Source organism: Aeromonas ichthyocola (genome assembly GCF_046087985.1).
GTDB lineage: Bacteria > Pseudomonadota > Gammaproteobacteria > Enterobacterales > Aeromonadaceae > Aeromonas > Aeromonas rivipollensis.
This window is the reverse complement of the sequence record NZ_JBJSWH010000005.1, coordinates 262,501-320,171: the sequence shown is the minus strand read 5'-3', so window position 1 is coordinate 320,171 and position 57,671 is coordinate 262,501. Positions and strand designations below refer to the sequence as shown.

General features: G+C 61.9%; 40 protein-coding genes, 1 tRNA gene, 2 rRNA genes, 17 pseudogenes and 1 riboswitch (1 of these 61 running past the window's edge). Of the genes and pseudogenes, 17 read left to right on the top strand and 43 right to left on the bottom strand.

All coding sequences use genetic code 11. From position 1 onward, the window contains the following. The 3 genes and pseudogenes from ACF2JD_RS16595 to ACF2JD_RS16585 all read left to right on the top strand — a co-directional run. On the top strand, nucleotides 1-1,637 hold the 3' portion of the coding sequence (locus tag ACF2JD_RS16595; protein ID WP_440987811.1) for a proline--tRNA ligase. Its footprint begins 88 nt before the window's first position; only the last 1,637 of its 1,725 coding nucleotides appear in the window; its start codon lies off the left edge, out of view; its stop codon occupies nucleotides 1,635-1,637. Between the two features lie 195 nt (nucleotides 1,638-1,832). Then, nucleotides 1,833-2,462: a 3'-5' exonuclease gene (locus tag ACF2JD_RS16590; RefSeq protein WP_163147374.1), complete on the top strand. Its 630-nt coding sequence runs from the start codon at nucleotides 1,833-1,835 to the stop codon at nucleotides 2,460-2,462. Nucleotides 2,463-2,744: 282 nt separating this feature from the next. After that, nucleotides 2,745-2,864, top strand: a pseudogene (locus ACF2JD_RS16585) (His/Gly/Thr/Pro-type tRNA ligase C-terminal domain-containing protein); the annotation flags it as partial. 90 nt (nucleotides 2,865-2,954) lie between these two features. Here the strand turns inward: ACF2JD_RS16585 and ACF2JD_RS16580 are convergent. The 3 genes and pseudogenes from ACF2JD_RS16580 to ACF2JD_RS16570 all read right to left on the bottom strand — a co-directional run bounded on the left by ACF2JD_RS16580 (nucleotide 2,955) and on the right by ACF2JD_RS16570 (nucleotide 4,863). After that, on the bottom strand, nucleotides 2,955-3,635 hold the full coding sequence (locus tag ACF2JD_RS16580) for an SDR family NAD(P)-dependent oxidoreductase (RefSeq protein ID WP_440987810.1): 681 nt from the start codon (nucleotides 3,633-3,635) through the stop codon (nucleotides 2,955-2,957). 66 nt (nucleotides 3,636-3,701) lie between these two features. Beyond that, nucleotides 3,702-4,330: pseudogene (locus tag ACF2JD_RS16575) on the bottom strand (TIGR04219 family outer membrane beta-barrel protein). 92 nt (nucleotides 4,331-4,422) lie between these two features. Continuing rightward, a complete protein-coding gene (locus ACF2JD_RS16570) occupies nucleotides 4,423-4,863 on the bottom strand; it encodes a copper chaperone PCu(A)C (protein WP_139744022.1) in 441 nt (146 codons plus the stop codon). A gap of 89 nt (nucleotides 4,864-4,952) precedes the next feature. On the opposite strand from ACF2JD_RS16570, the pseudogene ACF2JD_RS16565 reads away from it, so the two are divergent. Next, nucleotides 4,953-5,699 (top strand): annotated as a pseudogene (locus tag ACF2JD_RS16565) (enoyl-CoA hydratase-related protein). Nucleotides 5,700-5,710: 11 nt separating this feature from the next. On the opposite strand, the pseudogene ACF2JD_RS16560 reads toward ACF2JD_RS16565, so the two are convergent. Next, a pseudogene (locus ACF2JD_RS16560) lies at nucleotides 5,711-6,140 on the bottom strand (DUF2753 family protein). 276 nt (nucleotides 6,141-6,416) lie between these two features. Here ACF2JD_RS16560 and ACF2JD_RS16555 point away from each other — a divergent pair. Next, nucleotides 6,417-7,090, top strand: a pseudogene (locus ACF2JD_RS16555) (CatB-related O-acetyltransferase). A gap of 82 nt (nucleotides 7,091-7,172) precedes the next feature. Here ACF2JD_RS16555 and ACF2JD_RS16550 read toward each other — a convergent pair. Beyond that, nucleotides 7,173-7,884, bottom strand: a pseudogene (locus ACF2JD_RS16550) (ParB-like protein). 181 nt (nucleotides 7,885-8,065) lie between these two features. Here ACF2JD_RS16550 and ACF2JD_RS16545 point away from each other — a divergent pair. The 4 genes from ACF2JD_RS16545 (at nucleotide 8,066) to ACF2JD_RS16530 (ending at nucleotide 12,285) form a co-directional block, all read left to right on the top strand. Beyond that, nucleotides 8,066-9,670, top strand: coding sequence for an ABC transporter substrate-binding protein (locus ACF2JD_RS16545; RefSeq protein ID WP_440987809.1), 1,605 nt, complete (start codon nucleotides 8,066-8,068; stop codon nucleotides 9,668-9,670). Nucleotides 9,671-9,774: 104 nt separating this feature from the next. Next, nucleotides 9,775-10,074 (top strand): hypothetical protein, encoded by a 300-nt coding sequence (locus ACF2JD_RS16540; protein ID WP_440987808.1) that lies wholly within the window; start codon nucleotides 9,775-9,777, stop codon nucleotides 10,072-10,074. A gap of 167 nt (nucleotides 10,075-10,241) precedes the next feature. Beyond that, nucleotides 10,242-11,801: a methyl-accepting chemotaxis protein gene (locus ACF2JD_RS16535; RefSeq protein ID WP_440987807.1), complete on the top strand. Its 1,560-nt coding sequence runs from the start codon at nucleotides 10,242-10,244 to the stop codon at nucleotides 11,799-11,801. Between the two features lie 151 nt (nucleotides 11,802-11,952). Further along, nucleotides 11,953-12,285 (top strand): hypothetical protein, encoded by a 333-nt coding sequence (locus ACF2JD_RS16530; RefSeq protein ID WP_290030362.1) that lies wholly within the window; start codon nucleotides 11,953-11,955, stop codon nucleotides 12,283-12,285. Nucleotides 12,286-12,336: 51 nt separating this feature from the next. Here the strand turns inward: ACF2JD_RS16530 and ACF2JD_RS16525 are convergent. Beyond that, nucleotides 12,337-13,516 (bottom strand): annotated as a pseudogene (locus ACF2JD_RS16525) (DEAD/DEAH box helicase). Between the two features lie 418 nt (nucleotides 13,517-13,934). Further along, a complete protein-coding gene (gene tpx, locus ACF2JD_RS16520; protein ID WP_440987806.1) occupies nucleotides 13,935-14,456 on the bottom strand; it encodes a thiol peroxidase in 522 nt (173 codons plus the stop codon). Between the two features lie 218 nt (nucleotides 14,457-14,674). On the opposite strand from tpx, the gene ACF2JD_RS16515 reads away from it, so the two are divergent. Continuing rightward, a complete protein-coding gene (locus ACF2JD_RS16515) occupies nucleotides 14,675-14,863 on the top strand; it encodes a hypothetical protein (protein WP_440987805.1) in 189 nt (62 codons plus the stop codon). A gap of 133 nt (nucleotides 14,864-14,996) precedes the next feature. Beyond that, nucleotides 14,997-17,123, top strand: a pseudogene (locus ACF2JD_RS16510) (zinc/cadmium/mercury/lead-transporting ATPase); the annotation flags it as partial. Between the two features lie 206 nt (nucleotides 17,124-17,329). Here ACF2JD_RS16510 and pulA read toward each other — a convergent pair. After that, a pseudogene (gene pulA, locus ACF2JD_RS16505) lies at nucleotides 17,330-21,384 on the bottom strand (pullulanase-type alpha-1,6-glucosidase). A gap of 261 nt (nucleotides 21,385-21,645) precedes the next feature. Here pulA and ACF2JD_RS16500 point away from each other — a divergent pair. Continuing rightward, nucleotides 21,646-22,053, top strand: a pseudogene (locus tag ACF2JD_RS16500) (hypothetical protein). A 48-nt stretch (nucleotides 22,054-22,101) separates the two neighbouring features. On the opposite strand, the pseudogene dmeF reads toward ACF2JD_RS16500, so the two are convergent. Beyond that, nucleotides 22,102-23,019, bottom strand: a pseudogene (gene dmeF, locus ACF2JD_RS16495) (CDF family Co(II)/Ni(II) efflux transporter DmeF); the annotation flags it as partial. A 108-nt stretch (nucleotides 23,020-23,127) separates the two neighbouring features. Between dmeF and ACF2JD_RS16490 the strand changes: the two are divergent. Beyond that, nucleotides 23,128-23,403 (top strand): metal/formaldehyde-sensitive transcriptional repressor, encoded by a 276-nt coding sequence (locus ACF2JD_RS16490; protein WP_440987804.1) that lies wholly within the window; start codon nucleotides 23,128-23,130, stop codon nucleotides 23,401-23,403. A 62-nt stretch (nucleotides 23,404-23,465) separates the two neighbouring features. On the opposite strand, the gene ACF2JD_RS16485 is transcribed toward ACF2JD_RS16490, so the two are convergent. The 18 genes and pseudogenes from ACF2JD_RS16485 to bcsG (ACF2JD_RS16400) form a co-directional block, all read right to left on the bottom strand. After that, the gene (locus ACF2JD_RS16485) at nucleotides 23,466-23,603 is read right to left on the bottom strand and encodes a hypothetical protein (RefSeq protein WP_440987847.1); all 138 of its coding nucleotides are present in this window, start codon (nucleotides 23,601-23,603) and stop codon (nucleotides 23,466-23,468) included. After that, nucleotides 23,600-23,987, bottom strand: a pseudogene (locus tag ACF2JD_RS16480) (cellulose synthase subunit BcsC-related outer membrane protein). Before ACF2JD_RS16480 ends, ACF2JD_RS16485 begins: the two are co-directional and overlap by 4 nt. Further along, nucleotides 23,980-24,261, bottom strand: a complete 282-nt coding sequence (locus ACF2JD_RS16475) for a cellulose synthase subunit BcsC-related outer membrane protein (RefSeq protein ID WP_440987803.1) — start codon at nucleotides 24,259-24,261, stop codon at nucleotides 23,980-23,982. Before ACF2JD_RS16475 ends, ACF2JD_RS16480 begins: the two are co-directional and overlap by 8 nt. Beyond that, nucleotides 24,143-24,466, bottom strand: coding sequence for a cellulose synthase subunit BcsC-related outer membrane protein (locus tag ACF2JD_RS16470; RefSeq protein WP_440987802.1), 324 nt, complete (start codon nucleotides 24,464-24,466; stop codon nucleotides 24,143-24,145). Before ACF2JD_RS16470 ends, ACF2JD_RS16475 begins: the two co-directional genes overlap by 119 nt. Nucleotides 24,467-24,471: 5 nt before the next feature. Next, a complete protein-coding gene (locus ACF2JD_RS16465; protein WP_440987801.1) occupies nucleotides 24,472-25,419 on the bottom strand; it encodes a tetratricopeptide repeat protein in 948 nt (315 codons plus the stop codon). Between the two features lie 326 nt (nucleotides 25,420-25,745). After that, nucleotides 25,746-25,973 (bottom strand): hypothetical protein, encoded by a 228-nt coding sequence (locus ACF2JD_RS16460; RefSeq protein ID WP_440987800.1) that lies wholly within the window; start codon nucleotides 25,971-25,973, stop codon nucleotides 25,746-25,748. A gap of 210 nt (nucleotides 25,974-26,183) precedes the next feature. After that, nucleotides 26,184-26,321 (bottom strand): hypothetical protein, encoded by a 138-nt coding sequence (locus tag ACF2JD_RS16455; RefSeq protein WP_440987799.1) that lies wholly within the window; start codon nucleotides 26,319-26,321, stop codon nucleotides 26,184-26,186. Between the two features lie 39 nt (nucleotides 26,322-26,360). Then, the gene (locus ACF2JD_RS16450; protein WP_440987798.1) at nucleotides 26,361-26,615 is read right to left on the bottom strand and encodes a hypothetical protein; all 255 of its coding nucleotides are present in this window, start codon (nucleotides 26,613-26,615) and stop codon (nucleotides 26,361-26,363) included. A 477-nt stretch (nucleotides 26,616-27,092) separates the two neighbouring features. After that, on the bottom strand, nucleotides 27,093-27,971 hold the full coding sequence (gene bcsZ, locus ACF2JD_RS16445; RefSeq protein ID WP_440987797.1) for a cellulose synthase complex periplasmic endoglucanase BcsZ: 879 nt from the start codon (nucleotides 27,969-27,971) through the stop codon (nucleotides 27,093-27,095). 14 nt (nucleotides 27,972-27,985) lie between these two features. Beyond that, nucleotides 27,986-28,642, bottom strand: coding sequence for a cellulose biosynthesis cyclic di-GMP-binding regulatory protein BcsB (locus ACF2JD_RS16440; protein ID WP_440987796.1), 657 nt, complete (start codon nucleotides 28,640-28,642; stop codon nucleotides 27,986-27,988). 22 nt (nucleotides 28,643-28,664) lie between these two features. Then, nucleotides 28,665-29,117: a cellulose biosynthesis cyclic di-GMP-binding regulatory protein BcsB gene (locus ACF2JD_RS16435; protein ID WP_440987795.1), complete on the bottom strand. Its 453-nt coding sequence runs from the start codon at nucleotides 29,115-29,117 to the stop codon at nucleotides 28,665-28,667. Next, nucleotides 29,107-29,613 (bottom strand): cellulose biosynthesis cyclic di-GMP-binding regulatory protein BcsB, encoded by a 507-nt coding sequence (locus ACF2JD_RS16430; RefSeq protein ID WP_440987794.1) that lies wholly within the window; start codon nucleotides 29,611-29,613, stop codon nucleotides 29,107-29,109. The genes ACF2JD_RS16435 and ACF2JD_RS16430 overlap by 11 nt, the downstream gene beginning before the upstream one ends. Next, nucleotides 29,498-30,088: a cellulose biosynthesis cyclic di-GMP-binding regulatory protein BcsB gene (locus ACF2JD_RS16425; RefSeq protein WP_440987793.1), complete on the bottom strand. Its 591-nt coding sequence runs from the start codon at nucleotides 30,086-30,088 to the stop codon at nucleotides 29,498-29,500. The genes ACF2JD_RS16430 and ACF2JD_RS16425 overlap by 116 nt, the downstream gene beginning before the upstream one ends. Before the next feature lie 107 nt (nucleotides 30,089-30,195). Continuing rightward, nucleotides 30,196-32,376 (bottom strand): UDP-forming cellulose synthase catalytic subunit, encoded by a 2,181-nt coding sequence (gene bcsA, locus ACF2JD_RS16420; RefSeq protein ID WP_440987792.1) that lies wholly within the window; start codon nucleotides 32,374-32,376, stop codon nucleotides 30,196-30,198. Between the two features lie 466 nt (nucleotides 32,377-32,842). Next, complete coding sequence (locus tag ACF2JD_RS16415) at nucleotides 32,843-33,427, bottom strand: cellulose synthase operon protein YhjQ/BcsQ (RefSeq protein ID WP_440987791.1); 585 nt, start codon at nucleotides 33,425-33,427, stop codon at nucleotides 32,843-32,845. A 173-nt stretch (nucleotides 33,428-33,600) separates the two neighbouring features. Further along, nucleotides 33,601-34,005, bottom strand: coding sequence for a cellulose biosynthesis protein BcsG (gene bcsG / locus ACF2JD_RS16410; protein ID WP_440987790.1), 405 nt, complete (start codon nucleotides 34,003-34,005; stop codon nucleotides 33,601-33,603). A gap of 299 nt (nucleotides 34,006-34,304) precedes the next feature. Continuing rightward, nucleotides 34,305-34,678: pseudogene (bcsG, locus tag ACF2JD_RS16405) on the bottom strand (cellulose biosynthesis protein BcsG). Nucleotides 34,679-34,776: 98 nt separating this feature from the next. Next, nucleotides 34,777-35,238, bottom strand: a complete 462-nt coding sequence (bcsG, locus tag ACF2JD_RS16400) for a cellulose biosynthesis protein BcsG (protein WP_440987789.1) — start codon at nucleotides 35,236-35,238, stop codon at nucleotides 34,777-34,779. 434 nt (nucleotides 35,239-35,672) lie between these two features. Between bcsG (ACF2JD_RS16400) and ACF2JD_RS16395 the strand changes: the two genes are divergently transcribed. Next, a complete protein-coding gene (locus tag ACF2JD_RS16395; RefSeq protein WP_440987788.1) occupies nucleotides 35,673-36,869 on the top strand; it encodes an aromatic amino acid transaminase in 1,197 nt (398 codons plus the stop codon). Between the two features lie 157 nt (nucleotides 36,870-37,026). Next, a pseudogene (locus tag ACF2JD_RS16390) lies at nucleotides 37,027-37,958 on the top strand (LysR family transcriptional regulator). A 62-nt stretch (nucleotides 37,959-38,020) separates the two neighbouring features. On the opposite strand, the pseudogene ACF2JD_RS16385 reads toward ACF2JD_RS16390, so the two are convergent. The 7 genes and pseudogenes from ACF2JD_RS16385 to ACF2JD_RS16355 form a co-directional block, all read right to left on the bottom strand. Then, nucleotides 38,021-38,338 (bottom strand): annotated as a pseudogene (locus ACF2JD_RS16385) (DUF1820 family protein); the annotation flags it as partial. Between the two features lie 119 nt (nucleotides 38,339-38,457). Continuing rightward, nucleotides 38,458-39,369, bottom strand: coding sequence for a YjjW family glycine radical enzyme activase (locus ACF2JD_RS16380; protein WP_440987787.1), 912 nt, complete (start codon nucleotides 39,367-39,369; stop codon nucleotides 38,458-38,460). 11 nt (nucleotides 39,370-39,380) lie between these two features. Continuing rightward, nucleotides 39,381-40,907 carry a YjjI family glycine radical enzyme gene (locus ACF2JD_RS16375; RefSeq protein ID WP_440987786.1) on the bottom strand — a complete coding sequence of 509 codons (1,527 nt, stop codon included), beginning with the start codon at nucleotides 40,905-40,907 and terminating at the stop codon, nucleotides 39,381-39,383. A 122-nt stretch (nucleotides 40,908-41,029) separates the two neighbouring features. After that, the gene (locus ACF2JD_RS16370) at nucleotides 41,030-41,365 is read right to left on the bottom strand and encodes an AzlD domain-containing protein (protein WP_440987785.1); all 336 of its coding nucleotides are present in this window, start codon (nucleotides 41,363-41,365) and stop codon (nucleotides 41,030-41,032) included. Nucleotides 41,366-41,367: 2 nt separating this feature from the next. Continuing rightward, nucleotides 41,368-42,081 carry an AzlC family ABC transporter permease gene (locus ACF2JD_RS16365; protein WP_111913664.1) on the bottom strand — a complete coding sequence of 238 codons (714 nt, stop codon included), beginning with the start codon at nucleotides 42,079-42,081 and terminating at the stop codon, nucleotides 41,368-41,370. Between the two features lie 120 nt (nucleotides 42,082-42,201). Next, the gene (locus tag ACF2JD_RS16360; RefSeq protein ID WP_106884950.1) at nucleotides 42,202-42,678 is read right to left on the bottom strand and encodes a L,D-transpeptidase family protein; all 477 of its coding nucleotides are present in this window, start codon (nucleotides 42,676-42,678) and stop codon (nucleotides 42,202-42,204) included. 336 nt (nucleotides 42,679-43,014) lie between these two features. Next, nucleotides 43,015-44,865 (bottom strand): M3 family metallopeptidase, encoded by a 1,851-nt coding sequence (locus ACF2JD_RS16355; protein ID WP_440987784.1) that lies wholly within the window; start codon nucleotides 44,863-44,865, stop codon nucleotides 43,015-43,017. Between the two features lie 293 nt (nucleotides 44,866-45,158). Here ACF2JD_RS16355 and ACF2JD_RS16350 point away from each other — a divergent pair. Beyond that, nucleotides 45,159-46,845, top strand: a pseudogene (locus ACF2JD_RS16350) (methyl-accepting chemotaxis protein). Between the two features lie 267 nt (nucleotides 46,846-47,112). After that, nucleotides 47,113-47,198: riboswitch (cyclic di-GMP riboswitch) on the top strand. A 65-nt stretch (nucleotides 47,199-47,263) separates the two neighbouring features. Then, nucleotides 47,264-48,682: an N-acetylglucosamine-binding protein GbpA gene (gbpA, locus tag ACF2JD_RS16345; RefSeq protein ID WP_163157969.1), complete on the top strand. Its 1,419-nt coding sequence runs from the start codon at nucleotides 47,264-47,266 to the stop codon at nucleotides 48,680-48,682. Nucleotides 48,683-48,748: 66 nt separating this feature from the next. On the opposite strand, the gene cbl is transcribed toward gbpA, so the two are convergent. The 9 genes and pseudogenes from cbl to ACF2JD_RS16300 form a co-directional block, all read right to left on the bottom strand. Next, nucleotides 48,749-49,696: an HTH-type transcriptional regulator Cbl gene (cbl, locus tag ACF2JD_RS16340; protein ID WP_025325756.1), complete on the bottom strand. Its 948-nt coding sequence runs from the start codon at nucleotides 49,694-49,696 to the stop codon at nucleotides 48,749-48,751. Nucleotides 49,697-49,813: 117 nt separating this feature from the next. Next, nucleotides 49,814-50,881 carry a TOBE-like domain-containing protein gene (locus tag ACF2JD_RS16335; RefSeq protein WP_440987783.1) on the bottom strand — a complete coding sequence of 356 codons (1,068 nt, stop codon included), beginning with the start codon at nucleotides 50,879-50,881 and terminating at the stop codon, nucleotides 49,814-49,816. Between the two features lie 74 nt (nucleotides 50,882-50,955). Further along, complete coding sequence (gene cysW, locus ACF2JD_RS16330) at nucleotides 50,956-51,849, bottom strand: sulfate ABC transporter permease subunit CysW (protein ID WP_106884955.1); 894 nt, start codon at nucleotides 51,847-51,849, stop codon at nucleotides 50,956-50,958. Then, nucleotides 51,846-52,685 carry a sulfate ABC transporter permease subunit CysT gene (gene cysT / locus ACF2JD_RS16325; RefSeq protein WP_025325753.1) on the bottom strand — a complete coding sequence of 280 codons (840 nt, stop codon included), beginning with the start codon at nucleotides 52,683-52,685 and terminating at the stop codon, nucleotides 51,846-51,848. The genes cysW and cysT overlap by 4 nt, the downstream gene beginning before the upstream one ends. 279 nt (nucleotides 52,686-52,964) lie before the next feature. Then, entirely contained in the window at nucleotides 52,965-53,540 is a 576-nt protein-coding gene (locus ACF2JD_RS16320; RefSeq protein ID WP_163147416.1) for an RBBP9/YdeN family alpha/beta hydrolase, read from the bottom strand. Nucleotides 53,541-53,579: 39 nt separating this feature from the next. Beyond that, a pseudogene (locus ACF2JD_RS16315) lies at nucleotides 53,580-54,086 on the bottom strand (sulfate ABC transporter substrate-binding protein); the annotation flags it as partial. A gap of 67 nt (nucleotides 54,087-54,153) precedes the next feature. Beyond that, nucleotides 54,154-54,240 (bottom strand) — tRNA-Asp (locus ACF2JD_RS16310). Nucleotides 54,241-54,337: 97 nt separating this feature from the next. Continuing rightward, a 5S ribosomal RNA gene (rrf, locus tag ACF2JD_RS16305) occupies nucleotides 54,338-54,452 on the bottom strand. A gap of 122 nt (nucleotides 54,453-54,574) precedes the next feature. Further along, nucleotides 54,575-57,464: ribosomal RNA gene (locus ACF2JD_RS16300) — 23S ribosomal RNA — on the bottom strand. Nucleotides 57,465-57,671 lie beyond the last annotated feature (207 nt).

Here is a 57,671-nt window from a genome sequence, read left to right as displayed (position 1 = left end):
GGATGATCCGTAAACTGGCCTCCGGCATGTACGCCTGGCTGCCAACCGGTCTGCGGGTACTGAAAAAGATCGAGAACATTGTTCGCGAAGAGATGAACAATGCTGGTGCCATCGAAGTCTCCATGCCGGTGGTGCAACCCGCCGAGCTGTGGCAGGAGTCCGGCCGCTGGGATGACTACGGTCCCGAGCTGTGCCGCCTGACCGACCGCCACAACCGCCCCTTCGTGCTGGGCCCGACCCACGAAGAGGTGATCACCGCCCTGGTCCGTTACGAAGTGAACAGCTACAAGCAGCTGCCGCTCAACCTCTACCAGATCCAGACCAAGTTCCGTGACGAGGTGCGTCCCCGTTTCGGCGTGATGCGCGGCCGCGAGTTCCTGATGAAGGATGCCTACTCCTTCCACATCGACAAGGCCTCGCTGATCGAGACCTACGAGAAGATGCACGCCGCCTACTGCGCCGCCTTCACCCGCATGGGGCTGAACTTCCGTCCGGTGCAGGCCGATACCGGCTCCATCGGCGGTACTGGCTCCCACGAATTCCAGGTGCTGGCCGAGAGCGGTGAAGACTTGATCGCCTTCTCCGATACATCAGACTACGCCGCCAACATAGAGATGGCCGAAGCCCTGGCACCGGCTGGCGAGCGCGCTGCTGCCACTGCCGCCCTGACCAAGGTCTCCACCCCGGCCGTCCACACCATAGATGAAGTGGCCGCCTTCCTGAACGTGGCGCCGACCGCCATCGCCAAGACCCTGCTGGTACTGGCGGAAGCGGACGAGCACGGCAAGCAGGCCGTCATCGCCCTGGTACTGCGTGGCGACCACGAGCTGAACGAGATCAAGGCCGAGAAGCTCCCTGGCGTGGCTAACCCGCTGACCTTCGCCAATGACGAGCAGATCAAGGCTGCCGCCGGTTGCGATGCAGGTTCCATAGGCCCGGTCGGCTTTGCCGGTCGCATCATAGTCGATCGCAGCGCCGCCCATCTCGCCGATTTTGTCTGCGGCGCCAACGAGACCGGCTTCCACCTGACCGGTGCCAACTGGGATCGCGACATCGCCACTTATGACGTTGCCGACCTGCGCAACGTGGTGGAAGGCGACCCCAGCCCCTGCGGTCAGGGCAAGCTGCTGCTCAAGCGCGGTATCGAAGTGGGCCACATCTTCCAGCTGGGTACCAAGTACTCCGAAGCCATGAAGGCCAGCGTGCTGAACGAGGGCGGCAAGTCCGTCACCATGGAGATGGGTTGCTACGGCATAGGTGTGTCCCGTCTGGTGGCCGCCGCCATCGAGCAGAACAACGACCAGTACGGCATCATCTGGCCGGAAGCCATAGCCCCGTTCGAAGTGGCCATAGTGCCGATGAACATGCACAAGTCCGAGCGCGTCGCAGAGCAGGCGCAGCAGTTCTACACCGAGCTGAAAGCCGCCGGTGTGGACGTCTTGTTCGACGACCGTAAAGAGCGCCCGGGCGTGATGTTCGCCGACATGGAGCTGATCGGTATCCCGCACGCCATCGTCATCGGCGACCGGGGTCTGGACAACGGCGTGGTGGAGTACAAGTGCCGCCGCACCGGCGAGAAGCAGGAAGTGGCCATCGGCGACATCATCGCCATGCTCAAGGCCAAGCTGGGTCGCTAATAGCGCCTGCTAATTCTGCTTTTCGTTTTCGATAAAAAGGCCCCGGGTGTGAATTGCACTCGGGGCTTTTTATATGTTGCCTGTCTCTGCTGTTCATCACAAAAGCAAGGGTCCAGCAGCATCTCGATATTGCGCTGTACATGAAGTAGCAGATTTTCTAGACTGACGTTCTTTATCCAGATTGCCCGAGAGATTATGTCCACTGCCTTAGCCAATACCGTCGTCGTGCTCGATTTTGAGACTACCGGACTCTCACCAGGACAAGGTGATAGAGCGATCGAAATTGGCGCCGTCCGGATTGAAAACGGCCACATCAGTGAACGTTTTTCGGCGTTGATGAATCCTGGCTTTAACGTAAGCAGCTTTATTGAGCAATATACCGGGATCAGCAATACCATGCTGAAACAGGCGCCACCTTGCGGCGAGGTGATGGCGGACTTCGTCGAGTTTATCGGTAATGATAATCTGGTTGCCCATAATGCCTCCTTCGACAAGCGCTTTCTGGATGCTGAAATAGAGCGACTGTCGGCGCACTATCCTGGGCAGTTCGCATGCTCCTTGCTGCTGTCGAGACGGTTATTCCCCGAGGCGCCGAACCATAAGTTGGCTACCTTGGTGCAATACCAGAATTTACCCAATGACGGGGTATTTCACCGCGCCTTGGCCGATGCCGAAGTGACGGCGCATCTGTGGCTCGCTCTGTTAAAGGAATTAGAGTGCCGGCATGGCATTTTCAACCCTGATTTTGAATTGCTGCTAACCCTTGGTAAAAAATCAAAGCATGCAGTTCAGTCTTTCCTGCAGGGATATGCGACTAAAAAATAAGTCGCCCAGGTACGATTAACCCCACCAGAATTTAAATATGATTCCGCATGGGGCTGGATATACATTCATTATATTATAAATATTAAACGCTGGAGTGGAAAGTTGCGATAACGCATTATAAAAACAGGTGCTTTTGTCATTTCACTCTAAACGTTTATTTTTACACTTTGATAATGCCAACCTTAATTAATACATTGCATTGTCGGCCTTAAAATATATCAATCATTCCCACATCCAATTGCACAACATATTACCCATATCCCGCTGGCGATGCCCCAGAGCATCGGCGACCGGGGTCTGGACAACGGCGTGGTGGAATACAAGTGCCGCCGCACCTGCGAGAAGCAGGAAGTCGCGATCAAAGAGATTATCGCCATGCTCAAGGCCAAGCTGGGCTGTTAATTCCGCCCCCTTGCCTGAATAGAAAAGCGCGCCATTTGGCGCGCTTTTTGTTTCTGTGTGCTGACGATGGCAACCGGATGGCGGGTTGCCTCAGGCGTTGCGACCGATAAAGAGATCGGTCACGTGGCAGCTGCTTCTCGCTTCCAGTGCATCCAGCATGTAGGCCGCCGCGTCTTCCGGGGTCATGAAGCTGCTCGGGTCCACATGATCCGAGTTGTCCCAGAATTCGCTGCGGATCCCGCTCGGGTAGAGGTTCACCAGCCGCAGGGGCGAGCCCTTGAGCTCGGCCCGCAGAGACTCCAGAAAGCCGCGCATCCCCCATTTGGAGGCGCAGTAGAGGCTCTCGTTGGCCTTGCCGGTCTGGGCCGCGGAGGAGAGCACATTGGCCAGCACCCCGCCGTGTTCGCCGATGAGGCGCACCGTCTGCTGGGCCACCAGTATGGTGGAGACGAGATTGCTCTCCACCACCCGGCGCACCTGCTCGGCGGTGTAGACACCGACAGGACCGAATTCCCCGACGCCGGCACAGTGGATCACAAGGGAAGGCAAGCCGCCCCAGGCCACGGCGGCACCGAAGGCCATCTCCACCTCTTCGTGGTGGGCCAGATCGGCGGCGATGCCGACCACGGCGCTGCCGAGGCGCTGCTCCTGCTCCTGCAACTTGTGATAACGGCGCCCCATCATGGAGACTCTATGACCGCGCTCAACCAGTCCGATTGTCAGAGCGCGCCCAAGGCCGGAGCCCGCGCCAGTCACTATGATATGGCTCATTATCTCTCCTCCCTCACCCTTGCCCGTCAAACACGCCCGGGTGGCTCATCGCCACCCTTCGTCAGATTAGAAGGTGAATTCGCCACCGATGAACCAGCCGTCAATGGTCTGGTCGACGCGGTCGAAGTCCATCTCGGCTTCACGCCAGCCGGCACGGATCTTGAGCGGCACTGTGGAGAACTTGTAGGAACCACCCAGGCGGTAGTCATAGTTGTCGGCATCCTGCACCCGCAGATCACCAAAGGCGGCAAAGCCGGTACCCGGGATGCGCACTTCACCACCGGTGTAGGCCATCAGCACATCCTTGTCGTAGGAGTAGTGCTGGGTGTTGAAGTCGCCATCGTAGCGACGACCGGTCAGACCCAGATCGAGCTGGAACAGGTCGTTGTTCATCAGGCGGTAGTAGAGGCTCAGATCATAGGCCAGCAGATCGTTGCTGAAGGAACCGCCGCTGGTGCTGAAATCGGACATCTCGAACTTGGCGTTCGGCAGCAGGAAGATGCCGTGTTCCAGTTGCAGGTAGCCGCTCCAGTTGTAGTTGTCGTCGTAGCTGCCATCGGCACCGACGCCGCTGACCTGGCCGCCCCCCTGGGAGTTCCACATATCGGCACCCGCCGCGAAACGCCAGTCATCGGCGGCCATGGCTGCATGGCTGAACAGGGAATCAGGGTGCCGGCAATCAGGGTCTTCTTCATTACATAGCTCCATTATGGACTGGAAAGACCATCATTTTACCCGGTGAGCAAGGAATACCTAGAGTAAAAAGCTGAACAAGCGTCCATTAATGTCAGTGCTGCATGCCCTTCATCGGCTCGACCGGCTTCACCGGCAGGCTCAGGCTCAGGGTTTGACCATCGTCCAGGGTCAAGGTCAGGGGGAAGGGCTTGTCCTCTGAGAGATCCCCCACCTCGAACAGCATGATGTGGAGGCTGCCGGGTTTGAGGACAGCTTCCCCCCTGGCCGGGATTTCGATGCTCTCCACCTGGCGCATCTTCATGACGCCGTTCTCGTGCAGATGGGTGTGCAGCTCGGCACGGCCCGCGTCAGGAGAGGCTGCCGCAGTCAGGGTCACAGGTTTGTCCGCGTCATTCTTGAGCACCATGAAGGCCGCCGTGTTGGGCGACCCCGGGGGGAGCAGGCGCACATAACCGTCGACGGCCTCGACCTTGGCCAGTGCGGGAGCAGCCAGGAGCAGGGCCAGGCTGGAATAAAACGCACGTTTAAACATGGTTGAAATCCTTTTATGATGTTGTTAAACGAAGCAAAGCTTACCCCTGTGGCAAGCTTTTGGCAGCCCCCGAACACAAGGATTCAGACATGGCCCTCACAATTCTGGCCGAGCAGCAGGATGGCTTGCTCCTCCTGACCCTCAACCGGCCGGACAAGCGCAATGCCCTCAACACCGAGATGTACCGTGCAACTGGTGGCGGCCTGCGAGAAGCGGCGGCCGATGAGGAGGTGCATGTCCTGTTCATGCAAGGGCAGCAGGAGTGCTTCACCGCGGGCAATGATCTCGCGGACTTCATGGGCAAGAGCAGTCTGGAAGCGGATGACCCCATCTTGCAGTTCCTCCACACCCTGGCCGACTTCCCCAAGCCGGTGATCGCCGCCGTGGGCGGCCCGGCGGTGGGCATAGGCACCACACTGCTGCTGCACTGCGATCTGGTCTATCTGGGGGAGAACGCCCGGCTGCAACTGCCCTTCGTCGAGCTGGGGCTGGTGCCGGAGTTTGCCTCAAGCCTCTTGCTGCCGCGCCTGGTGGGGCACCTCAAGGCGGCCGAGCTGTTGCTGCTGGCCGAGGCCATGGATGCCGAAGAGGCACTGCGGCTGGGGCTGGCCAACAAGGTGGTGGCGGCCGCATGGGTGCTCCCCTTTGCCCGCGAGCAGGGGCTGAAGCTGGCGGCCAAGGCCCAAGGCGCTGCAAAAGAGCAAGGCGCTGCTGAAACAGGAGCTCAAACAGGCGGTGCACTTTTGTCATCGATCTGGAGGCGCGCGCCTTCGCCCAGGCACTGCAAGGGGAAGAGGCGCAAAGCGCATCGCCCAAAACTCAAACGGCGGGGCTGAGCTGCCGCCTGTCAGTTGAGACGAAAACGGCCGATCAGTTCGCAGCCCTGCACCTTGTCCTGCAACTGGATCAGCCGGGCTATGTCGGGATTGGGGTGGCGCTTGAGGAAGGCGAGCAGGGCACCGCGACAGCAACCCAGCTCGCTGATCAGCGCCTCGCACTCCCTGTTCGGGCATTGGGGCACCAGCGCCGTCACCAGCTCGGAGGCGAGCTTGAGGTAGCGCAGCTCGTAGGCGGGCTCCTCCATGGCGCGCCAGAAATCGGCCAGCCGGTGACAGGTGGCGACCCGCATGCTGGCCAGCTCGGTCAACTCACCTGGGTCAGTTCATATACCTCGGCCCAGGGCCTGCTGATAGAGGCAGATGGCCGGTGCCCAGCGAACCGGCCTGCCAGGCACGCTCCGCCTCCAGCATGTAACGCTGCCAACTTTGCGGTGTCATCTCGCTCTCCCAGCCGATGGGGGAGTGTTATCATGGCTAATTGAGAATAAATATCAACCAGAGGGTTTGTGCAGGTTCTTCCCGCTTCCTTGGCAAACCCCTCCCCATCCTTACCATCGCGCCCTTCCCCTTCAGGACCCGAGCACCCCATGCAATGCGACCCCGTCTCCCCAGATGCTGGGCTGCTCCCTGCTCTGCGTGCCCCGCCTGCTGGTCTGGATCTATTAGCTGCGCTCACCGCGCACCAACCCTATCCATTCAACGAGGAACATAGCCATGAACATCTGCCAACATTGGTCGCAGGTCGAGTACCTGCACCTGACGGTGACCAATCCCAACATCTGCCTCAAGGGGCGACACAGCTACTACTCGGGTGCCTGGGACGGCCCCTTCGAAGAGGAAGCCGTGCGCTACCTGCACGGTGACAGCTGGAGCCGCTCAGCCGACACCGGCTGGGACCCCATCTGGCACATAGACAGGCTCCATCTCGGCGACTACGTGCAGATAGCCGCCGGGGTGAAGATCATCATGGGGGGCAACCACACCCACAACACCGACTTCATCAGCACCTATCCGTTCGCCGAGGTGGCGGCGCTCAAGCGCAGCTATAGACCCGCGGGCGATACCCGCATCGGCAATGACGTCTGGATCGGCATGGAAGCCATGATAATGCCGGGCGTCACCATAGGGGATGGCGCCATCATAGCCGCCCGGGCACTGGTCAATCAGGATGTGCCGCCCTATGCCATGGTGGCGGGTACCCCGGCCAGGGTGGTGCGGATGCGCTTTGGCGACGATGATATTGCCCGGCTGCTGGCCCTCGCCTGGTGGGATTGGCCGATGAACAGGTCAACGCCCTGTTGCCGCTGATCCAGCAGGGTGAAGTGACCCTGCTTGAACAGGCCGCCGCGCTGGCAGCAGGCGCCATGAGTGCCAACCATCATAACTAACAGAGCTGACAGCAGAAGGGCGACCCCGGGGTCGCCCTCTTTTATCTTCGGCATGTTTTGGATGCCGTCATCGCTCATCCGGTCACTGCGCCGTTTTCGACTGATTGAGGTTGCACTGCTTGCCGGGATAACCGGGCAGAGTCACTGGCCTTGCTGCCGCAGGCCAGCCGTTTGGCCTGTTGCAGGCGATCCGCCAGATTGGCGCTGTCCACCGGCATCCACTGCATCTGCTTGCCGAGCCAGCTGGCCCAGGCGAACTCGACGAAATAGACCTGCTCCTGTTCTTGCTGAAGTAGCCCGCATCCTGCAGCAGGCCGGCCAGGGTGCGGTAGGGATAATCAGGCAGCTTGTCGATGCGGGTCGGCAACTGCTCCGGGGTCAGCGGCTGCCCCTTCTCATCCTTGAGCCAGGCCCAGTGGTTGTTCTGCATCTGGCTCCAGAAATTGTCTTTATCCTGCAAGCGACCGATCACCTTGACCCGCACCTGCTTGACCCCTGTTGCCACAGCGCCTTGGTCAGATGGTGCCTGTCCACCAGCCAGTAGCCGCCATCCGGCGCAATCACTACAGGGATCTCTTTCTTTTTCATCAACTTGTCGAGCTGCTTTGCGCTCATGCCCGCCAGCTCGGCCTGGGTCTCATCGACCTGGATCTGGCCGACGCCCCCCTGGGTCGGATGCAAGGCATCGATGCCACCTCGCACCAGCTGCCAACCTGCCGTCTCGCTCTGGCACGGGGCCAAGGCCCAGGCCCCCTGGCTTATGGCCAGCGCCAGCAGGATAACCATGCTTTCATCGTTTGATACTCCTTGCCACGAATGGCGGGTCACCCGCATGCCCCCGTATCCCCGACCGGGGTTGAGAGCCAAATGCTGGCGGCCAGACCAGTAAAACGGGATATCATGATTCCCCATCTGTCGGCGACATTTTATCGCCGAGTTTTCTCCCCGCTTCACACTATTTGAAGGATCCGACCCATGAAAGGATGGAGCCCCTTGCTGGCCCTGCTGGGCTGCGCCGCTGTTCAGGCTGCCGATATTCCCGCCGGAACACAACTCGCCGCCGAACAACTTGTCGTTCGCCATCTCAAGGATGAACCCGCAAGCCTGAGCCCACTCAAGCTGGTCGGCCTGCCGGAGTTGCAGGTACTGCGGGATCTGTTCGAGGGGCTGTTGACCCAGGGGCCGGATGGCAAACCGGTTGCCGGGGTGGCCGCCAGCTGGGACAACAAGGGCAACAAGTTCTTTACCTTCCATCTGCGCCCGGATGCGCGCTGGTCCAACGGCGATCCGGTCAAGGCCGCTGACTTCGTCTACGGCTGGCGCAAGCTGGTCGATCCGAAAGAGGCCGCGACCTTCGCCTGGTTTGCCCAGTTGGCCCGCTTCGACAAGGTGGACGAGATAGTGGCTGGCAAATTGCCTGCCAGCGAGCTGGGGGTCAAGGCCCTCGATGACCACACCCTGCAGGTAACCCTCTCCCAGCCGGTGCCCTACTTTCTGAGCCTGCTGAGCCACCCCAGTCTGTCGCCGCTGCATCGGGCCAGCATGGAGCAATATGGCAACCAGTGGACCCAGCCGGGCAAGCTGGTCGGCAACGGTGCCTTCGTCCTGAGCCACAGGGTGGTGAACGAGAAGCTGGAGCTGACCCCGAATCCCTATTACTGGGATCGCGCCCATACGGTGCTGACCCGAGTCACCTTCGTCCCCATCAATCAGGAGAGTGCCGCCACCAACCGCTATCTGGCGGGGGATCTGCACATCACCGAATCCTTCCCCAAGGAGCAGTACCACAAGCTGATGAAGCAGATCCCGGGGGAGGTTTATACCCCGGAGCAGCTCGGCACCTATTACTACGCCTTCAACACCCAGCGGGCTCCCCTGAACGACGTGCGGGTGCGTCAGGCGCTCTCCTACACCATCGATCGGGCGCTCATCGCCGACAAGGTGCTGGGCACGGGTGAAAAACCCGCCTACCACTTCACCCCGGATGTGACCGCAGGCTTCGTCCCCAAGCCCAACCTGCTCTCCACCAGCAGCCAGCAGGCACTGGACGAGAAGGCCAGGACGCTGCTGACAGAGGCGGGCTATGGCCCAGGCAACCCCCTCAAGCTCACCCTGCTCTACAACACGGCTGAAATTCACAAGAAGATGGCGCTGGCCATCGCCAACCTGTGGAAGCAGAAGCTGGGGGCCCGGGTCGAGCTCACCAATCAGGAGTGGAAAACCTACCTCGACAGCCGCCAGAGCGGCCAGTTCGAGGTGATCCGCTCCTCCTGGGTCGCCGATTACAACGACCCTTCCGCCTTCCTCGGTCTGTGGGGAACCCACCACAGCGGCAACATGGCCCGCTTCGCCAACCCCGGCTACGACGCCCTGCTGACCCGGGCGGCCAGCAGCCAGGATCCCGCCGAGCGGGCACGCCTGTTCGACGAGGCCGAGACCATATTGCAGGAGGAGGCGCCCATCGCCCCCATCTACCAGTACACCAACGCCCGTCTGATCAAGCCCTGGCTCAAGGGCTATCCCATCAACAACCCGGAAGACGTGGCCTACAGCCGCCAGCTCTACCTGGTCAAACACTGATCCCACGGGGGCCAGCCCGGCTGGCCCCCTCTTCGCACTGTACCCATTCAAGTTCCCGGCATAAAATGCCGCCTCTCTTCGTCCATCAGTCCGTTAGATACCCTATGCGTTTTCTGCTCCTGCTTGCCCTGTTGTTTGCCCTCCCCGCCAAGGCCGCCGATGAAAGCCAATGCCGCCAGGCCTTCCTCGAATGGATGCTGAGCCAGCAGAAGCAGTTCAGCGATCGCAAGGCCAGCAAGATGGAGCGGCGCAACGCCGAGCGAGCCATCGATCAGGCCCGTGACGAGTTCGCCAAGCAGGAGAGCTTCTGCCAGGCCATGGCCTGGGTCTCCCGCGATCAGAGCCAGGATCCCCGCTTCAAGCCCCGGACGGGGGAGATCCACGACTTCACCCCCCGCAGTTGAGCCCGCCCTGAAGTCGCCCTTCATCTACTACTTTTTTCAGTCGTCATAGTGTTGATTTATTGACCCAAGCCAAGATGGCCACTTGGGTCGCCCCTACAATGAAGCCGTAACAACAACACACAATAAAAACAAATTTATCAGTTACTTGGCTCATTCAGGATGCGCACATGACCACCACCCGGCAAGAAGGGGAGATCCGTTTCCCCGATCACATATCATTGATTTCGACCACGGACCCCGGCAGCCACATCACCTATGCCAACCAGCACTTCTGCGACGTGGCCGGCTACAGCGCCACCGAGATGGAAGGGGTTCCCCACAACCTGGTACGCCACCCCGACATGCCCAGGGCCGCCTTCGCCGACATGTGGCAGCGGTTGCAGCAAGGAAAGAGCTGGATGGGGCTGGTGAAGAACCGCGCCAAGAGCGGCCAGTTCTACTGGGTCAATGCCTATGTCACCCCCATCCTCAACGAGCGGCAGCAGATCATCGAATACCAGTCGGTGCGCACCCGCCCCCAGGATCACGACATAGCCTGGGCGGAGCGGCTCTATGCCCGGATCCGGGCAGGCAAGGCGCTGCCATGGCAGAGTCGCTTCACCCTGGAGCCGGGGCAACTCAGCCTGCTGCTCTCGGGCACCGCCCTGGCCGGCATGGGGGCCAGCCTGATCACGGGCCAGGCCGCCTGGGGTGGCCTCACCCTGCTCTGCCTGTTAGCCCAGATGGGGCATGGCTGGCACCTGCAACAGCGGCTGGCCCGGCTGCTGGCCATGGCGGGGGAGGAGCTGGGCACGCCCCTCTGTCAGGTGCTCTATGCCAGGCGGCGGGACAGCCTGGCGGCCATCGAACTCTTGCTGCGCATGAAGAAGGCCGAGCTCAGGGCCGTGGTGGGGCGCAGTGCCGACACCAACCAGCAGATACTGCAGGCGGCGGAAGATGACAGGGGACATATTCAGACCATAGACACCCACCTGCAGCAGCAGCGGGCCCAGAGCGAACAGCTGGCCGCCGCCATCACCCAGATGAGTCAGTCGATCCGCGACGTGGCCGACAACGCCCATCAGGCCAACGCCCTGGTGAGCGAGGTGCAGCAGGTGTCAGCCAGCGGCCAGCAGGCGCTGGCGACCACCCGTGCCTCGGTCAACCAGCTACACCAGGAGCTGGATGCCAGTCAGGGGGTGTTGGCGCGCCTGACCCAGGACAGCCAGAAGATCAGCGGGATCCTGGAGGTGATCGGGCAGATTGCGGATCAGACCAACCTGCTCTCCCTCAACGCGGCCATAGAGGCGGCACGGGCCGGCGAGCAGGGGCGCGGCTTTGCGGTGGTGGCCGACGAGATCCGGGCGCTGGCCCAGAAGACCCGCAGCTCCACCGGCGAGATCAGCGACATGATAGGGGCGCTGCAGCAGAGCACCCGGCAGCTCTCCGATGGCATGACCCAGGGGGCCCAGACCTCTGTCCTCTGCCAGCAGCACATGGGCGCCACCGCCGAGGTACTCGACCAGATCAACCAGATGCTGGCCCAGGTGACCCACACCAGCGACGAGATAGCCCAGGCCGTCAGCCAGCAGGCGGATGTGACCAGCACCCTGGATCAGGGCATTCACCAGATCCATCAGCTGGCCAGCCACACAGCCGACAACAGCAGGCAGGCCCTCGATGGCATCACCCTGCTGGTGGAGCGGCTGCAAAACCTCTCCCGCCTGATCAATCAGTTCCACGACTGAGTTTGCCCCCCCGTGTAGCCTGGCGCGTCTCTGGACGCGCTGCCCTTTCCCCTCCCGACACGCCGCTGACCCCTTCATCTCCTTGTCACGAAAATCTGGGTGAATGGATCCCGTTCCCCAGCTCCCGGCGAGCCTCGACAAGGATCTCATGATGCCCAAGCCTCTCGGTTATGCCGCCCTGCTGAGTATGCTGTTGCTGCTCCATCTGACCTGGCAGGAGCCCTCTCCCCGCGGGATATGGCAAGGGTGGGAAGAGGCGCTGCGGGGAAGCCTGAGCCGCCACTTCCCCCGGGCCGAGGTCAGCATGGCGCAGTGGCTGCCAGCGGAGCAAGGTGCCCGCTATCAGCAGCAGTTGGCCGAGCTGGAGCAGCAGTTGGCGGCAAGCCGGGACACCATGGGCGCCGCACGCTGGCAGCAGCACAGGGCGGCGGTGCTCGGCCAGTGGCGACGGGATTTCTTCGGCCAGGAGCAAGACCTGCGCTGAGTGACCCCCATGAGCCGGGTTCACTGTCGGCTCATGGAAGAGGTCTGTTCGTCAGGCCTTGCCCTTGAACTGCTTGACGCTGCGCTTGTTGGCGGTGCGGCGATTCGCCTGCTTGTCCCTGGGGGCTCGCTTGCCTTCCCCGCTCGCAGGCTGGTCGGTGACCGGGAAGCCTTCAAGCTCGGCCAGCGGCAGCTCACGACCGGTCAAGGTGCGGATGGCGGCAAGGGTCTCGGCCTCCCCATGGCAGACCAGGGAGAGGGCGAGGCCTTTCTGTCCGGCGCGGGCGGTGCGGCCGATGCGATGCACATAGACGGGGGCATTGGCGGGCAGGTCCAGGTTGATCACCACAGGCAGCGCCTCCACGTGGATGCCGCGCGCCATCAGATCCGTGGCCACCAGCACCCGCACCTTGCCCACCTTGAAATCGGCAAGCGCCTGCTCCCGCACCACCTGATCCTTCTCCCCGTGCAGGGCCGCCACCGCTATGCCCGCCTTGGCGAGCTTTCTGGCGACCGCATCGGCATCGTCCCGCGCGCTGATAAACACCAGCACCTGAGGCCAATCCTGTTCCTTGAGCAAGCCGATCAGCGCCGGCACCTTGCTGCTCTTGTTGACCAGATGGAGCCGCTCCTCGATCTCGCTCACCAGGCTGTTGAGGGGGGTTGCCTCGATGCGGACCGGGTTCGTCAGCAGATCTGTGGCCAGGCTCTCCAGCTCGGCAGGCAAGGTGGCGGAGAAGAGCAGGGTCTGGCGATCCGCCGGAATAAAGCGTTCAGCAGCGCCTTGATATCGGGTGCAAAGCCCATCTCCAGCAGGCGATCCGCCTCATCCAGCACCAGCAGTTGCGCCATCTCAGCCCCAGCAGTTGCTGGGTCAGCAGATCCCGCAGCCGCCCCGGCGTGGCCACCAGCAGCTGTGGCCCCTGCGCCAGCTCGGCCTGTTGCCTCTCCTGCGCAACGCCCCCACACAGCGTCACTATGCGCAGTCCAGCGCCTCGGCCCCTCTTTAGCGCGGCAGTGACCTGAATCGCCAGCTCGCGGGTCGGCACCAGAATCAACCCCTGCACCTGGCTGGAGGCAGGATCCAGCCGTTGCAGCAGCGGCAAGCCAAACGCCAGGGTCTTGCCGCTGCCGGTCTGGGCCAGCGCCAGCAGAATCCTGCCCCGCCAGCGCCGCCGGAATCGCCAGCTGCTGGATGCGGGTCGGCGTCTGGCGGGCAAAGAGGCAAGCAGAGCGGGATGGAGGGCAAGTTCGTGGCTGGCGCTACGTCAACAAAGAGGCCAGCAGAGCGGGCCTGACCGAGGGGGGCTGGAGGGCACACTTTAGCTGACCCATCACCAAGGAGACACGCCATGACATCCCCCTTCTGGCGCACCCTACGCCACCCTCAACAAAGAAGTGGGAGGCGAAGTCTAGCCAGCCGCCATCGATGACCTCCATAAGTAAAAGGGCGTGGCCCGGCATTCGCTAAAGGATATCGAGCTGGCTTACGCTTCAGGCGAAGTAACAGCAATACCGAGAAATGGCATCAGAAATCTGCTGAAAAACGGCCAGCACCTGTCATCAGCCTTTGTCTGGGCACAAGAGGAGGCTGGCCTTCATCATCCAGCAGCAGGTGATGAGATGGACGGCAATCACAGCAGGAGAAAATTACAGCGCAGCGAGAGCTACGCGGCGTAGTTCGGCTCGCACGGCCAGCGCCGCAGCGTCGGCCACTTCGGCGACCAGCTCGCTGTGCAGCACCTTGTTTTCACCATCCAGCACCACGATGGCGCGAGCGGTCAGACCGACCAGCGGGCCGGAGGAGAAGGCCACGCCGTAGTCCTGCAGGAAGGAGACGCCACGCAGGGTGGAGAGGTTCACTACCTTGTCCAGACCCTCGGCGCCGCAGAAACGGGCCTGGGCGAACGGCAGATCGGCGGAGATGCACAGCACCACTGTGTTGTTCAGGGCGCTGGCCTGCTCGTTGAACTTGCGCACGGAGGTGGCGCAGGTCGGGGTATCGACGCTCGGGAAGATGTTCAGGATCTTGCGCTTTCCGGCGAAGGTCGCCAGGGTCGCATCGGACAGATCGCCAGCAACCAGGGAGAAGGGCTTGGCCTGCTCACCGGCAACGGGGAAATGGCCGGAGACGGAGACCGGGTTGCCTTGCAGAGTGACTGAGTTGCTCATGTTTTATGTCCTTTTTATTGGTGTAGTAAAAATCAGGCCTCCAGTATAAGCGTGGCCAGCGCTTACCACCCGCCAACAAAGGGATATATGCCCGCCCGCTCTCCAGTCAAACGTCAACATCATAAAAGGGGTTGACCTTGGATATAACACCAAGGTTTAGACTCCTTCTCAGTAATCAAGGATCTCGCAGGGGCGGGATCCATCAAGAGGGACTCATCATGAGCAAATCCTGCTGCTCCATCCAGCATGCCGCCCCCATCAAGGCCGTCAGCAAGGCGGCCTCCGGCCAGAGTGAACATCACCACGATAGCCACTGCTGCGACAACGCGGCCCGCCCGTCAGTGACTGTTCAACCCAGACGCCTCATGAGCACGCATCCCGTGACGTCAATGAATCCCCGGGGATGAAGAGCCTCCCCGAGGAAGTTGTCACGATCAAGCGTGCTGCAGTGCGTCCATATCGCCAGCCCATGAACATGAACATGAACATCAGCACGATATGCCACCTGCCGATCCGCTGGTTACGCCTGCACAAGGCAACAGCCGCCATAGCTGGCAGGTGTTGGGGATGGATTGCCCCAGCTGCGCCCGCAAGATCGAGACCGCCGTCAGCCGGGTGAGCGGCGTGCAACAGGCGCGCGTGTTGTTTGCCACCGAGAAGCTGGTAGTGGATCTGGCCCCAGGCCTCTCCCCCGATCCCGTCACCGCCGCCGTGCTGGCCGCCGGTTTCCAGCTCAAGGGGGAAAGCCAGGCAAGCAGGCAGCTGGCCGCAAGAGCAAGCTTCACAACAGCCCCTGCAAGGCAAGCTCGGCAACTTTTTGGGCAAATATTGGCAGCCCCTGTCACTGGCCAGCCCTGATGTTGGTGGCGGCCCTGCTGCCGGCCCAGTTTGGCCAGCCGCTCTTTACCCTGGCGACACTTTGGGGGCTCTGGCCCGTCGCCCGCAAGGCCTGGGCATTGACCAAGAGCGGCTCCCCCTTCGCCATCGAGACCCTGATGACGGTGGCGGCGCTCGGCGCCCTCTTCCTCGGGGAGACCGCCGAGGCGGCCATGGTGCTGCTGCTCTTCATGCTGGGGGAACACCTGGAGGCCTACGCCGCCGGTCGTGCCCGCGCCGGTGTCACCGCCCTGATGGCCCTGGTGCCCGACCAGGCGCTGCGCATTCGTACCACCGCAGAAGGTGAAATACGGGAAGAGGTGGCCGCCGACGCGCTGCGCCCGGGCGACATCATCGAAATCGCCCCCGGCGCCCGTCTGCCGGCCGACGCCCGTTTGCTGGATCCCCTCGGGGCCTTTGACGAGAGCGCCCTGACCGGCGAGTCCATCCCGGTGGAGCGCCGCCAGGGTGACAAGGTGCCCGCCGGCAGTCTGGCGGCGGATAGGGTGCTGCGCCTCGAGGTGGTCTCCGAGCCCGGCAACAACGCCATCGATCGCATCCTGCACCTCATCGAGGAGGCCGAGAGCCAGCGCGCCCCCATAGAGCGCTTCATCGACCGCTTCAGCCGCTGGTACACCCCGGCCATGATGCTGGTCGCCCTGCTGGTGATACTGGTACCGCCGCTCGCCTTCGGCCAGGGCTGGGACGAGTGGATCTACCGCGCCCTGGCCCTGCTGCTCATCGGCTGCCCCTGCGCCCTGGTGATCTCCACCCCGGCGGCGGTCACCTCGGCCCTGGCCGCCGCAACCCGCCAAGGGGCCCTGATCAAGGGCGGTGCGGCCCTGGAGCGACTGGCCCATATAGACACAGTTGCCTTTGACAAGACAGGCACCCTGACCCAGGGCAAGCCGCAGCTGACCGAACTGACAAGCCTGGATGGCCGACCGGAGGCCGAACTGCTGGCCCTGGCCGCCGCCATAGAGCAGGGTTCCCACCACCCGCTGGCCCGCGCCGTGGTCGCCAAAGCGAGCGAACAGGGACTGACTCGCTGGCAGACGCCCGCGACCTGCGCGCCCTGCCAGGCATGGGGGTTGAGGGGCGCATCAACGGCAAGCTGTGGCAACTGCTGGCACCGAGCCGGGTGGCGACCCTGAATGCGAACAGCTCAAGGGGCATTGGTACGCTGGAGCGCAGGGCAAGACCGTCGTGGTGCTCTGCCAGAGCAGCGGCGACAAGGCGCTGCCGGTCGCCCTGCTGGCGCTGCGGGATCAGATCCGGCCGGAGGCGGCGGCGGCGCTGCAAGAGCTCAATCGGCTTGGGCTCCAAAGCATCATGCTGACCGGGGACAACCCCCGCGCCGCCGAGGCCATCGCCACCGAGCTGGGCATGGGCTGGCGCGCCGGCCTGTTGCCGGAGGGCAAGGTGGAAGAGATAGCCAGACTCGCAAAGACCCGCAAGGTAGCCATGATAGGGGATGGCATCAACGACGCCCCCGCCATGAAGCGAGCCAGCATCGGCATCGCCATGGGGGGCGGCACAGACGTGGCGCTGGAGACCGCCGATGCGGCCCTGACCCACAACCAGCTCGGCGGCCTGGCCGCCATGATCCGGCTGTCCCGCGCGGCGCTCGCCAACATCCACCAGAACATAGCCCTGGCGCTGGGGCTCAAGGCCATCTTCCTGGTCACCAGCCTGCTCGGCATCACGGGTCTGTGGATAGCCGTGCTGGCGGATACCGGCGCCACCGCCCTGGTCACCGCCAACGCCCTGCGACTGCTGCGCAAGCGCTGAGGTTCAGCCAGACAAGGTAACCAATGCCTATACCCCCAAAGCCGTCCCCAACCGGGGTGGCTTTTCTCTTTCTCTTCTCCTGACCTGCAAAGAAAAAGCGCGCCTGCCGGTCGGCAGTCGCGCTTTGCTTACTCTCGGAGTTATCCCACCCTTGGCGAGGTGGAATTCAACCCGGGGACGCCGAGCCATCCCCGGCTCAATGGGGCTTACTTGGCGCTGCACTCCTGAATGACGGCTGTGCCCGCCTTGACGCCAGCCGGGTCAACCTTCACCAGCACACTCCACAGCCCCTGCGGCAGGGTGATGCTGTTATTGGCACTGCCACCCTTGGAGAAGGCGAACGAATAACCGGTTTCAGCGTTCACCGCGCCGCCACCGTTGAGCAGGTACTCCTTGCTCCAGTCCTCGTTGGCGACCTTGAACTCGGTGCTGCCGGCGTAGTTGAACGCCGCCTGATAGATGGCGAGATTGCCGTCCATCCCCTTGTAGCTCAGCTGGTACTGAGGTTGGGCTCCCCAGCCGGAGAGCTCACCCTTGACGAACAGGTTGTAGCCGAGCGGATTGCCCGCCACCGTATCCAGCACCTTGCAGCTCTGCACCGGCTCGGTGAAGCTGACGCTCAGGGTCGGCTTCTCCTTGTTCATGGCGGTAAAGACAAACTTGTAGCTGCCTGCCTTGCCAGGTCATGCCGATATTGCCGGTTTCTCCGCCCTTGCACAAGGGTCAGCGGAGTGAGGGGGTCACCAGCTTGTCACCGGCGTTGCAGCTGCCGTAGTTGGCGATATTCCAGCTGGCATCAGCGATCTTCAGCGTTGGTCTCGCCCAGCTTGCCCCTGCGGCACACCGGAGTGGTCTGCTCGTACATATAGTTGCCGCTGAACGCCATCTGGTTGACTGGCCCCACTGGCCAAGGAAACCCTTCGAATAAAGATCCCGGTCGTGCCAAACGGTGGCAGCGTACTCAGGTCGGTCTTCTTGCTGACCGGCAGGCCCGCGCCCTGCGTGCCAGACTGCGGCTTGACGAACACGGCGGCAGACCAGGCTCCAGCGTCAGCTGGCCACCATTGTCATAGGCGGCGCCGCTGGCGATGCTGTCGACTGCGCGATGCTTGCCGCTCAGCACCAGACCGGTCAGGTCGATGGGCTGACCGTTACCGTCACGGAAGTCGCCGATGCTCTGGCTCTGGTTGGTGGCGTTGATCATCACCACCAGGCCGTCGATGGCGGGATCCAGATCCGCACCCGCGCTCGCACCGTCGTCCACGCTCATCACGATGAGACCCGGCACCTGATCCGGTCCGGTGTTGCGGAAGTCGACCCGCTTGATTACCTCAGCCCCACTGCCAAGACGCAGCAGACGGGAGGATTGACGCAGCTCGGACAGCTCCTGGTAGAAGCTCACCATCTGCTGCATCTCGGCCGACCCCGGCGTGGCGTGCTGGCCGAGCACCTGCTCGATCAGCGCGTAGTTGGCCTCATCCTTGTCCTTGCGCGGCAAGCCCTTGTCGAAGTTGTTGTCGCCGAGGGTGTAATCGACTCGGTTGTACCAGTCACCGGAGTCGTAGCTGTCCCGCTCCATGGACTTGGAGCGCAGCAGTTCTACCCCGGCGTGGGTGAAGGGGATCCCCTGCCCCAGCATGGCGGTGGCCAGCGACACCCCCTGCATCCGCACCAGATCGGCCCCTCCCCGCGCCTTGTAGACCAGGTTGTCGAACAGGGTCTGGTTGTCATGCTTGTCGACGTAGTTCTGAACTTCGGTCGGATCCTGGGCATAACCGGCGGGTTGACCGTTGTAGTCGATGTCGGCGCCCTTCTTCGGCACGCCGTCCTTGTCGGTCAGCACGAACTCCTTGAGGTTGCCTGCCATGCCGAGGCGCACCAGGTCGGACTGATGCAGGGCGGTGGCAAGATCCACGCCGTCCAGCTCGTTGGCATCCACCAGGGCGCCGTTGCCGAAGCCCTGGGTCTTGCGAATGGCCTCGCCGCCGTCGAACGGGCTGCCGCCGCGCACCGCATCCCGCAACCGATCGGAGAAGGAGCCGATGCCGGTGCCGGCCAGGTGTTTCTGGGTCGCCTGCACGAAGCGCTTGTCATCCTGCACTTCGCCGAAGTTCCAGCCCTCGCCGTAGAAGTACATCTCGGGGTTGACCTTCTTCACCTCGGCCAGGGCCTGCACCATCTGATCTTTCGGGTGATGACCCATGAGATCGAAGCGGAAGGCATCGATCTTGTAGTCCCGCGCCCAGGTCACCAGGGAGTCATCCATCAGCTTGGCGAACATGGCGTGTTCAGGCGCCGTGTTGGAGCAGCAGGTGGAATTCTCGACCGAACCTGTCTCGGGATTGAGGCGCTGGTAGTACCAGGGCACTATCTTGTCGAGCACGGATTTGGGCCCCAGGCCAGCTTCGTTGGTGTGGTTGTAGACCACGTCCATCACCACGTTCATGCCGATGTTCTGCTTGATGGCCATGACCATCTCGCGGAACTCCTTGATCCGGGTCGTCCCCTCCGCATTGGTGGCGTAGGAACCTTCCGGGGTGGTGTAGTGGTAGGGGTCATAACCCCAGTTGAAGGAGTCCACCCCGCGCAGATAGCCATACAGCTCCTGCACCACAGGATTCTCCTTGCTGTCGCTGGCTTGCAGATCTTCCAGCACCGCCCACGGTCTGACCGCCGCCGCAGTAGCTGCCAAATTTGGATGTTTTCACATCCGGATTGACCTGACAGAGCTTGCTGAAGTCATCGCCGAGATTGGCCACTTTGGCCGGATCCTCGTTGACGGTGGCGATATCGAACACCGGCAGCAGGTGCAGGTGGCTGACGCCGCTTTTTGCCAGGGCTTGAGGTGGTTGACCGGCACAGAGTCGGGCTCGGTCAGGCCGAGGAACTTGCCGCGCTTCTCTTCATCGGTGGAGTCGTCGTTGCCGGTCAGGTCACGGACATGGGCCTCATAGATGGTGATGTCGGCGGGGTTCTGCTGGCTGTGGGGCGCCTTGAGGCTATCCCACCCTTCCGGTTTCAGGGCCGGATCATCGAGATCCACCACCTGACTGAACTCGGAGTTCATCGCCAGACTCAGGGAGTAGGGATCGGTCACCTCGTAGCGCTCAACCTTGCGGCTCAGCGGGTGGTAGACCTCCATGTCGTAGCGGTAGAACTGGCCCACCAGCTCGCTGCCCCCTTCGTAACTCCAGCTGCCGCTGGCGCTGTCGAAGGTCATGGCCACCTCGCCACTCTTCTGGTGGCTGGCGTTGTAGAGGGCCAGCTTGACCGACTTGGCGGTCGGCGCCCACAGCCGGAAGGTCACCCGGTTGCCCTCCACCACGGCGCCATAGCTCTGCTTGGTCGCCTCGGGAGCATAGAGCGCATCGAGGGCACCGGCGCTCTGCACCAGGGTCGCCCCCTGCAGGATGCCGTCAGCATCGGTGCCGATAGCCACCAGTTCCCCCTTGAGCAGGGGCTTGAGATCCTTTCCTGCAGGCAGGGCAAAGGCGGCCACATCCTTGAGGTGCGGATATTTGGCCTGTTGCTCGGCAGTCAGACTGGTCGCGGTCAGGCTGATATAGGGGAAGTCGAATACCCCTTCGGCATTGGCGGTGATGGTGCCTGATTCGGTGTGGTAGAGGCGCACATAGGGCTTGTCCTTGCCCCCTTGCCAGATGAGTGTGTTACCGTCGATCAGGTGGGCACTGGCCCCCGCCACGCCGAAGGCGGCGGTGAAGGCCTCGGCACGGCTGCCGAAGATCTCGTTCTTGCCCGCGACTATGGCCACTGTGCGATCCGGGTGATCGCTGAAGATGACCTCCATGTTGGCACCTGTCAGGTTGGCCAGATCGCCGTTGCGCGCGATGAAGTTGATGCAGCCCTCCATCTTGGCCAGCGGCACCACCCAGGCCGGGCCGAAGCTGTCCACATCGGCTGGAACATTCGCTCTTGTCATCCCACCCGGTATTCAGGCCGCTATCAGCGATGGCGTTGCAGGCATCGTTGTTCCACAGGTGCAGGCTGTGGCTGTCAAAGGGCCTTGGCCGCTTTGGCTGCCGACTGGGTATCCACCAGCGCAATGACCACCTGATTGTCACCGGCGACCAGCAACTCGGCCGGGGGCTGGACGTTGGGCAGACGAGCGACGGGCTCATCCTGAGGGCTGGGGGTAGGAGGGTTTCACACCGGAGGCATCAGAGCTGTTGTCATTACAGCCAGACAAAAGCGCGAGCAGTGAGGCTGTTACCAGCGCCACTTTGGTCTTTTTCATATCCATATTTTTATAATTCCCGCTGTAGTTAGTCTCGATAGTCGAGCACCCGGTCATTGCCAGGCGGTGCCATATTAATCAGCGGCAATCGATTCAAATGTGAGCAAAGGGCAAAAAAACCATCCAGTTTCAACAAGATAACGTTTTCAGACTGAAACTTCGATCCGGCTCACAGACCTCACGGCCATTTGGCCTCATATCTGGAAAACGGCAGTCACGGGGTCAGAAAAGCAATGTCTGATCAAGTGGATAGACAAGGAGTAAACAATGAAACGGATTGAAGAGCAGGCAAGACGGCTGGATCAGGAGTATCAGGCGATCGGGCAGCTGTTCGACCAGTTTTGCCAGCAGGCAGGCACCCTGGCCGAGCAGTATCACTTCTTCAACTGGCCCGATTATGAAGACTCGCCCCCGCTGAGCCGCGCCTTCACCCTGCTGGGGGAACCCCGCGAACTGCGGCTGCGCTGTCAGCCCGGTGAGCGGGGCCCTCAATGGCCTGATCCAGGATGATAGCGGAGAGGCACCATAGCCAGCCTCGGGTTTCGCGCCGATGGTCAGCTGCTGCTGGAGTCCGGCAAGCTGCTGGACAACCCGCCCGGACTGCTGCTCAAGCTGCTGCTGGGCTCGCTGTGGCAACACAAGCCCCAGGAGGAGATCACCGGGCAACCGCACTGACATCAGGGGCCAACGGCACTGCCGGAGGCCTGGCTGGCCTATTCGCTGCGCTATCTCTATGGTCAGGTGCACCAGCTCCTCGTGGATGGCGAGCCGTTCGCGGATCGCCTGGGCCGGGACTGGGACCGCCATCCGCAGGGAGAGCACGGCCGCATACTGCACCTGTCCCACCCGCCAGACGTGCAGATCGCGGATCTCGGCGTCAGGCAGCTCGGCTATCACCTCGCGGATCTCCGCCACCAGGGGAGCGTCCATCTCGGCATCCAGCAGCACCCGCCCCGTGTCCCGCAGCAACCCCCGGGCCCAGACCGCCACCAGCACGGCCCCCACTATGCCCATCAGGGGATCCAACCAGTCGGCCCCCCACAGCATGCCCCCCACCAGGGCTATGATGGCCAGCACAGAGGTGGCCGCATCCGCCAGCACGTGGAGGTAGGCGGCACGCAGGTTCAGATCCTGATGGCCATGGTCGTGAGCATCATGGTCGTGACCCTGGTGATGATCGTGATGATGAGCGTGGCCGTGGTGATGAGCATGACCGTGGTGATGGCCCTGATCGTCCCTGAGCAACCAGGCGCAAGCCAGGTTCACCAGCAGGCCGAGCAGGGCGATGCCGATGGCCTGCTGATAATGGATAGGGCTGGGATCCAGCAAGCGGGCCACCGACTCGAACAGCATCAGGCCCGCCACTCCCACCAGCAGCAAGGCGCTGCTGAAACCTCCCAGCACCTCTATCTTCCAGGTACCGAAGCTGAATCTGTGATCCCGGGCGAAGTGGCGGGCGGCGCGATAGGCCACGACGGAGAGGCCGAGGGCCAGGGCATGGGAGCTCATGTGCCAGCCATCCGCCAGCAGCGCCATTGAGTTGTAGAACCAGCCGCCACCGATTTCCGCCACCATCATGATGAGGGTGAGCAGCACGGCCCAGCGGGTCTTGCGCTCCGCCAGCGGATTCCCCTGATGCACGACGGGTTGATGGCAGTGGAATTAGAGCAGGGATGACATGGATTTCTCCTGTGGGCCACGATGGAATATACTATACCCCAGTATAGTTTTATTGTGCGAGAGGATCCCATGTCACACACGGTTCACGACAAGAAGAAGCTGCTGGCCAGGGTCAGGCGCATCAAGGGACAGACAGGTGCGCTGGAAAGCGCCCTGGAGCAGGAGACAGACTGTGCCGCCATCTTGCAGCAGATAGCCGCCATCCGTGGCGCCGTCAACGGCCTGATGCTGGAGGTACTGGAAGGCCATATGCGCGAGCATCTGGGGGCGCCGGAGGCGACCCCGGCCGAGCGGCAGGAGGATCTGGATCAGGTGGTCAGCGTCCTGCGATCCTATTTGAAGTAGCGCAATGCAAAGACGCCCGGCAGCAAGCCGGGCGTCTCGTCAATCAAACTCCCCGTAGGGGGTCAGGGGCAGCGGCGGCATATCGAGATCCCCCCGCCACGGCTTGAAGGTGTAGCGCAAAAACAGTGTGGCATGGCTGGGGCATAGTCATCCGCCTGCTGGATATCGATCCGGCCGCCGATGCGCCAATGATCCGTCAGCCGGTGCTCGACCAGCGCGTTGACGGTATAGCCCGTGCCACGGCTGCTCCACCGGCCACGGTGGCATCCTTATCCGGCAAACCATCCGGCAACAGACCGGGCAGAGGATAGCGGCGAGAGTCCTCGGTTCTGGCCTGCGACCAGGAGACCGACCCACCCAGCTCCCAGGACCAATCCTGCACGCGCTGGCGATAGCTGAGCGGCAGCGATAGCGAGAGGTAACGCTGGGGGCTGTAATAGCCCCCCTTGCCCAGGGTATAGCCGCCAGATCCTGCTGATAATGCCACCACATGGAGCTCAGTCCGACACTGACCCGGCGCTGCTCCTCGTTGATGAGCTTGTAATAACTCCCCCCATCAGCCGGGTGCGCCAGTTGTCAGGCACATTTTTGCCCGTCAGGAGATGCTGCTGGGCGCTGCCCCAGAAGCCGACTGCCACCCCAGGTCATGGCTGAATCCAGGCGAACCCCGTTGGCCCGCACCCCGCCCCAGCTGATGCCGGTCCCCGGGTCGCTTGCACCGGCATAGGAGAGCAGCGAGCTATTGACGGGCCGCCGTGATAACGTGCATTCCCCACCCCAGCTCTCGCCAGTCTCCCTTGACGCTCGCCCCGCCGACCCAGTCCACCACCTCAAACCCGAGCGGCGTGGTGCCCCCATCAAAGGCCCAGCGCTCATCATGCCAACCCGCCGCCACCGTGGTTCCCCGCTGGCGCTGCTGCTCCATACCGCTGCAGTCGCGGGCGGCACAGGTGCCAAACTCCTCCTGATAGGGGGAGTCCGGCAACTGGCCCGCATCCATGTCCACCAGCTCGAGGCGGCCAAAGGCGGTGCCGCCGGCCAGAGGGGTATCCAGTTGCATCATCTGGGTCAGGGCCTGCAGATCGGAGACGCCGCCGGTGCCGCTGGATCCCCAGTAGTCACTGTCGAACGAGAAGGTGGTCTGCTGCTGGCGATAGTGTCTGTCCAGATCGCTGCGCAGCCTGGAGACCAGCCACCCTCATCACGTCGCGGCTGCGCGAGCTCGCTCAGCGCCTCCATCCATATCCTCCCTGGGGGCCAATGCCGCCAGGCCAGCAGCCCCTTTCTATCCAGTGCCAGGGCCCCCTCGTTGTCCCCGCTGGCAAAACGCTGGCGAGCGGCATCGCGCCAGAACAGGGCACTCTCCTGAGAAGGGGGTAATCCGGCGACAAGCGGTGTGTAAGTGGCAAAAATCTCTTGCGCGAGTTCACGCTCGCCCAACTGCAGATTGAGGTTGGCGACCTGACGATAGAGATTGACCTTATCTGCCGATGGCACGCCATCAGGCCAGACCGGCAGCCAGCGCCGAGCCGCTTGCCGATCCCCTCTGGCCAGTGCGAGCTCGGCCATGCCAAGTCGCGCATCTGGATGCTCCGGATGTTCGGCCAGAATACCTTGATAGAGCTGCGCTGCACGTACCGTGTCACTGCGAACCGCCGCCCATTGCGCCAACAGCAATGCAATATCCTCGTCAGGCAACAGAGGTTGCAGCAACCGCTCGGCTGCGCCTTCATCGCCCTGCTCACGAAGTCGGGTAGCGTGTGCAACCAGTTCCCGGCGAGCAAGTCGGCTATCCAGCTCACGCATATCTTCGGTCCAGCGTGCTGCGGGCTCTTCGGCCAGCAGGGTGCGCGCTTGCGCCAGGTTGCCCTGTCCGGAAAGAAAGAGCGCAGTGGCATAACGCAACGAGAGATCACGAGGCGTGGCCGCAAGGCGTTGCCGCAGCAGATGCTCACCCGCGGCAGCGCCATCGACATGCCAAATCCCCTGCCAACCGGTACGCCAGCCAGACATCATCAGGTCGCAAGCGCAATGCCTCCTGACGCTGAGCCACTGCCTGCGGCCACTTGCCCGCTTGAGCAAGCATATCGGCCTCCTCCTCCAGCTGCTTTGCCTTGAGCTGCGCAGCTTGTGCCTGCAAGCGAGGAGAGCGACTCTGTTTGGCCAGCGCCACGGCTTTGGCCGGATCCTGCTTTACATAAAGATCAAACAGACGCCCCAGCGCCCGCTCGTTGCCGGGGCAAAGGCAAGCACCTTGCGATAGGCCTGCTCTGCCTCTTTATCCTGCTGCCGAGCGAGCTCGCTGTCCCCCAGCCCAAGCCACCCCTCGACCTCCTGCAGATCTAGCCGGGTGGCTTGCCAGTACAGAGTCTGACCGCCTCTTCCCACTGCCGGGTGGCGGCCGCTTTGTCGGCGCGTTCCAGCAATAACCAGTAACGGTTGGTCGCCAGCAGACTTTCCCACTTTGTACGCTGGGCTAAGTCCGGCTGCCGTAACAGCTGCTCCAGCTGGGTTACCGCTTCCGCTCGCCGGTTGTTGCGTGAGTAGGCTTCGGCCAGGGCGCCTCTCAACCCCAGATCATCAGGGTTGGCAGCCAGCGCAGCGCCTTGATTTCCCCTATCGAAGCCTTGCCTGTCTGGCTGCGTGCCAGTGCATGCTGACGCTGGCGAAAGGCCGGAGATGCCCACTGCTGCTCCTGGGTATCAAGCAGCTTCAGGCCTCATCCACCTCCACTGTCAGAGCCAAAGGTCACAACGAACTGCCGCAGCGCATCCATGCTCTCAGTACCGACCGGCATATCGCGGATCGAAGCGAGCCAGAGGGAGGCGGCCGCATCTCGGCTGTCCGGGATGAAGCGCCATGCGCTTCAGCAGTACCATGGCCTCCTGATAGCGACCATCCTGCTGCAGGTTGCTCACCAGACCGACCCGCAACCCGCATGACCGGGATAGCCCAGCTCAAGATCCTGCAAGGTGGCCATCGCAGCCTTGACGTGTAGCGGGCATGCGGGCCTGTAGCAGCGCATATTCCACCGCCAGATCCAGCGTCGGCGGCCCATCAGAACCAAACAGTTTGCGGTATTCGGCTTGCGCCTCCTGCAAGCGCCCTGCGCTGGCAAGCACGCGAGCCTGCTGCAACTGCTGGCGCAGCGCGGGTGCATCGAGCGCCAGTGCGGCCATGATCTGGCGGTACTGGCTCGAATCCGGCGCCACGCTGGCCAACTGGCGAGCAGCGCCTGCCGGGCATCCCCAGCTTGCCCGAGGCGCAGCGCCTGACGCGCCTGGCCGCCAGCAGCTCGGGGTGGTTCGGCTCAACCAGAGAGAGGGAGTAGAGCGAATTGCTGATCAGCGCCTCGTTATGGGTCGCCTCCCCGACGCGCACCTGCTCCAGCAGCCAGCTGACCGGCTCACACCGCAGCGGGTTGCCGCTCATCAGGCAGGCCGAGCGCCAGGCAGAGGGATGTCACTCTGCTTGATGACATTGCTCGCTCCAGCGGGGGATCAGATTGCCATTTGCCGCAAAACGATAGCGCTGCTGATCCCAACCTGAGCCGAACAGCGTCAGCACGCTGCCATAGTAGGCATGGGCATCCCAGCCGCGCTGGCACCTTGCTCACGCAGCGCATCCAGCGCTGGCTCCCCTTGCATCAGGGGAGCAGGGCGGCGGCAAAACCGCCCGCACCACTTCCCTCAGCCTTGCCGGTGGCGGTATCGATGCGCTCCGGAACCTGGCCGGTAGCGATTGATATAAGCCTGCATGGGCGAGAAGTGGGTAACCAGTTGCTGTTTCGCCGGATCATCAGCGCTGAGCATCCCGAGCCAGAGATAGACCCGAATCGCATCATAGCTGCCCGGGGCCCATGCTGTCGGCGTCACCCAGCCTGTCGGCCCCTGCCAGTCGACCCAGTCAGGGGCAAAGCCCCCGGGGGCACTGGCCATCAACATGGCGGGCCACTGCTTGTGCATCTCTTGCCACGGCCCCTGCATGCCGGCGACGCGAGCCAGCAACTGGGGCGGCAAATAAGCGGGGTTGATCGTCCAGCGATTTTCCGCCACAAATCCTTTGGGCCCCGGCAGCAGCACCGGCCCCAAGCCCGGCACTCGTGCCACCTCTTCCCGGGCGATGCGACGCAGCAGCATGGTGCCGATGGATTCGTAGCTGTGGTTCTGCCACAGGCGCCCAGCCTCCAGCAGGCTGTAGGCGATCCAGAGATCCGAATCTGCCGCGCTATTGGCATCCAGCACACCCCACTTATCTCCCTGCTGCCCCCATAGCCATGCCGGCAGGAAACCGGTCAAATCCCCTTTTGCCAGCTCGCGTTCGGTCCAGTTCAACAGTTGCTCGAACGTCTCCCGGTCATCATTGACCAGCGCGAAAAAGAGCGCATAGCTCTGCCCTTCCGAGGTGGTGATGCGGCGCGCGTCTGACGGGTCAACCACCCGTCCCTCGGCAGTAATGTAATCCCGCTTGAACTGCTGCCACTCGGGCCAGTCACACGCGGCTCGTGCCGGCAGTGCGCTGGCACACCAGAGCAGCAATAACGCGATCTGTCGGATCATCTTTCTCATCTCTTACTCTTCCTTCAAACGACGACGGCTGACCCGGCCAGCAGCAACCTGAGACCCCATCCCAGCAGCAGCATGCTGAGCAGGGTGATACCGGCCAGCCGCACCGGATGGTTGGCCAGCAGATGCCACACGCGCTCCCACCACGGGAGATAACCCACCTCGTAGCGATCGCCGACATCCAGCGCGGTGACCCCGGCCTCGCGGATAATCGCCACCGAGCCCTCAACCTGAGCCCGCAGCGAAGGAGCTTGCATTGTCTCGTTCAGCAATCGGATACCGGCGTTACCATCTGCCAGCAGGGCCACCACACTGCGCTGGGGATGAACGGGGGATTGCAGACCAAGCACCACGGCTATCGCATCATTCCCGCTGATCCCGACCCGGGCCTCTGGCTGGCGGTCGCTGGCCGACGAGTGCTCGACCGACCTGAACTCGCGCCTCGGCTGGTTCACCCAGCTCTGCAGCGAGGCGAGCAGCGCATCCGGTTCGGCATCATGGCGAAATTCGGCGGGCAGCGAGCCGATCAGCAGGGTATCAAGGTCGGCATCCCGCACCTGCTGCCAATCATTGGTCAGGGTCACCGCCAGGGCCGGATAACCGGTTTCCGCACCGATAGCCCCCAGGGTATCGAGCAGGGTAGTTATCTGATCGGAAGATGGTTTAAGCGGCATAACTATCTGGGTTTCAGATAGATCAGCCAGCTTGCTGAAGGGGAAACCCGATCCCGGAGAAGGCCTTCAGGTTGGGCATCTCGATCAGATGGCGGTAGCCGGTAAAGTCGAGGGTTGAGTTCTCATCAATCCGAACCTGATGGGCCGGTGGCAGCAGCAGATCGCAGCGCCCATCCTCATGCCCGCCCATAAACTGCTGACCATATTGGAACGCGAAACTGAGACGATTGGGTTGCCCGCTCTTGAGCCCGGGCATCCGCAACGCTCTGGACTCATCGTCGCCAGTCAACCAGAGGGGCAGCGTCAGCAACTGCTTGCCCTTGATCTCGTCTGGCTCCAGGGGATACGACTTCATCAACTGATCGTTCACCTTCACATCCAGCCGGGAGCCGTCATGCAGCACCGGTGATGTGTAGTGATATCCCAGCTGCAGCTTGATCCCGTTCGCCCCCGGCTGATAGAGGTCAGGTGGCAACTTGACGGTGAGGCTCCAGCGGCCAGATCGCTCGCCCGCTGGCTTGCAACTGACCCGGATAGTCGAGCAACTCGGCAAAACGCACCGGCCGATCCAGCCTGACCCAGTTGGGTGCGTCATAGGGCACTCTTGGTGCCAGAGGCTTGAGCTCTTCAACCCGTACGCTCTGACCACGCAGCAAGACATTCCCCTGCGCGATCCCCTTGCTGGCAAGCAGCAGGTCATCCTCATTTCGCCCCAGGATCAGCAACAATTTCACATAGGGGTTATCAGGCGCACTCACCATGTCGATGGTGGGCCCCGTCACCTTGGGGTAATCGACCAGAAAGTCGGGGCGACTATCGTTGGTCGCGAAAATAATGGCATTGCGCTCCGGCATCTCATTGATCAGCACCGGAAAATGCTGCCCGCGCCATTGCGCCTTGGCCCCGAACCAGGACGCCAGCACCGCTGCCGCCTGTTGCTGCTCCAGCGAAACCGCCCCGGCAAATACCATGGGCAGCACCAGCTTGCGCATCATCGCGCGTGTCGAGAAACGGCATCGGGAAGAAGGAGAGCTCATTGCGCACCGGCAGGGTCTGCAACTGCAGATTGAGGCGGGTATCCCGATTGATATTGAGCCACAGGGTATCGCTGGCCGGGTTTTCACAGACCTTCTGATAGTGGCCGATGAAGTTCAGTTTGAGCCGGTTGAAATCCTTGGCGTAACGGGGATCAAGCACCATAGAGGCATAGCTTCGCTGCCCCATCTGCTTGTCAACAAAGGGCTGCACGCCCATCAGCTCGTCATTGAGATAGACCTTGAGCTGCGAGACCAGCGGCAGCAGGGAAGGCGAAGGGGTGAAGTCCAGATCCAGACCGGCCTGGGTCACCACCTCGTCGCGCCGCACGGTGAAATCGGCGAATCCATCCGGCAAGTTGCCGCGCAGGGAGAAAGTGCCCGGCTGTGCAGCCATCTGCTCCAGCGTCATGGAACGAGGTGCGAACCGGGGCCGGCACCGCAGGCAGCGGTCCCGTCATCTCGTCGCCGATACCGTGGAAGCCGCCAGTATCAATGCAAGCAAGTAAGGTTTTGGTTTCATGATGCTTTTACTGTCTGTGCTGTCGATGTTCCGGAACCGAAATCCGGCGAGACGCGACGTGGAACAAAAGAGAGCAGCCAGAACACCAGCTTCTCACTGAGGATGCAGAAGGAAGCCAGCGGCGTGGAGCGCAGCAGACGCCAGTAAGCCCCCCAGCCCAGCTGAACTATCTGGAAAAAACTGTGCAGCGGGCGATCGCTGCCCAGCCGTTTTTGCCACAAAGACCAGGTATCGGCGCGGGCAAAGGTGCACTGGATAAACGCAATATGTTGCGCCTTGTCCATTGGCTCCAGCTCCAGCCCGAGGCGGCTGCCAAATACCCGCTGAACCCGGGCGGGGAATGCCGCTCCCGGTGTCCATAGCGCAGCAACAGCCAGACCCGCTCCTTGCCCGCCAGAGGCAGAGGCGCATCGAGACGAACCCACACCACCGTTCGAGTAGTCCTGAGGGTGCAGGGATAGAGGTGGCCGTTGGCCAGCTTGATGGCTGCCGGCATCACCATCTCCACCCTGGGGTTGGTGCGCACCTGGCGCGACTCGAACGCTACCGCCAGCGCCCCGCCCAGTATGGTCATGTTGTAGAGGGCCCACAACATGCTGAGGATCAGGGTCGGGCACTCGTCGGCTTGCCCGGTGCAGAATGCGCCAGATGCCAAAGCCCAGCCCGCACAGGTTGAGCAGGATCAGGATCAGATAGGGCCTGGAGACAGACAGATCCAGATACACCTCCTCCGTCATGCCCCCCTTGGCGGTGACGTTGAACTTGCCCTTGTGGGGGGCAAACAGCGCCACCGTGGTCGGCCTGGCTATGTACCAGGCCAGCACGGTCTCGTAGACCTCCCCCCAGAAGGAGTGGCGCACCTTGCCCTGCAGCCGGGAGTTGGTCAGGGCGCTGTGGAAGATGTGCGGCAACATGTAGAGGGCGATGGCCGCCGCCGGGGCATAGATGATGTAGGCGTGCAGGATCAGGAAGGCGAGCGGCGCCGTCAGGAAGATGAGGCGCGGTATGCCCGACAGGAAGTGCAGCATGGCGTTGAAGTAGCAGAGCCGCTGCCCCAGATTGAGCCCCTTGCCAAACAGGGGGTTGTCCAGGCGCAGGATCTGCACCATGCCGCGCGCCCAGCGGATGCGCTGCCCTATGTGGGCGGAGAGACTCTCGGTGGCCAGCCCCGCCGCCAGGGGAATGCGGATATAGGCGGAGGTGTAGCCAAGGCGGTGCAACCGCAACGAGGTGTGGGCATCCTCGGTGACCGTCTCCACCGCTATGCCGCCGATCTCGTCCAGGGCAGAACGCTTGATGACGGCGCAGGAGCCGCAGAAGAAGCTGGCGTCCCACATGTCGTTGCCATCCTGCACCAGGCCGTAGAACAGCGCCCCCTCGTTCGGCATCTTGCGAAACCGCTGCAGGTTGTGCTCGAACGGATCGGCGGAGAAGAAGTGATGGGGGGTCTGCACCACCCCGAGCCTGGGATCCCAGTAGAACCAGCCCACCGTCATCTGCAGGAAGGATCGGGTCGGCAGGTGATCGCAGTCGAAGATGGCGACCAGATCCCCGCTCGCCTGCTTGAGGGCGTGATTGATGTTGCCCGCCTTGGCGTGCTCGTGGGTCGGCCGCGCCACATAGCGGATCCCCGCCTCTTCGGCGAAGGGCCCGAACTCCTCGCGCCCACCATCATCGAGCAGCCAGATGGTCAGTTTGTCCTTTGGCCAGTCCAGCGCCAGGGCTGCGTAGACTGTGCCCTTGACGATGGCGAGATCCTCGTTGTAGGTGGGGATCATCAGATCCACGCTGGGCCACTGTGCCGAATCCGCCGGCAAGGGCGCCGGGGGGCGATTCAGCGGCCAGGCCGTCTGCCAGTAGCCGAGCAGCAGCACTATCCAGGCATAGGTCTCGGCGGCCAGCAGCAAGAGGCCGCAGGTGAGGCTGACGGGGTCGAACCAGTCCAGGGTGGAGGTGTAGCGCCACCAGATGTAGCGGCAGGAGACGGTGAGGGAGAGCACCATCATCATCAGCATGGGGTAACGGCCCGGCACGGCGCGCAGTATGAAGGCCATCCCCATCAGCATGATGACGAACACCAGCTGCGCCTGCAGGGTGAATGGCTGGGTGATACAGAGCAGGGAGAGGGTGCCGGCCACCGCGCAGAGCAGCACGCTCTTCCAGCTGGCAACGGCCACGGCATTGCGTGACCGCCCAACTGGCTGCGCTCGAAGTGCGCCATAGCCCCCTCCAGCCACAAGGTACCTTTCTGCCACAGCCGCAGGCTCCAGGAGGCGGCCAGCGGAAAGGTCTGGGTTCTGGCGCGCCAGCAGAGCAGCCAGAGGCGTCTGCAGCAGCAGCGCAGGGGATCACCGGGGCGGGCATGCGTCACATGTGGATAAAGGGTATCACTCCGGGCAAGCAAGCGTTGCCAGCAGGCATTCTCAAGGGGAAACAGTGCCCATGCCAGCAGCCGCAAGCGTCACTGACGCAGCGGCCCAGCGGGATGAGCCAGCGCTGGCGCAGCTCCCGGTAACTGTCACGTAACCAGCAGAGCCTCGGCAGGTGTCAGCAAGGCAGCTAGCATGAAACGTCTCTATCGTGACTGAGGCACCAGCGCGCCAACGCATCCAGCTCATGGGCAATCAGGCTGTCGGGGCATAGTCACCGACCGGCAATTTGGCCGCCATCGCCTCCGCCATCGACCTCATCCCGATGCAGGCGAATGCTGAGCAGAGGGAGTCCCCCCTCCATCCAGAGGTCGAGCAGATCCTGCTGCAGGGCACGCCGACTGGTAAATTGGGTGACCACTACCTGCTCTTGGGGAACCAAATGATGGCGATAGAGCCGCGTATGGCAGTTGGCATCGGCATTGACCACGGTGAGCAATTGGGTTGACTCAGCCACCGGCGTCACGCCAGCAGGCAGGTCCAGCAGCACCAGATCATATCCCTCAACCGCAGATAACCAGTCGACGGATAACAGACCCCGTAACACCGCCCTGAGCCAACAGATCCAGATCCTCGCCAGCAATGGAGCGCCGTCGCGCCACTGGCGGGCCGGATCCGCCAGCAAACCCCAGCCGCATGGTTCATCATGGGGTCTCCCCAAATGGAGCCGGCAGGTTGTCCTGGCACGATCGACCAGCCAGCACCCGGGCCCCCTGCTCCCGGGCCGCCAGCGCCAACCGGCAACGATAGAGCTCGTGCCCACGCCCCCTCTTATCCCTTGCAGGGCAACGGTAATCACTCCGCGGTGTCCTCATCTCCAGCTCGGCCAGCAGGGGAAAGCGCTCGGACAAGGCGACGATGCTCTTCCAGAGGCGATATCGTGATAGCTCAAATGACACCAAACGCCTTCTGGACAAGCTCCCATATCGCACTGGCTCTGCGGCCTTCTACGGAGACAGTCAAAAGGTTGGTTCAAGATTGCCGATTCATCAGCGTCATGCGCTCCGTTAACGGGGATAAGGAACCCAGTCGCCCTGTCCCAGTTTGATGTGGTAATCCCTGATAATGCACCACCACGGTTCCCTGGTTCTCCGACACCATGGGGTCTTCGGGCAGGTTGTTGAACAGCCCATTCCAGTCGATGGTGGCGCTCCGAAGGTCACTCCACCAGCGTTTTGGCGACCAGTTCGGAGATGGCCAGGTAACTGCTGGGCTCCCGGGATATGGCGGGTCGGGGCATGGGGAGCCTGGGTGCCGATAAAGGCGGATACCGACCGGCATGCGGGTAATGGCGGGGCTGGGAATATCGCGCAAACCGGACATCTGCATACGGTCACCGGCGAGGGCCGCACCATGTTCCGGCACCACCACCACCATCACCTTGCGACCGGAGCGCTCCAGCTCGGGTGAGGAAGTGATCCAGTTGATCCAGCAAAGTGCGCAGCCGTGCTTTGTACGGGGGCTGGCTGCCGATTGGCATAACGATTGCCATCGTGCAGGGCAATGAGGTTAAAAAAGGTGGCATTGCGGCTGGAATGGCTTGGCTCTGGCTTCGCCGCTGCAACCAGCGCGTCAAACAAGGCGTCGCTGTTAGATCGGCTCACCATGAAAAGAGGTCACCTCATAGGGCAAGCCTTGCCTGCTCATGGGTTCGCTGCTTACGCCGGCGTAAGCCTTCAATCCTTGAGGTAATTCCCAAACCCACCAGAGTGGTCCATCACCATCTCTTTTGCAAATCCCAATTGAGCCAACTGTCCATTAACAGACACTGTTTGGGGGCAGCCTGATAGAGATCGTGATGGCTGGGCTGACCGCAGCTGGCACGCAGCAGACGAATCGATGGCAGGGCCGCTGTAAGAGGTGGCAGAGTTAAAGCTGTCGAACAGGGCATCGAAATGACGCCATACAGGGGGTGGTCCTGCAGACCGCTCGCCTCGACATCACTCCAGGCCAAAGAACAGATGTTGATGACAGCACATCGAAAGGGTCGCTTTGGCAGGCAACTGCTGCGGAAACCGACTCGCGCCCCGCTCTTCTGGATAGAAATCATTCAGATAGGCATTGAGGTTGTCGCTGGTCGGCGGAGCGCTCTGATCAAGCTGCTGTTCCAGTTCTGGCGGTAACCGGCATCGCGGCCAGCGACCCTTTTCACCGGTTGGGTAGCTTGCGCTTGATGCTTGGCATTGCAATCCCAGCGACACGCAACAACTGGGGGGAGAGCCACAGCCAGAGCAGGGAGATCAGCATCCAGGGTGTAAACCGTAACCACTGCGCCATAAACAGGTAGGTCGTCAGCATGACAAAACCAGCCCCGACCATCTCCCAATTGATGAAGCGCTCGAGCAACTCCAGCCAGTAATCAGCCGTAAAAGAGAAAACCTGTCCCCCTTGGCTGACAATGCTCTCGAAACCCGGCAGCCAGGTGTCGTGATAGAAGAGCCCGACACCTACCGGCAGGGCGATCAACGACCTTGCCCGCCGCATCAGCGTCGAGGGGAGCGGAAAAAGCAGAAACGCGGCAAAGACCAGATTGGCCAGCGGGTGGAAATTGAGATATCCCCCCACAAGCAACGCCAGTTTGCCCAGAAAATAGAGGTTCCAGCCACCCAATCCGAGCCAGTTCCTAGCACCGGGGGCGAAAAAGAGTCTGAAGATGTATGTCGCGTCATTGAAACCGGTCTACCTGTATCGCCACCAAACCGAACAATTGCGGACAGGACAACGCTTGACAAGAACGTTATTTACCTATGCAGCGTAATTGATGATCAGTTAAATATCTTCATATCCAATCGATGAACATGTTACATACCAAATAAATGCAAGTTATTAGCTACATAATTCAAAAATCAGCACGGGGTTTGGCGATAAAATAAGGGGTGTCACTTTACTCCCCTCCAGCATCACAACTTGCGCCACGGCCCAAGGGGAGAGCGTCATCCTTGCACCACAACATGCGAACTGCTTGAGGCAAATGGGGATTACGCCATGATGTCCAGCCCGGCTGAGGGCCGGCGAAATTGGACAGTCAACCTCAAGGACCCCCCATGTTTGAACACGTCGATGCCTATGCTGGCGACCCCATACTCACGCTCGTCGAGACCTTCCACAAAGACACCCGCGAGCAGAAGGTGAACCTGGGGATCGGCCTCTATTACGACGAGCAGGGCCGCATTCCGCTGCTGCCCTCGGTGCAGCAGGCCGAAGCCCAGCGCGCTGCCGCGCCGGCGCCGCGCCCCTATCAGCCGATGGAAGGGGCCGCCAACTACCGCACCGCGGTGCAGCACCTGCTGTTTGGCGCCGATCACGAGGCGGTCAAGGCCGGTCGCATCGCCACCATCCAGACCATAGGCGGCTCCGGCGCCCTGAAGATCGGTGCCGATCTGCTCAAGCGCTACTTCCCGACCTCGGAGGTGTGGGTCAGCAATCCGACCTGGGACAACCACAAGGCCATGTTCGAGGGGGCCGGCATCAAGGTGCACGACTACCCCTACTACGACGCCACCACCGGCGGCGTGCAGTTCGACGCCATGATCGACTGCCTGAGCGCCCTGCCGGCGAAAAGCATAGTGCTGCTGCACCCCTGCTGTCACAACCCGACCGGGGTGGATCTCTCCCGCGCCCAGTGGGATCGGGTGATCGCGCTGGTGGTCGAGAAGAACCTGATCCCCTTTATGGATATCGCCTATCAGGGCTTCGGCGATGGACTGGAAGAGGATGCCTACGCCATTCGCGCCATGGTGGCTGCCGGTGTCAGCTTCTTCGTCAGCAACTCCTTCTCCAAGAACCTCTCTTTCTACGGCGAGCGCTGCGGCGGCCTGTCGGTCATCTGCCAGGATGCGGAAGAGGCGAGCCGGGTACTGGGCCAGATGAAGGCGACTGTGCGTCGCAACTACTCCAGCCCGCCCACTCACGGTGGTCAGGTAGCCGCAGCCGTGATGAGCCAGCCCGAGCTGCATGCCCTCTGGGTCGGCGAGGTGACCGAGATGCGCACCCGCATCAAGGCCATGCGCCAGAAGCTGTTCGAGGTGCTCTGCGCCAAGGTGCCGGGCCGCGATTTCAGCTACTTCATCAGCCAGCGCGGCATGTTCAGCTACACCGGCTTCACGCCGGAGCAGGTGGACCGCCTGCGTGAAGAGTTCGCCGTCTACCTGGTACGCTCAGGCCGCATGTGCGTGGCGGGCCTCAACAGCCGCAACGTCGACTACGTGGCGGACGCCATGGCCGCCGTGCTCAAGGGTTAATCCCCATGCCCCGCTTTGGCGGGGCTTTTTGTTTGCTCCGTCACCTCTTGATGGGTCTGCTCACCCTCCCCCGGCTGTGAGAGAATGCCAGCGGGTCATTGAATCTTTCTGATTCCAACGCTTCATCCGTTTATCTTCATCCACTTCAGGAGCCACTATGGATCTGATCGCGCTTTCTCTGGGCTGGGAGGACGTCATCTGGTCACCCTGCACCTGCTGCTGGACACCCAGAGCGTCACCCGCAGCGCCGAGCGCCTCTGCACCACTCCCTCCACCGTCAGCAAGACCCTCAACCAGCTGCGGGATCTGCTGGGGGATCAGCTGCTCTACCGTCAGGGCAACCAGCTGCTGCTCACCCCCTTTGCCGAGCGGCTCGGCCCCACCCTGCATCGACTGCTGGGGGAGCTGAACGGCCTCACCCGCCAGAACGCCTTCAACCCCGCAACAGTGGCAGGGCAGCTTGCGGCTGGGATTGCGCGAGAGCGTGATGACCTGGCCGGTGGGCCCCATGCTGGGGAGCTGATGAAGGAGGTGCCGGGCATGGTGCCCGTCATCTGGAACAAGGATGAGCAGGGACTGGAGGCGCTGGCAGCGGGCAAGCTCGACTTCGTGATCCTGCCCCATGACCAGAGCCAGCCCCTGCCGCGCCAGCCTGGCTGGTGTGGGAGACCCTGCGGGAAGAAAAACTGGTCTGCCTGCTGCGCAAAGATCATCCGGCGCTGGCCAAGCCCTGGGATCTCGATGCCTACCTGAGCTGGCGCCATATCGCCATCCGTGATCAGGAGCTGGCCAACCCCTTCTTCGAGCAGAGCCTGGCCCAGCAGCAGGTGCGCGCCAGATTGGCGCCACCCTGCCGATTTTGCCAGTGCCACCGGCCCTGCTGCCCCAGACCGACCTGATCCTCACCGCCATCGGTGGCTGGGCGGCCTGCATGGCCAGTCAGCCGGATCTGGTGATGCGTCCGGCACCGTTCGATTACGGCAAGGTGAGTCACAGCCTGGTCTGGTATGGCCCGGCCGGTGATGGCTCGGCCCGCACTGGTTCCGCCAGCGGATCCTGCAACTGGGTCGCGAATTGATTGAACCCTGAGCCGGACGACAGACAGAGATTGATGTTTCACCGTGGCGAAACATCAACGGCAAGTGAGGGACTTCTTTGGTATAGATGGGGCTGGGGAAGGAGGCGACGTTGTTGCCCAGATCCGTGATGCGGGCCGCCCCCTGCTTTCGCACCTGATCGATGCGCAGCACCTGATGCATGGGGATCAGAGTGCGGCGCACATCGGCAAATTCGCTCTTGAGCTTCTCGTGGCTGGGATCGACGATAAGCGCCGTGTGGTTATCCCAGACAAAGTCGGCAATCTCGATAAAACCGAACAGCTGGCCCTGATTGACTTCGCGCACATAGACTTCGTAGCGCTCGCTGTGGCAAATAAACTGAACCCGATATAACGCCTTGCTTTCACTCATGATTATCTGTCATTGAGGGGTAAGAAGATGGCCATTATTCTAGCCGCCGTTCTCGCCCCCTCCAATAGACAGAAATCACAGTTGCGGTCCTTTACATGCCGCTCCTCACACCATGACGGTCACCGGATGACGCAACCACTCAGCGCATCAAGGCAGGCAGTGATACCGGCCCCAATCCCGCTGCACGCAAACGACGGGCCAGCTGTTCCAGCTCGGTTTGGCTGGCCTCTGGCCATTGCGCATCGCCTCCCCCGCACCCCGTGATGGCGAAAGCCGTTGAGGCGAATGGGCACAGGCCCAAGCCGCTGCAAGAAGGCGGCGAGATCCGCGTCCAGCTCACCACTCGCATCCAGAAAATCGCTCTTGCCCGGCACATGGAGCAGCCGCAGTTCGGTCAGCTTGCCGTGGCGTGCCAGCAGTTGCAGCGAGGCCAGCACCCGCTCGCGACCATAGCCGGTCAGGGAGTGATGCACCGAGTCGCGCCACCCCTTGAGATCGAGCATGGCGCCGTCGAGCACCGGCAGCAGCCGCTGCCAGCCGGTTTCGGCCAGCGAGCCGTTGCTGTCGAGCAGGCAAGTGAGATGGGCAAGATCCGGCGCGGCCTTGATGGCGGCAAAAAGTGCCACCACGAAGGGGAGCTGGGTGGTGGCCTCGCCGCCGGATACTGTGATGCCGGTGAGCAGCGGGCCGTAGCGGCGCAGCAGGACCAGCACCTCGGCCACCGACATGGTGGCGTCTTGGGGTTGGCGCTGCGCGGGCAGGCATCCAGACAGCGTCGCAATCGGTGCAGAGCGCCGCCTGCCATTGTACCTTGCCTCGCCATCGTCCCTGGAGAGGGCGCCGCTCGGGCAGACCGCGAGGCAGTCGCCACAATCGTCGCACAGCCCTATGGTGTGCGGGTTGTGGCAGCCGGGGCAGCGAAAGTTGCAGCCCTGCAGAAACAGCACCAGCCGGTTGCCCGGCCCGTCGACACAGGAGAACGGCAGCACCCTGCTTACCAGGGCGCTGCGTGTTGGCAAGGCGTCAGCCATCAGGTTCGAGCTCAATACTCGCAGATGGTCGATTCTAGGCCCAGCACCCGCGGCGCCCGCTGGCGAATGCCGGTCAGCTCGCTCGCCTCGGCGCCGAGGCAGGTGGTCTGCAACCGCGAGCCTTCGGCGGCGAAGCGAGCCACATCACTCTTGCGGATCATGTAGCCGGTCACCCGCACCAGATCGCTGTCCGCCACGTTGGCACTGAATTCGCGCATGCCGAGGGCGAAGGCCCCCTTGCAGAGCTGCAGCAGCGCCTGCGGGTTCTGGCGGATGGTGGGATCCAGGGTCAGGATCTCGCTGATCCCTGAGTGGTAGTAGCCGTGGTGCGGGGCCAGGGCCAGCAGGTGGCTGGCGGGATCCGGCTCCTCCCCATAAGGGATGCGCACCCCTGGGGTGACCCCCTTGTCCAGGCTGAGCCCGCCCTGGGAGTGCAACAGCGCGCGGCCACCCCAGGCATGGGTCTGCGGGGTCGTGGTCACATAGGCGGAGAGCTGGGCCGAGATGCGATAGCCAAGCTGGTTCGCCTCCTCGTCGTGGCCGTAGCGCTCCGGCAGATTCTCTTTATCCATCAGGATATTGACCGCTTCCGCCATGCCGTAGATACCGAACATGGGGACGAAACGATCCTCATCCAGCAGCCCCTCCTTCACCAGGAAGCTGTCGAAGAAGCCGGACTCCTGATGCAGGAAGGCGGCGCGCGCTTCGATCAGCTGGGAGGCCAGACGGCAGTAGTGGGGCAGCAGGCAGCCGAGGAAATCATCGATCCCCTGACACTGCTCGGCGACCCGCTTGAGGGAGATGCGCACCAGGGTATTGGCGCCACCGGCCTGCGGCAGGGCGTTGTAGCAGCTGACGATGCCAAAGCCGCGCTGGTCGAAGGTGTCGCGATGGATCGGGTAGTTGGCTATGTGGGGCTTGCCGCACAGGGCTATGTTCTGCACCCCCTGCATCAGCAGGCTGTCCGGGGTCGATGCGGGATCGTGAAACAGGCTGAGGTTCGGCGCCACCTGCTTGAGTTCGCCGTCGATACGCAGGATCAGGCGACAGATCCTGTTGTCATCCGGGCCTATGTTGACGTGCATGAAGGCGTCCGGCAGCACCCTGTCCAGGTAGATCCAGAAGCCTTTCAGCTTGCGATGGAGGGCCTCGTCATCCAGCTCCCCGACGAAGGGCAGCAGCAGGTGATCGAGGCGCCCCAGCCAGACCGGCATGCCGGTGACCGAGGGCACATGGTGATAGAGGATGCGCAGGGCATCCAGGGCCTCGTCAAAATCCCGTGGTGGCGCCAGCTCCAGCCAGGGGGAACCTTGGCGCAGGAACTTTTCATAGTCCGGCAGCACATAACGCGGCTTGTAGGGGGCATGTCCCTCGAACATGTCGCAGAGCACCCCTTGCGCCATCGCCTCGGCCACCTCGGCAGGCAGCGCGGGATAGGGCAGCGCATTCTCGGCGGCGAGCGCCAGGGCATGGCTCTTCTGGGCGGCGGAGAGATGGGGATCGCGCACGATGCGCTGACAGGTTTCGGTGAAAGACATGGGACACTCCTTCACGGACAGAGCCCATATCCTCACACTTTGCAGGCTTTTTTTGAAGTGACATTCATGACATGGCGGATGTCCAATAATGACATCCATTAGGTAAAATCACGGCTCACGCTTCACCAAGGCAAGAGCTCGGCCATGCCTCCCAGCCAGCGCAGCAGGAAGAAGCCCCCCATGCCGACCACCACTACCACCAGGGTCGGCAGCCGCAGCAGGGTCAGGGCGGTCACCAGCAGGGTGGCAGCCAGGTAGTCGGGATCCCACTCCAACCCCTTGCCCGGCTCATAGCTGAAGACGATGGGCAGCCAGATGGCGGTCAGCACCGACTGGGCCGAGAAGCTGAGGAAGGCCCCCATCTCGGCACCGGGCTGATAGCGGGTCAGCCGCGAGAAGAAGGCGAAGCGGTTGAAGAAGGTGATCAGGGCCAGCAGGCCAATCATCAGCCAGCCCATGGTCATCTCCTCATCCGGTGCAATACATAACCCACCACCATGCCGGCCAGGGCCGAGATGATGATGTGGATCTCCGCCAGCAGCGGCTTGGTGAGCAGCGCAGTGCCGCCGCTCACCACAGTCGCCGCCACCATGGGCAGGTTCTTCATGGCGGGTATGGTCATGGCGATGAAGGTGGCGGCGATGGCAAAGTCCAGCCCCATCTTGTCCAGCCCCTCTATGTACTGGCCGGCGGCGATGCCGAGCAGGGTCGCCAGGTTCCAGAACAGGTAGAACACGAAGCCCGCGATCAGGGCATAAGCGGGGTTGAAGACGCCGCTTCGCTCCCTATCCTTGAGTGCCACCGCGAACATCTCGTCGGTCAGGAAGAAGGCGAGGCTGGCACGCCAGCGCAGGGAGAGCGGCAGCACGTCCCGGCGGAAGGTGAAGCCGTAGAGCAGGTGCTGGGAGGTGATCACCATGGTGGAGCCCATGATGGGCAGCAAGGGGGTGCCCGCCCCGAACAGTGTGGTGGCCGAGAGCTGGGCGGCGCCGGCATAGACCAGCAGCGACATCAGCTGGGCCTGCACCGGGCTCAAGCCCGCCTGCAGAGCCAGGGCGCCGCACAAAATCCCCCAGGGGATGACGGAAATGGAGAGGGGGAGAATATCCAGGGTGGCGCGCCACCAGAGCGCACCCGTGGGCTCGGGCGCGGCGATGCGGGTTCCTGACATCATGGGATCATCCTTGTGACTTCCAACGCGAGCCGGAAAAACTAGCACGGCGCGGGAGGGGCTGTCACGCCATCCAGGGAGGAAATAAAACGCCCGCTGGGCAGCGGGCGTGAACGGCGAGGATCAGGGCTCGATGACGATGGGAGTGCCAGGCTCGATGGCGTTCCAGATCTCGTCCATCTCGTGGTTGAGCACGGCGATGCAGCCATTGGTCCAGTTGGACGGCTGTACCCTGCGATCCCCCATGCGGTTGAGCTGACCATGGATCATGATCATGCCGCCCGGGCGCACTCCCAGCTCATTGGCACGCTTGATGTCGTCCAGATTCGGGTAGTTGATGTGGATAGCCTTGTAGAAGCCGGAATTGCTCTTCTTGTAGTCGAGGGTGTAACGCCCTTCCGGGGTACGCTGATCCCCTTCCTGCTGCTTGTGCCCCTTGGGTGCAGGACCCAGGGCGACCCAGTAGCGCTTGACCGGCTTGCCATCCTTCATCAGGGTCAGGCTATAACTCGACTTCTTGACCACCACCATGTCGGCGGACAGGGTGGCAAAACTCAATGCGGGCCACAGCCCCAGCAAACACAACAATACGGCTCTCAATTTCCATCCCTCGACAAGCCTTCAGGGCTTTGTATTTAGCTAATCATCTGAATGTCGCCACTCTCTGGCGGCGAGCGAGCGCCATGATATGGGATCGCCGTGAATACTCAATATATCCAGAGAAACATATCTGTGGCCCGCCTCGCCAGCGCTCAGCCAACGCCTCTGCGCCTCACCATAATAAATAGTCAAAACAGATAGATGGCGCAAAAAACAGGCGCATCTTGCGCCCCGGCTCACACCGCGGCAAAGATCCCGTCCCACCTCGGCAGGCTTGCTTACCGCTGAAATGAACAAGCCCTGCCGATGGGCAGGGCTTGCTGGTCGAGGAGCGCCTCACCGGGCGGTGGCGGGCTCGCGCTGATAATGCTGGCGGATCCAGGCCTCGAAGTCGGCCAGCATGCTGGCCTCCGACTCGCTGTTGTCGGCAATCAGCTCGGCGCCGTGCATCACCCGGATCTGGGCGTCGAGCGGCGTCCCCTCTCCTGCCGACGGGCGCTGGCTCGCCGCCGTCATGCAGGCTTCGGCCGTTGCCCACGCCTGCGCCACGCTCTGGTTGCACGCCTCGGCCAGGGGAGCGGCACTGAAGCCTTCGCCAGTGAGGCTGCGCAGCGTCTCGTCATGGGTCATGCCATTGCCCGGTCCCCAGTAGTGGGCGGCCAGATCCGGCCCGATGCGCGGGTTGTCGGTGAGGTAGCCGTCGCGCACAAGGAAGTAGGCGCGGGTCTGCTCCACCGCCATCAGCGCCAGCAGGTAGCCGTGGTAGGCGCAGGCCGACTCCTGATTCAGGAGGTGCGGAATGGCCAGCAGCGGACGCGGGCTCTCCACCCCGAGGATGGTGCGCTCCCAGCGACGGGCCAGTGCCAGCACAGCCTCTGGGGTGCGCTCTGCGTCTGCCATGGCGTAGAGATCCCGCTCGAAGTAGGCCACCAGCGCTATCTGGCGCTCGTTGAAGGCGCGAAACGGCTGACGCGCCTCTATCATGGCCCTGATGAGCCCATCGGGGATCGCCTCCCCCGCCGAGCTCCTGGCGTAGCGTTTGAGCCAGTCGGCGTCGTCCAGCAGGCTGTCGCAGAACATCGACTGGGTCTCGGCATAGGCCATGGAGGTGGGCGGAAACTCCTGGGAGAAGCAGGGGGCGTTGCCGGTCACGTTGGCAAAGTGGGCCGCATGGCCCCCTTCGTGGAACAGGGTGTTGAGGCCGCTCCAGCCGCTGCCCACCTGGGCCGGATCCGCCAGGCTGGTGAAGTTGACCACGGCGGGCACCCACTCCCCCTCCTGCCAGAAGCTAGGCACAGGGCCGTGGCAGAAGCCGTTCTCGTATTTCCCCTCCCGGGTCAGCAGATCCAGGGTGAGGGTGGCACCGCGATACTGGATGCCGAGGCGGCGGAAGCTCTGGACCCAATCCTTCAGCGCCCGGGAGAAGGGCACATAGGGGTCGAGCTGACGAGTCACGTCGCCGCTCACGCTGTAGCGCAGGTTGTGGGGCAGCAGGGCCGCCTCCCCCTTGGCGGCTTTCAGCTCCGCCAGGCTCTGGTGCACCCGCTGCTCGGTGCGGGCAATAAAGTCGTCGAGCACGGCGAACAGCTGCTCCGGGCTCATCTGCTCGTTCTTGTGCACCTTGTAGTCGAAGTAGTCGCGATAGCCCATGGCCCGGGCGAAGCGGTTGCGCAGGGCCACCACCTCGAGAAAGCCGTTGCCGACCACCCACTGCTCCAGGCGGTGGAACATGGCGAGCGCACTCTGGCGCACCGCCTCGTCGCTACTGGCGGCCAGCGCCGTGCTGGCGGCGGGCAGGCTGCCGGCCACTTGCTGGCCCTGCTCGTCCAGCAAAGTCAGCTTGAGCCCCTTGCGGCGGGCGAAGAGATCCGCCTCTGCGGCCACCAGCTCGTCCATCAGGGCGGTGGCGGCCGGATCTTCGATGACGTTGCACTCGAAGAAGGCAGCCCAGCCCGCCAGACCCCGCTTCAGATCCGCCCCCTCGGCCTGGGCCAGCACCTCCCGCAATGCGGGCAGCCTGGCCGGATCGGCACAAAACGCCTTGTAGGCCTGCTCGGCGGCGGTGAAACCGGCCTGATCGTCACTGGTGCCCATGTAGGTGGACCAGAAGAGATCCTCCTTGCGCCTGTGTACCCGCAGGTAGTCGGCATTGAGCTGGTTCAAGTAATTCCTGGCAATGGAACTCATAAATTCCCTCTTGTTATGGGGCGGCCGCGAAGGCGCCCACTCCTTTTTGGTGAAATGCCAACTCATTCACACTTCTTGCAAATAGAGCCGACAAATGGTGCGCCGGGATGCGCCAGACCACGCTACCAAAAGCGAGGGTTTCTGTCTGCTGGCTATACTGGTTGCCAACACACTCAATTGACAACCAACCATCACAACCCTTTGAAAGTTAAATAAATGTTAAACACAAAACAATCAAGGCCAGCCAGCTGACTGGCCCTCACCAGATCCGTACGGGAAAGAAGGAAAAGACTATGTTCAAGCTCGGTGATATCGCCGTGAGTCGCAAACTGATGCTGCTGCTCTCGGTGGCGCTGGTCGGCTTCATCGCACTGCTGCTCATCTCCGCCAGTGCCCTGCATCGCAACCTGATGAGTGAGCGGGAAGCCCGATTGCAGGCGGTGCTGGATCTGGCCATGAGCCGGATCCAGACCCTGGCCCGCCACCCTGCCCGCCCCAGAGGCCCAGGCGCAAGCCAAGGCCATGCTCGACGGCATGCGCTTCGATGGAGACAACTACCTGTTCGTGCTGGATGAAAACCGCCACGTGGTGGTGCATCCCGCCAAGCCAGAGCTGGTCGGCCAGCAAATGGGCGGGACGCCCGCCGAGTCCCACTGGCAGCGCATGGTGGATCTCGGCAAGGGCGGCCATCAGGGTCGGCTGGAATACCAGTGGATCTCCCCCTCCGGCGAGGCGGCCCAGAAGATGTCGCTAGTGGCCGGCTACCAGCCCTGGGGCTGGATCCTGGGCTCCGGCCTCTTGCTGCAGGACATAGAGGCCACCATCTGGTCCCAGTACCAGCTGATGGGGGGCGCCACCCTGCTGGTGATCCTGCTGATGGGGTGGCTGGGGGTGGCCATCAGCCGCTCCATCGTCAACCCGCTGGCGGAGATCAACAGGGCCATGGCTCAGGTGGCGGCCGGGGATCTGGTGGTCAGCATACCCGTGCATGGCAAGGATGAGCTGGGGGCCGTCGCCCGCTGTACCAATCAGGGGCTGGACGCCATTCGCCGCGCCCTGCTGGAGGCGAGTCAGGGGGCCCGCAACGTGGCGGATGCCGCCCTGCGCATCGCCGCCTCCGCCGAGCAGACCAATCAGGCGGTCAACAGCCAGCGGGATCAACTGGCCCAGCTCACCACCGCCATGAACGAGATGAGCGCCACCATCTCGGATGTGGCGGGTCACGCCGAGAACACGGCCCGCGACACCCAGGACGCCACCAGCGAGGCCGGGCTCGGCAACCAGGACGTCCACGCCAGCGTGCACGGCATCCAGGCGCTCGCCACCGAGGTGGAGCAGGCCACCCATCAGGTCAATCGGCTCAAGGAGGGGGTGATGCAGATAGGTGAGGTGACCGCCGTCATCAGCGCCATCTCGGATCAGACCAACCTGCTGGCTCTCAACGCCGCCATAGAGGCGGCCAGAGCCGGCGAGCAGGGCCGCGGCTTCGCCGTGGTGGCCGACGAGGTGCGCCAGCTGGCGAGCCGTACCCGCCACTCCACCGAGGAGATCCAGAGCACCATCACCCAGTTGCAGCAGCGGGCGGTGACCGCCGCCAGCGCCATGGATGCCAGCCGCAAGCTGGCGGAGAGCAGCGTCGGCCAGTCCGAGAAGGCGGGGCAGGATCTCTCTCTCATCGTCAATCACATCCAGCACGTGAGCGACATGGCGACCCAGATAGCCACGGCGGCGGAACAGCAGAGCATGGTGGCCGAGGAGATGAACCGCAACGTCAGCGGCATCAATGACTCGGCCCTGGAGATGTCCCAGGCCGCCTCCCAGCTGGCCCAGGAGAGCGAGCTGCTGGCCGGACTTTCCCGCAGCCTGGACGAGCGGCTGGCGGTGTTCAGGCTCGGCAATGCCCTCCCCCGGGATCTGGCAACCGGGCAGGCCCCGCGCCCCTCGTCCTCCCGCCGCACAGACCAGTACCCGCACCACTGACCGTCTGACACAGTCCCATCCCATCCCCTGCCGGCCTAGCCGGCAGAGGATTTTTTCATTGATGAAAAATGTCGCGATTTTGCATCTTTTGACAGAGCGGGCGAAGCAAAACCCAACTTGATGAATTAAATATAATTTTAAAAACAGAGTGTTAAGTGATTGCTCTACTCCGATGAGGTCAAGCTGTTAAGTTTTACACTTAATAATTTAATCAAAAGAAGCCATCATGGTGGCGCCGTCCTCAAGGGCGGCACCCAGACCCTTTATGTAGTCATTTGGCAAACTGGTTGAAAGGCCAGGACGCAAAGCCTCCGGTCTAAAGACATGTCGTCCAGGATAGCGGGGCTGCCACACTCAGGTGTGTCACGGGGAACTCCCCTGCCAACTTGACTGTCCACATCACCGAACAGAGGAATGTATGGCAGCAAAAATCCAACTCAATCATGTGGCCGCGGCGCTGGCGCTGCTGGCCAGCGGCGGCGTGCTAGCCCACGGTTACATCAGCCAGCCGGAAGGGCGCAACTATCTGTGCAAGACCGGCGGCAACAGCCAGTGTGGCGCCATTCAATGGGAGCCCCAGAGCCTGGAGGCGCCGTCCGGCTTCCCCGATGGCGGCCCCGCCGACGGCCAGATCGCCTCGGCCGGGCATCCGCAATTCGGTGAGCTCAATGCCCAGACCAGCGATCGCTGGACCAAGCGCAATGTGCAGGCCGGTCCCTTCGCCATCAGCTGGACCTTCACCGCCAACCACGTGACCCGCAACTGGCGCTACTACCTCACCAAGCAGGATTGGAACCCGAACCAGCCCCTTACCCGTGACGCCTTCGATCTCAATCCCTTCTGCGTGATCGACGGCAACATGGTGCAGCCCCCCAAGCAGGTCACCCATCAGTGCACCCTGCCGGCACGCACCGGCTATCAGGTCATCCTCGGGGTCTGGGAGGTGGGCGATACCGCCAACAGCTTCTACAACCTGATCGACGCCCGCTTCGACGGTGGCACCCAGCCCCCGCTGACCTGGAGCCAGGGCGGGACCATCTACCCCTCCATCGATCTTGCGGCCGGTGACAAGGCCAAGACCCGGGTGTTCGATGCCAGCGGCGAACGTGCCGACCTGCAGACAGTGCTGACCATAGCCAGCGCCGAGCAGGGCCAGAAGAACAACTGGGCCCACGCCCTGGCAGGCAAGATCAATGCCGAGCAGACCCAGATCCGCGCCGGCCAGCAGGGGGCCGATGGCCAGTTCAACCCCGTCTACGGCCAGAACCCCATCTACCTGAAAGCCGGCAGCAACCTGCAACGGGTCGAGATCCAGCTCGAGCAGCAGCAACCGCCGGTGGGCAACAGCATCAACGTGAGCGGCCTGGCGAGCGACTACCAGCTCGACAACGGCAAGGTCACCCTGAGCTTCACCGTCACGGCGCAAGGGGATCTCGCCGTCACCAATACCCTGTATGACCATGGCGGTGTCGCCAAGGGCCAGAGCGGGGCCGACATCAAGGACAGCAGCCAGAGCTTCACCATGGAGGCCACGGGTCTGAGTGCGGGCCACCACCAGCTGGTGATAGAGGGCAAACCCAAGGCTGGGGGGGAAGTGGTGCAGCAGACCCTGGATCTGATGTTCAAGGAGCCGGCCGGTGGCGACTATCAGTTCAGCTTCCCGGAAGGGCTCAAGTCCTATACGGCCGGCACCAGGGTATTGCAGCCGAAGAATGGCAAGATCTATCAGTGCAAGCCCTTCCCCTACAGCGGTTGGTGCAGCCAGTGGTCCAGCACGGCCACCCAGTATGAGCCGGGTATAGGCTCCCACTGGCAGGAAGCCTGGATCGCACAATAACGCGGTCGCAGTGACATCAATAACACGGGGAGCCCATGGCTCCCCGTTTCTCATGCGCCACTCGGCTCAGATCTGGTAGTCGAGCAGGGGCTCGTTGCTCATGGCCCTGGCCTGGATCTCCGCCAGCGCCAGCTCTGGGTTGCAGAGCTGGATGAACTGCCAGGTGAAGTTGTGCTGGAACTGCCCCTGCTTGAGACCTATCCAGGCGGTGTGCGGCGCAAACAGCCGGCTGCCGTCGAGCTGCACCAGCCCCTTGTCCCGCTGGGGATCAAACGCCATGTCCGCCAGTATGCCCACCCCCATCTCCAGCTCGACATAGGTCTTGATGACGTCGGAATCCTGGGCGGTCAGCAGGATCTGCGGATGTATCCCCGCCTCGGCGAAGGCCTCATCCACCCGCACCCGGCCCGTCAGGCCCGCCTGATAGGTGACTATGGGCCAGTGGGCCAGCGCCGCCAGGGTGAGTTCCCGCTCGGCGGTGAGCGGGTGCTGCTCCGGCACCACTATGTTGTGGTGCCAGCGGTAGTAGGGAAACGCGACCACACCTTCGCTCTTGTCGAGCTGCTCGCTGCTGATGCCGATATCCACTTCGCCGGTCTGCACCAGCCGCACTATCTCCTCCGGGCTGCCCTGACGCAGTTCCAGTTGCACCAGGGGGAACTGCTCGCGAAACGCCTTCACCACCCGGGGCAGGGCATAGCGCGCCTGGGTGTGAGTGGTCGCTACCAGCAGCCGCCCGGAATCCCGGTTGGCAAAGGTGCTGGCCAATTTGCGGATATTGTCGGCGTCCCCCAGGATACGCTCGGCGATCACCAGCAGCTCCTTGCCCGGCTCCGTCATGCCGAGCAGCCGCTTGCCGTAACGGATGAAGAGCGCGAGCCCAAGCTCCTCCTCCAGCTCGCGGATATGGCGGCTGACCCCGGACTGGGAGGTAAAGAGGGCATTGGCCACCTCGGTCAGGTTGTAATCCCGCCGCGCCGCTTCCCGGATAATGCGTAATTGCTGAAAATTCACCTCATCGCCTCCTGCGCTGAGTGGCGGTGGATGCTGCCACCGTCCTCTTGTTATTGGGCGACCGGATCAGGATCCGGCTGCAAGCCTGAAAAGGGGTCTCGCCTTGGGGGCTCGCCTTCAAATCTGGTAGTCGGGATAGAGCTGCGCATGCCGGGCCACCAGGCGTACCCCCTGGCCGGGGGCGAAGGCACGGGCGGCCTCCTTGCTCAGCTCGGCCTCGTAGTGAGCTCCTCTGGTCTCGCCATCCCCGCGCAACTCCACCCGGATCCGCGGCCCCATGGGCAACAAGCGGGTGATGGTGGCGCTGATGCCTCCCGGTGCATCCGCCGGCAGTATCTCCAGCTCGTGGGGGCGCACATAGGCAATGGCAGCACTGCCTTGTGCCAGCTGGGAGCTGATGGGCCCCCCCAGCTGCTGCTCACCTATGCCGAGCCCCTGCCCGGCCACCCGGCCGCGGAACAGGTTCACGCTGCCGAGGAAGCTGTGCACAAAGGCGGTGGCGGGCTGGTCATAGACCTCGGCCGGGGTGCCGATCTGCTCGACCCGCCCTGCGTTCATCAGCACCACCCGATCCGCCACCTCCAGCGCCTCCTCCTGATCGTGGGTCACGAACAGGCTGGTGACGTGCAGCTCGTCGTGCAGCTCCCGCAGCCAGCGGCGCAGCTCCTTGCGCACCTGGGCGTCGAGTGCGCCGAAGGGCTCGTCCAGCAGCAGCACCTTGGGCTGCACCGCCAGGGCGCGCGCCAGGGCGACCCGCTGGCGCTGGCCACCGGAGAGCTGGGTCGGATAGCGCTCGGCCACGTGACTGAGCTGCACCAGATCCAGCAGCTCCTTGACCCGGGCGCGGATGCTGGCTTCATTCGGCCGATCGGAACGCGGTTTGACCCGCAAGCCAAACGCCACGTTCTCGAACACCGTCATGTGCCTGAACAGGGCATAGTGCTGGAACACGAAGCCGACGTTGCGCTCGCGCACGTGGAGATCCGAGGCATCCTCGCCGCGGATGATGACGTTGCCGCTGTCGGCCTGCTCCAGCCCGGCGATGATCCGCAGCAGTGTGGTCTTGCCGCAGCCGGAGGGGCCGAGCAGCGCCACCAGTTCACCGTCGTGAAAATCGAGGTTGATGTCGGCCAGGGCCGCGTACTGATTGAAATACTTGTTGAGTCGTTGAACCTGAATGCTCATGGCTGCCTCTCTAAACCGTTAAACCGGATTCATGGTTATCCGGGCTGACCTGCCAGCAGGCAGGCCAGGCCATATCAATGGGACTGGGTGGGCTGAGCGCGCAGCCGGGCCAGCAGGGTCTCCCCCAGCAGGGTGAAGATCCCGAACAGGGCCAGCAGGCTCGCCACCGCGAAGGCGGCGCCGGTCTGGTACTCGTTGTAGAGGATCTCGATGTGCAGCGGCAGTGTGTTGGTCTGACCGCGAATATGGCCGGAAACCACGGAGACGGCACCGAACTCCCCCACGGCACGGGCGGTACAGAGCAGCAAGCCATACATCAGGCTCCAGCGGATGCCGGGCAGGGTGACCCGCCAGAACATCTGCAGGCCGCTCGCCCCCAGCATGATGGCCGCTTCCTCCTCTTCCGGACCACGGGCCTCCATCTGGGGCAGCAGCTCGCGTACCACGAAGGGCACAGTGATGAAGGTGGTCGCCAATATGATCCCCGGAGTGGCGAAGATGATCTTGATGTCGTGCTCGCTAAGCCAATCACCGAACCAGCCACGACTGCCGAACATCAGCACGAACATCAGACCCGCTATCACCGGCGAGACCGAGAACGGCAGATCGATGAGGGTGATGAGCAGTTGCCGGCCCGGGAAGCGGAAGCGGGCGATGGCCCAGGCGGCGGCCAGCCCGAACAGCAGATTGAGAGGCACCGAGCAGAGGGTCACCAGGGCGGTCAGGCCGAGGGCGCTCAGGGCATCTGGCTCGCTGATGGCATGCCAGAAGAAGGCGAGGCCCGGACTCAGGGCCTGGATAAAGACGGTTGCGAGCGGCAGCAGCAGCAGGGCGGCGAACCAGCCCAGCCCGACGCTGATCAGCAGCCACTTGACCCAGACGGGCTCACGGGTCACGGCAGGCTGGCGCACCTGAGTGGCAGGGGCCCCATCGAGGGCCAGGTCCAGGCTGGCGTTGGATGCGTTCATATGCGGCTTCCTCCGATGCGTGCCCAGCTCCAGGCCTGCAACTTGTTGATGATCAACAGTAAAACAAACGAAATCAGCAGCATGACGGAGGCGATGGCCGAGGCCCCGGCATAGTCATACTCCTCCAGATGACTCATGATCATCAGCGGCGCGATTTCCGAAACCATCGGCAAATTTCCGGCGATAAAGATGACGGAGCCGTACTCCCCGACCCCACGGGCAAAGGCCAGGGCGAAGCCGGTGAGCAGCGCCGGGATCAGGGTTGGCCACAACACTCGCGCGAAGGTCTGCCAGCGATTGGCCCCCAGGCTGGCGGCAGCCTCCTCCTGTTCGGTCTCCGCCTCTCGCAGCACCGGCTGCAGGGTGCGCACCACGAAGGGCAGCCCGATGAAGGTGAGGGCGATCACCACCCCTATGGGGTTGTAGGCGAGCTCGATGCCAAAGGGGGCAACCCACTGACCTATCCAGCCGTTGGGGGCGAAGATGGCGCACAGGGCAATGCCGGAGACGGCGGTCGGCATGGCGAACGGCAGGTCGATGAGCGCATCCACCAAGCGGCGACCGGGGAAGCTGTAACGCACCAGCACCCAGGCCAGGATCAGCCCGAACAGGCTGTTGAGCAGGGCGGCGATAAAGGCGGCCCCGAAACTCAGGCGAAAGGAGGCGAGCACCCGGGGGGAGCCTATCACCTGCCAGAACTCGGCGGCCGTCAGGTTGTTGACCGCGAATAGCACCAGCGCCGAGAGGGGCAACAGCACCAGTATGCTCAGGTAGAGCAGGCTGAAGCCCAGGGTCGGCCCCAGGCCAGGGAGGACGGAATAAGAACTTAATCGCATAACACATCCGTTTGTTATAAAAACTTTCGATACGCTGATTCTGCTCACGACCGCCAGTGACAACAAACACCAATAACGCCTTTGCTAAGCACTTTTTTGTCTAACAACGGCAAACCAGGGCTTTTAGAGCGATGAATATAAAAAAAGGTCTTTTATATAAATAAAAGACCTAACAAACGGAGCGGTGAAACCTGAGCTGCAAAGACAGTCACTATGGGATCAGGGTGGCAAGCCTGTCTGATATCTTGCGGGAACTCTCCTTGTCATATGGGTCTAGGATCAGCGGAAGCTGAGGGCAGCCCGCCTATCCCATTCGGTCGAGACGGGATCCACTACCATCTCGGCCCTGTGATGAAGGGTGTTCAGCAGGTTGAGCCCCTGACTCCACTCCCCATGACCGGACTGGGCATTGATGTGGCCCACCTCGCCGGCATCGAACAGTGGCACCTGCCACTGACGACTCCAATATTCGGCACGTTCGAAGCTCATCCAGGGATCATTGCGGCTGGCGATGAGCTGGGCGGACACCTTGATGGATCCCGCCAACGCCTCGTCCGGGATGCCGAAGCGGGCCGGATCAGCGGGAGCCACTATCAGGATGGAGGAAACCTTGTCCGGTTGCAGCCGGGCGGCGGCAATCGCCGTCAGGGCGCCAAAGGAGTGGGCCACAAGGTGGACCCGGCTACGTCTACTTCTGAGCTTGCTCGCCAGCTTGGCGCTCCAGACGGTGAGGTCCGGCTTGTCCCAGGGCAGACCCAGCATCCGCTGCCACTGGGGAAATTGCTGGTGCCAGCGACTCTGCCAGTGATCCGGCCCACTGTTGTGCAGACCGGGAACCAGAAGGATCTTGTTCATCACGGTGCTCCTATCTGTTGTCACAGGGGCCAGTCACTGTCAGCGGCCCGGTTGGTAGATCTGGTCGAACAGCCCGCCCTGGGCGAAGTGTTTCTTCTGTGCCTTGTCCCAATCCCCTTCCAGATCCTTGACGGTAAAGAGCGCCAGCTGCGGGAACTGGGCCGCCGTCTCCTTCAGGATCGCCGGGTTGCTCGGGCGATAGTGGTACTTGGCGATGATCCGCTGTCCCTCGTCGGAATAGAGGTAGTCAAGGTAGCCCTTGGCGACCGCTTCTGTGCCGTGCTTCTTGGCTACCTTGTCCACCACGGCGACGGGGGGTTCGGCCAGGATGGAGACAGACGGCACCACGAGCTCGAACTTGTCGCTGGTCCCCGGCTGACTCAGCACCAGCAGGGCTTCGTTCTCCCAGGCCAGCAAGACGTCGCCGAGGCCGCGCTCGATGAAGCTGGTGGTGGCGCCCCGGGCGCCGGAATCCAGCACCTTCACGTTCTTGAACAGATCGCCGACAAACTGCCTGGCACCCTCTTCAGTGCCGCTCTTCTTCACAGTGCCGCTCTTCTTAAAGGCCTTCCCATAAGAGACGTTGAGCAGGCGCAAGGCCTTTCAAAATTAGTGGCGGAGCGGACGGCATACTCACTGACTCGAACCCGCGACCCCCGGCGTGACAGGCCGGTATTCTAACCGACTGAACTACCGCTCCGCTATTCGGTTAGCTTTCGCTAAATCTTCTGCCGCTTACTGAGGTGTCATCCTCTCGGCCAATCATGCAATTCTGTCACATCACTGTTTAATTGGGTGCCTGGCAGTGTCCTACTCTCGCATGGCGAATGCCACACTACCATCGGCGCTACCGCGTTTCACTTCTGAGTTCGGCATGGGATCAGGTGGTTCCACGGCGCTATGGCCGCCAGGCAAAATACTTCATCTGGAAAGCTGACGTGAGTAACGACTTAGCCTAGTTGGCTTCGCTATCACTGAATTAGGTAGTAGTTCTTGCATTTGCTACAAGGCCCAGAACACTTCTTGGGTGTTGTATGGTTAAGCCTCACGGGTAATTAGTATGGGTTAGCTCAACACGTCGCCGCGCTTACACACCCCACCTATCAACGTTGTGGTCTCCAACGGCCCTTTAGGACCCTCAAGGGGTCAGGGATGACTCATCTCAGGGCTCGCTTCCCGCTTAGATGCTTTCAGCGGTTATCGATTCCGAACTTAGCTACCGGGCAGTGCCACTGGCGTGACAACCCGAACACCAGAGGTTCGTTCACTCCGGTCCTCTCGTACTAGGAGCAACTCCCTTCAATCATCCAACGCCCACGGCAGATAGGGACCGAACTGTCTCACGACGTTCTGAACCCAGCTCGCGTACCACTTTAAATGGCGAACAGCCATACCCTTGGGACCGACTTCAGCCCCAGGATGTGATGAGCCGACATCGAGGTGCCAAACACCGCCGTCGATATGAACTCTTGGGCGGTATCAGCCTGTTATCCCCGGAGTACCTTTTATCCGTTGAGCGATGGCCCTTCCATTCAGAACCACCGGATCACTATGACCTACTTTCGTACCTGCTCGACCTGTCCGTCTCGCAGTTAAGCTGGCTTATGCCATTGCACTAACCTCCTGATGTCCGACCAGGATTAGCCAACCTTCGTGCTCCTCCGTTACTCTTTGGGAGGAGACCGCCCCAGTCAAACTACCCACCAGGCACTGTCCGCGAGCCCGATTCAGGGCCCTGCGTTAGAACATCAAACATACAAGGGTGGTATTTCAAGGACGGCTCCAGCGCAACTGGCGTCACGCCTTCAAAGCCTCCCACCTATCCTACACATGTAGGTTCAATGTTCAGTGCCAAGCTGTAGTAAAGGTTCACGGGGTCTTTCCGTCTAGCCGCGGGTACACCGCATCTTCACGGCGAATTCGATTTCACTGAGTCTCGGGTGGAGACAGCATGGCCATGGTTACACCATTCGTGCAGGTCGGAACTTACCCGACAAGGAATTTCGCTACCTTAGGACCGTTATAGTTACGGCCGCCGTTTACCGGGGCTTCGATCAAGAGCTTCGCTTGCGCTAACCCCATCAATTAACCTTCCGGCACCGGGCAGGTGTCACACCCTATACGTCCACTTTCGTGTTTGCAGAGTGCTGTGTTTTTGATAAACAGTCCCAGCCATCTGGTCACTGCGACTCCCAACTGCTCCATCCGCAAGGGACTTCACTGTCAAGAGCGAACCTTCTCCCGAAGTTACGGTTCTATTTTGCCTAGTTCCTTCACCCGAGTTCTCTCAAGCGCCTTGGTATTCTCTACCCGACCACCTGTGTCGGTTTGGGGTACGATGACTTGTAATCTGAAGCTTAGAGGCTTTTCCTGGAAGCAGGGCATCAATGGCTTCACCACCGTAGTGGCTTCGTCTCGTGTCTCAGTGTTGTGTCTCCGGATTTGCCTAGAAACACCACCTACGCACTTTCACCAGGACAACCGTCGCCTGGCCCACCTAGCCTTCTCCGTCCCCCCATCGCAATTACAAGTCGTGCAGGAATATTAACCTGCTTCCCATCGATTACGCCTTTCGGCCTCACCTTAGGGGTCGACTCACCCTGCCCCGATTAACGTTGGACAGGAACCCTTGGTCTTCCGGCGAGGAGGCTTTTCACCCCCTTTATCGTTACTTACGTCAGCATTCGCACTTCTGATATCTCCAGCATGCCTCTCGACACACCTTCGCAGACTTACAGAACGCTCCCCTACCACTCACACATACGTGTGAATCCGCGGCTTCGGTGCCTGGTTTGAGCCCCGTTACATCTTCCGCGCAGGCCGACTCGACTAGTGAGCTATTACGCTTTCTTTAAATGATGGCTGCTTCTAAGCCAACATCCTAGCTGTCTGAGCCTTCCCACATCGTTTCCCACTTAACCAGAACTTTGGGACCTTAGCCGGCGGTCTGGGTTGTTTCCCTCTTCACGACGGACGTTAGCACCCGCCGTGTGTCTCCCGGATATTACTTACTGGTATTCGGAGTTTGCATGGAGTTGGTAAGTCGGGATGACCCCCTAGTCCAAACAGTGCTCTACCCCCAGTAGTATTCGTCCGAGGCGCTACCTAAATAGCTTTCGGGGAGAACCAGCTATCTCCGAGTTTGATTGGCCTTTCACCCCCAGCCACAGGTCATCCCCTAACTTTGCAACGTTAGTGGGTTCGGTCCTCCAGTTGATGTTACTCAACCTTCAACCTGCCCATGGCTAGATCACCCGGTTTCGGGTCTACACCTTGCAACTAGACGCCCAGTTAAGACTCGGTTTCCCTACGGCTCCCCTATACGGTTAACCTCGCTACAAAATGTAAGTCGCTGACCCATTATACAAAAGGTACGCAGTCACCCCGAAGGGCTCCCACTGCTTGTACGTACACGGTTTCAGGTTCTATTTCACTCCCCTCACAGGGGTTCTTTTCGCCTTTCCCTCACGGTACTGGTTCACTATCGGTCAGTCAGGAGTATTTAGCCTTGGAGGATGGTCCCCCCATATTCAGACAGGATGTCACGTGTCCCGCCCTACTCGATTTCACTTCAAGGTCGTTTTCATGTACGGGGCTATCACCCTGTATCGCTGGCCTTTCCAGGACCATTCCACTAACTTCCAAGAAACTTAAGGGCTAATCCCCGTTCGCTCGCCGCTACTGAGGGAATCTCGGTTGATTTCTTTTCCTCGGGGTACTTAGATGTTTCAGTTCTCCCGGTTCGCCTCTATTACCTATGTATTCAGTAATAGATACCCAGCTTATGCTGGGTGGGTTTCCCCATTCGGAAATCTGTGAGTAATAGCGTCTCTTACCGACTTCTCACAGCTTATCGCAGGTTAGTACGTCCTTCATCGCCTCTGACTGCCAAGGCATCCACCATGTACGCTTAGTCACTTAACCATACAACCCCAAGAAGTGTCGTCGAAACAACGCGTCTTGTTGTCGTACAACAAGGACCAAAAATAAATTTTGGTTTTCGCCAAGAAGTTTCCAAAGCACTTGTAACAAATGTTTGAGAACTACTTTTTAAATCAGCTTTCCAGATTGTTAAAGAGCATGTTTGCAACAGCACAAGGCTGAAGAAAACAGACATAAGAATCACGTTTG

Coding starts and splice junctions, on each gene's coding strand:
- ACF2JD_RS16530 (WP_290030362.1), top strand. CDS start 11,953: ATGCCCAAGCCTCTCGGTTATGCCGCCCTGCTGAGTATGCTGTTGCTG.
- ACF2JD_RS16570 (WP_139744022.1), bottom strand. CDS start 4,863: ATGTTTAAACGTGCGTTTTATTCCAGCCTGGCCCTGCTCCTGGCTGCT.
- cysT (WP_025325753.1), bottom strand. CDS start 52,685: ATGCGATTAAGTTCTTATTCCGTCCTCCCTGGCCTGGGGCCGACCCTG.
- ACF2JD_RS16540 (WP_440987808.1), top strand. CDS start 9,775: ATGCGTTTTCTGCTCCTGCTTGCCCTGTTGTTTGCCCTCCCCGCCAAG.
- ACF2JD_RS16580 (WP_440987810.1), bottom strand. CDS start 3,635: ATGAGCCATATCATAGTGACTGGCGCGGGCTCCGGCCTTGGGCGCGCT.
- ACF2JD_RS16545 (WP_440987809.1), top strand. CDS start 8,066: ATGAAAGGATGGAGCCCCTTGCTGGCCCTGCTGGGCTGCGCCGCTGTT.
- gbpA (WP_163157969.1), top strand. CDS start 47,264: ATGGCAGCAAAAATCCAACTCAATCATGTGGCCGCGGCGCTGGCGCTG.
- ACF2JD_RS16375 (WP_440987786.1), bottom strand. CDS start 40,907: ATGTCTTTCACCGAAACCTGTCAGCGCATCGTGCGCGATCCCCATCTC.
- ACF2JD_RS16335 (WP_440987783.1), bottom strand. CDS start 50,881: ATGAGCATTCAGGTTCAACGACTCAACAAGTATTTCAATCAGTACGCG.
- ACF2JD_RS16355 (WP_440987784.1), bottom strand. CDS start 44,865: ATGAGTTCCATTGCCAGGAATTACTTGAACCAGCTCAATGCCGACTAC.
- ACF2JD_RS16515 (WP_440987805.1), top strand. CDS start 14,675: ATGAGCAAATCCTGCTGCTCCATCCAGCATGCCGCCCCCATCAAGGCC.
- ACF2JD_RS16470 (WP_440987802.1), bottom strand. CDS start 24,466: ATGATGCAACTGGATACCCCTCTGGCCGGCGGCACCGCCTTTGGCCGC.
- ACF2JD_RS16425 (WP_440987793.1), bottom strand. CDS start 30,088: ATGACGCTGGAGCAGATGGCTGCACAGCCGGGCACTTTCTCCCTGCGC.
- ACF2JD_RS16465 (WP_440987801.1), bottom strand. CDS start 25,419: ATGATGTCTGGCTGGCGTACCGGTTGGCAGGGGATTTGGCATGTCGAT.
- ACF2JD_RS16320 (WP_163147416.1), bottom strand. CDS start 53,540: ATGAACAAGATCCTTCTGGTTCCCGGTCTGCACAACAGTGGGCCGGAT.
- ACF2JD_RS16365 (WP_111913664.1), bottom strand. CDS start 42,081: ATGATGTCAGGAACCCGCATCGCCGCGCCCGAGCCCACGGGTGCGCTC.
- ACF2JD_RS16590 (WP_163147374.1), top strand. CDS start 1,833: ATGTCCACTGCCTTAGCCAATACCGTCGTCGTGCTCGATTTTGAGACT.
- tpx (WP_440987806.1), bottom strand. CDS start 14,456: ATGAGCAACTCAGTCACTCTGCAAGGCAACCCGGTCTCCGTCTCCGGC.
- bcsG (WP_440987790.1), bottom strand. CDS start 34,005: ATGGTGGTGGTGGTGCCGGAACATGGTGCGGCCCTCGCCGGTGACCGT.
- ACF2JD_RS16490 (WP_440987804.1), top strand. CDS start 23,128: ATGTCACACACGGTTCACGACAAGAAGAAGCTGCTGGCCAGGGTCAGG.
- ACF2JD_RS16475 (WP_440987803.1), bottom strand. CDS start 24,261: ATGGGGGCACCACGCCGCTCGGGTTTGAGGTGGTGGACTGGGTCGGCG.
- bcsZ (WP_440987797.1), bottom strand. CDS start 27,971: ATGAGAAAGATGATCCGACAGATCGCGTTATTGCTGCTCTGGTGTGCC.
- cysW (WP_106884955.1), bottom strand. CDS start 51,849: ATGAACGCATCCAACGCCAGCCTGGACCTGGCCCTCGATGGGGCCCCT.
- ACF2JD_RS16535 (WP_440987807.1), top strand. CDS start 10,242: ATGACCACCACCCGGCAAGAAGGGGAGATCCGTTTCCCCGATCACATA.
- ACF2JD_RS16370 (WP_440987785.1), bottom strand. CDS start 41,365: ATGGGCTGGCTGATGATTGGCCTGCTGGCCCTGATCACCTTCTTCAAC.
- ACF2JD_RS16380 (WP_440987787.1), bottom strand. CDS start 39,369: ATGGCTGACGCCTTGCCAACACGCAGCGCCCTGGTAAGCAGGGTGCTG.
- ACF2JD_RS16430 (WP_440987794.1), bottom strand. CDS start 29,613: ATGGTATTTGCCGGGGCGGTTTCGCTGGAGCAGCAACAGGCGGCAGCG.
- ACF2JD_RS16440 (WP_440987796.1), bottom strand. CDS start 28,642: ATGCCGCTTAAACCATCTTCCGATCAGATAACTACCCTGCTCGATACC.
- ACF2JD_RS16395 (WP_440987788.1), top strand. CDS start 35,673: ATGTTTGAACACGTCGATGCCTATGCTGGCGACCCCATACTCACGCTC.